The organism is Pseudomonas sp. NY15354 (assembly GCF_048068075.1).
GTDB classification, from domain to species: Bacteria; Pseudomonadota; Gammaproteobacteria; order Pseudomonadales; family Pseudomonadaceae; genus Aquipseudomonas; species Aquipseudomonas guariconensis_C.
Window position 1 is genome coordinate 1 of sequence record NZ_JBLUPV010000027.1, and the last position, 56,360, is coordinate 56,360.

The 56,360-nt window shown below is 62.6% G+C and carries 51 protein-coding genes and 1 pseudogene; 40 read left to right on the top strand and 12 right to left on the bottom strand.

The annotated features are described in order from the left end of the window. The 3 genes from ACNFCH_RS20450 to ACNFCH_RS20460 all read left to right on the top strand — a co-directional run. On the top strand, positions 1–79 hold a 79-nt coding region (locus ACNFCH_RS20450), incomplete at its 5' end, for an IS3 family transposase (RefSeq protein ID WP_416743009.1). Between the two features lie 218 nt (positions 80–297). Continuing rightward, positions 298–1,698, top strand: a complete 1,401-nt coding sequence (locus tag ACNFCH_RS20455; protein ID WP_416743517.1) for an aspartate aminotransferase family protein — start codon at positions 298–300, stop codon at positions 1,696–1,698. A 126-nt stretch (positions 1,699–1,824) separates the two neighbouring features. Next, entirely contained in the window at positions 1,825–3,447 is a 1,623-nt protein-coding gene (locus ACNFCH_RS20460; protein WP_416743519.1) for a twin-arginine translocation signal domain-containing protein, read from the top strand. Positions 3,448–3,484: 37 nt separating this feature from the next. Here ACNFCH_RS20460 and ACNFCH_RS20465 read toward each other — a convergent pair whose 3' ends face one another. Genes ACNFCH_RS20465 through ACNFCH_RS20475 form a run of 3 tightly spaced genes read right to left on the bottom strand, consistent with a single transcriptional unit; the run spans position 3,485 to position 8,038 of the window. After that, positions 3,485–4,891, bottom strand: a complete 1,407-nt coding sequence (locus ACNFCH_RS20465; RefSeq protein ID WP_416743521.1) for an efflux transporter outer membrane subunit — start codon at positions 4,889–4,891, stop codon at positions 3,485–3,487. A 3-nt stretch (positions 4,892–4,894) separates the two neighbouring features. After that, positions 4,895–6,859 carry a MacB family efflux pump subunit gene (locus ACNFCH_RS20470; protein WP_416743523.1) on the bottom strand — a complete coding sequence of 655 codons (1,965 nt, stop codon included), beginning with the start codon at positions 6,857–6,859 and terminating at the stop codon, positions 4,895–4,897. Then, a complete protein-coding gene (locus ACNFCH_RS20475; protein WP_416743525.1) occupies positions 6,860–8,038 on the bottom strand; it encodes an efflux RND transporter periplasmic adaptor subunit in 1,179 nt (392 codons plus the stop codon). A gap of 215 nt (positions 8,039–8,253) precedes the next feature. Here ACNFCH_RS20475 and ACNFCH_RS20480 point away from each other — a divergent pair, with 215 nt between their 5' ends. From ACNFCH_RS20480 to ACNFCH_RS20495, 4 genes are all read left to right on the top strand, one after another. Further along, positions 8,254–8,730, top strand: a complete 477-nt coding sequence (locus ACNFCH_RS20480; RefSeq protein ID WP_337157019.1) for a sigma-70 family RNA polymerase sigma factor — start codon at positions 8,254–8,256, stop codon at positions 8,728–8,730. Positions 8,731–8,940: 210 nt separating this feature from the next. Beyond that, complete coding sequence (locus ACNFCH_RS20485; protein ID WP_337157018.1) at positions 8,941–9,423, top strand: histidine kinase; 483 nt, start codon at positions 8,941–8,943, stop codon at positions 9,421–9,423. A 66-nt stretch (positions 9,424–9,489) separates the two neighbouring features. Further along, positions 9,490–10,806, top strand: coding sequence for an MFS transporter (locus ACNFCH_RS20490; protein WP_337157017.1), 1,317 nt, complete (start codon positions 9,490–9,492; stop codon positions 10,804–10,806). A gap of 144 nt (positions 10,807–10,950) precedes the next feature. Continuing rightward, positions 10,951–12,615: a hypothetical protein gene (locus tag ACNFCH_RS20495; RefSeq protein ID WP_416743528.1), complete on the top strand. Its 1,665-nt coding sequence runs from the start codon at positions 10,951–10,953 to the stop codon at positions 12,613–12,615. A gap of 70 nt (positions 12,616–12,685) precedes the next feature. On the opposite strand, the gene ACNFCH_RS20500 is transcribed toward ACNFCH_RS20495, so the two are convergent. Further along, the gene (locus ACNFCH_RS20500; RefSeq protein WP_416743530.1) at positions 12,686–14,350 is read right to left on the bottom strand and encodes an electron transfer flavoprotein-ubiquinone oxidoreductase; all 1,665 of its coding nucleotides are present in this window, start codon (positions 14,348–14,350) and stop codon (positions 12,686–12,688) included. Between the two features lie 547 nt (positions 14,351–14,897). Between ACNFCH_RS20500 and ACNFCH_RS20505 the strand changes: the two genes are divergently transcribed. The 9 genes from ACNFCH_RS20505 (at position 14,898) to ACNFCH_RS20545 (ending at position 21,879) form a co-directional block, all read left to right on the top strand. After that, a complete protein-coding gene (locus ACNFCH_RS20505; RefSeq protein WP_196163612.1) occupies positions 14,898–15,647 on the top strand; it encodes an electron transfer flavoprotein subunit beta/FixA family protein in 750 nt (249 codons plus the stop codon). Then, complete coding sequence (locus ACNFCH_RS20510) at positions 15,648–16,577, top strand: electron transfer flavoprotein subunit alpha/FixB family protein (RefSeq protein WP_337157014.1); 930 nt, start codon at positions 15,648–15,650, stop codon at positions 16,575–16,577. It begins immediately after the preceding gene. 78 nt (positions 16,578–16,655) lie between these two features. After that, on the top strand, positions 16,656–17,477 hold the full coding sequence (locus ACNFCH_RS20515; RefSeq protein WP_337157013.1) for a substrate-binding periplasmic protein: 822 nt from the start codon (positions 16,656–16,658) through the stop codon (positions 17,475–17,477). A gap of 7 nt (positions 17,478–17,484) precedes the next feature. Beyond that, positions 17,485–17,838 (top strand): DUF4398 domain-containing protein, encoded by a 354-nt coding sequence (locus ACNFCH_RS20520; RefSeq protein ID WP_196163614.1) that lies wholly within the window; start codon positions 17,485–17,487, stop codon positions 17,836–17,838. Next, positions 17,835–18,644, top strand: coding sequence for an OmpA family protein (locus ACNFCH_RS20525; RefSeq protein WP_337157012.1), 810 nt, complete (start codon positions 17,835–17,837; stop codon positions 18,642–18,644). Before ACNFCH_RS20520 ends, ACNFCH_RS20525 begins: the two co-directional genes overlap by 4 nt. A gap of 217 nt (positions 18,645–18,861) precedes the next feature. Beyond that, positions 18,862–20,304 (top strand): PLP-dependent aminotransferase family protein, encoded by a 1,443-nt coding sequence (locus ACNFCH_RS20530; RefSeq protein ID WP_070092054.1) that lies wholly within the window; start codon positions 18,862–18,864, stop codon positions 20,302–20,304. Between the two features lie 61 nt (positions 20,305–20,365). Continuing rightward, positions 20,366–20,866, top strand: coding sequence for a hypothetical protein (locus ACNFCH_RS20535; protein ID WP_416743534.1), 501 nt, complete (start codon positions 20,366–20,368; stop codon positions 20,864–20,866). A gap of 119 nt (positions 20,867–20,985) precedes the next feature. After that, a complete protein-coding gene (locus ACNFCH_RS20540; protein ID WP_416743536.1) occupies positions 20,986–21,240 on the top strand; it encodes a YkgJ family cysteine cluster protein in 255 nt (84 codons plus the stop codon). A gap of 33 nt (positions 21,241–21,273) precedes the next feature. Beyond that, the gene (locus tag ACNFCH_RS20545) at positions 21,274–21,879 is read left to right on the top strand and encodes an START domain-containing protein (protein WP_337157009.1); all 606 of its coding nucleotides are present in this window, start codon (positions 21,274–21,276) and stop codon (positions 21,877–21,879) included. 72 nt (positions 21,880–21,951) lie between these two features. On the opposite strand, the gene gltA is transcribed toward ACNFCH_RS20545, so the two are convergent. Next, entirely contained in the window at positions 21,952–23,241 is a 1,290-nt protein-coding gene (gltA, locus tag ACNFCH_RS20550; RefSeq protein WP_043211428.1) for a citrate synthase, read from the bottom strand. A gap of 351 nt (positions 23,242–23,592) precedes the next feature. Here gltA and sdhC point away from each other — a divergent pair, with 351 nt between their 5' ends. The 14 genes from sdhC (at position 23,593) to ACNFCH_RS20620 (ending at position 39,318) form a co-directional block, all read left to right on the top strand. Beyond that, on the top strand, positions 23,593–23,979 hold the full coding sequence (gene sdhC, locus ACNFCH_RS20555) for a succinate dehydrogenase, cytochrome b556 subunit (RefSeq protein WP_023628897.1): 387 nt from the start codon (positions 23,593–23,595) through the stop codon (positions 23,977–23,979). Then, the gene (gene sdhD / locus ACNFCH_RS20560) at positions 23,973–24,341 is read left to right on the top strand and encodes a succinate dehydrogenase, hydrophobic membrane anchor protein (protein ID WP_043211427.1); all 369 of its coding nucleotides are present in this window, start codon (positions 23,973–23,975) and stop codon (positions 24,339–24,341) included. The genes sdhC and sdhD overlap by 7 nt, the downstream gene beginning before the upstream one ends. Positions 24,342–24,344: 3 nt before the next feature. Next, the gene (gene sdhA, locus ACNFCH_RS20565; protein WP_070092886.1) at positions 24,345–26,117 is read left to right on the top strand and encodes a succinate dehydrogenase flavoprotein subunit; all 1,773 of its coding nucleotides are present in this window, start codon (positions 24,345–24,347) and stop codon (positions 26,115–26,117) included. Positions 26,118–26,128: 11 nt separating this feature from the next. Then, positions 26,129–26,833 carry a succinate dehydrogenase iron-sulfur subunit gene (locus ACNFCH_RS20570; RefSeq protein WP_043211423.1) on the top strand — a complete coding sequence of 235 codons (705 nt, stop codon included), beginning with the start codon at positions 26,129–26,131 and terminating at the stop codon, positions 26,831–26,833. Positions 26,834–27,078: 245 nt separating this feature from the next. Continuing rightward, complete coding sequence (locus tag ACNFCH_RS20575; RefSeq protein ID WP_070092885.1) at positions 27,079–29,910, top strand: 2-oxoglutarate dehydrogenase E1 component; 2,832 nt, start codon at positions 27,079–27,081, stop codon at positions 29,908–29,910. 42 nt (positions 29,911–29,952) lie between these two features. Continuing rightward, positions 29,953–31,170 carry a 2-oxoglutarate dehydrogenase complex dihydrolipoyllysine-residue succinyltransferase gene (odhB, locus tag ACNFCH_RS20580; RefSeq protein ID WP_416743541.1) on the top strand — a complete coding sequence of 406 codons (1,218 nt, stop codon included), beginning with the start codon at positions 29,953–29,955 and terminating at the stop codon, positions 31,168–31,170. A 92-nt stretch (positions 31,171–31,262) separates the two neighbouring features. Then, entirely contained in the window at positions 31,263–32,699 is a 1,437-nt protein-coding gene (gene lpdA, locus ACNFCH_RS20585) for a dihydrolipoyl dehydrogenase (protein WP_416743543.1), read from the top strand. Between the two features lie 172 nt (positions 32,700–32,871). Beyond that, a complete protein-coding gene (gene sucC / locus ACNFCH_RS20590) occupies positions 32,872–34,038 on the top strand; it encodes an ADP-forming succinate--CoA ligase subunit beta (RefSeq protein WP_011534748.1) in 1,167 nt (388 codons plus the stop codon). Continuing rightward, positions 34,038–34,922, top strand: coding sequence for a succinate--CoA ligase subunit alpha (sucD, locus tag ACNFCH_RS20595; protein ID WP_043211414.1), 885 nt, complete (start codon positions 34,038–34,040; stop codon positions 34,920–34,922). Before sucC ends, sucD begins: the two co-directional genes overlap by 1 nt. Positions 34,923–35,062: 140 nt before the next feature. Beyond that, positions 35,063–35,836 carry a hypothetical protein gene (locus ACNFCH_RS20600; protein WP_337157007.1) on the top strand — a complete coding sequence of 258 codons (774 nt, stop codon included), beginning with the start codon at positions 35,063–35,065 and terminating at the stop codon, positions 35,834–35,836. Beyond that, positions 35,833–36,483 (top strand): transposase, encoded by a 651-nt coding sequence (locus tag ACNFCH_RS20605; RefSeq protein ID WP_337157006.1) that lies wholly within the window; start codon positions 35,833–35,835, stop codon positions 36,481–36,483. Before ACNFCH_RS20600 ends, ACNFCH_RS20605 begins: the two co-directional genes overlap by 4 nt. Before the next feature lie 28 nt (positions 36,484–36,511). Further along, positions 36,512–36,709 carry a hypothetical protein gene (locus ACNFCH_RS20610; RefSeq protein WP_337157005.1) on the top strand — a complete coding sequence of 66 codons (198 nt, stop codon included), beginning with the start codon at positions 36,512–36,514 and terminating at the stop codon, positions 36,707–36,709. Between the two features lie 338 nt (positions 36,710–37,047). Beyond that, on the top strand, positions 37,048–38,361 hold the full coding sequence (gene brnQ / locus ACNFCH_RS20615; RefSeq protein ID WP_196163624.1) for a branched-chain amino acid transport system II carrier protein: 1,314 nt from the start codon (positions 37,048–37,050) through the stop codon (positions 38,359–38,361). 195 nt (positions 38,362–38,556) lie between these two features. Continuing rightward, positions 38,557–39,318 (top strand): DUF599 domain-containing protein, encoded by a 762-nt coding sequence (locus ACNFCH_RS20620; RefSeq protein WP_337157004.1) that lies wholly within the window; start codon positions 38,557–38,559, stop codon positions 39,316–39,318. Between the two features lie 51 nt (positions 39,319–39,369). On the opposite strand, the gene ACNFCH_RS20625 is transcribed toward ACNFCH_RS20620, so the two are convergent. After that, positions 39,370–39,591: a hypothetical protein gene (locus ACNFCH_RS20625; protein ID WP_043211402.1), complete on the bottom strand. Its 222-nt coding sequence runs from the start codon at positions 39,589–39,591 to the stop codon at positions 39,370–39,372. A 158-nt stretch (positions 39,592–39,749) separates the two neighbouring features. Between ACNFCH_RS20625 and ACNFCH_RS20630 the strand changes: the two genes are divergently transcribed. The 4 genes from ACNFCH_RS20630 (at position 39,750) to ACNFCH_RS20645 (ending at position 43,462) form a co-directional block, all read left to right on the top strand. Continuing rightward, positions 39,750–40,226: a PaaI family thioesterase gene (locus tag ACNFCH_RS20630; protein WP_337157003.1), complete on the top strand. Its 477-nt coding sequence runs from the start codon at positions 39,750–39,752 to the stop codon at positions 40,224–40,226. Continuing rightward, entirely contained in the window at positions 40,223–40,681 is a 459-nt protein-coding gene (locus ACNFCH_RS20635) for a PaaI family thioesterase (protein ID WP_081337463.1), read from the top strand. Before ACNFCH_RS20630 ends, ACNFCH_RS20635 begins: the two co-directional genes overlap by 4 nt. 95 nt (positions 40,682–40,776) lie before the next feature. Beyond that, positions 40,777–42,681 (top strand): molecular chaperone HtpG, encoded by a 1,905-nt coding sequence (gene htpG, locus ACNFCH_RS20640; protein ID WP_416743547.1) that lies wholly within the window; start codon positions 40,777–40,779, stop codon positions 42,679–42,681. 55 nt (positions 42,682–42,736) lie between these two features. After that, on the top strand, positions 42,737–43,462 hold the full coding sequence (locus tag ACNFCH_RS20645) for a dienelactone hydrolase family protein (protein ID WP_337157001.1): 726 nt from the start codon (positions 42,737–42,739) through the stop codon (positions 43,460–43,462). Between the two features lie 95 nt (positions 43,463–43,557). On the opposite strand, the gene ACNFCH_RS20650 is transcribed toward ACNFCH_RS20645, so the two are convergent. Next, complete coding sequence (locus ACNFCH_RS20650; protein ID WP_416743549.1) at positions 43,558–44,421, bottom strand: pirin family protein; 864 nt, start codon at positions 44,419–44,421, stop codon at positions 43,558–43,560. A 115-nt stretch (positions 44,422–44,536) separates the two neighbouring features. Between ACNFCH_RS20650 and ACNFCH_RS20655 the strand changes: the two genes are divergently transcribed. The 3 genes and pseudogenes from ACNFCH_RS20655 (at position 44,537) to ACNFCH_RS20665 (ending at position 47,279) form a co-directional block, all read left to right on the top strand. Continuing rightward, positions 44,537–45,544, top strand: a complete 1,008-nt coding sequence (locus tag ACNFCH_RS20655; protein WP_337156999.1) for an amidohydrolase family protein — start codon at positions 44,537–44,539, stop codon at positions 45,542–45,544. A 109-nt stretch (positions 45,545–45,653) separates the two neighbouring features. Next, positions 45,654–46,196: pseudogene (locus ACNFCH_RS20660) on the top strand (MCP four helix bundle domain-containing protein); the annotation flags it as partial. A gap of 54 nt (positions 46,197–46,250) precedes the next feature. Further along, a complete protein-coding gene (locus ACNFCH_RS20665; protein ID WP_416743563.1) occupies positions 46,251–47,279 on the top strand; it encodes a methyl-accepting chemotaxis protein in 1,029 nt (342 codons plus the stop codon). Positions 47,280–47,367: 88 nt separating this feature from the next. Here the strand turns inward: ACNFCH_RS20665 and fabB are convergent, their stop codons facing one another. The 5 genes from fabB to ACNFCH_RS20690 form a co-directional block, all read right to left on the bottom strand. Beyond that, positions 47,368–48,588 carry a beta-ketoacyl-ACP synthase I gene (fabB, locus tag ACNFCH_RS20670; RefSeq protein WP_070092875.1) on the bottom strand — a complete coding sequence of 407 codons (1,221 nt, stop codon included), beginning with the start codon at positions 48,586–48,588 and terminating at the stop codon, positions 47,368–47,370. An 11-nt stretch (positions 48,589–48,599) separates the two neighbouring features. After that, positions 48,600–49,115 carry a 3-hydroxyacyl-[acyl-carrier-protein] dehydratase FabA gene (gene fabA, locus ACNFCH_RS20675; protein ID WP_043211383.1) on the bottom strand — a complete coding sequence of 172 codons (516 nt, stop codon included), beginning with the start codon at positions 49,113–49,115 and terminating at the stop codon, positions 48,600–48,602. Between the two features lie 292 nt (positions 49,116–49,407). Continuing rightward, a complete protein-coding gene (locus ACNFCH_RS20680; protein ID WP_337156997.1) occupies positions 49,408–51,333 on the bottom strand; it encodes an ATP-binding protein in 1,926 nt (641 codons plus the stop codon). Beyond that, positions 51,330–52,220, bottom strand: coding sequence for an ABC transporter substrate-binding protein (locus ACNFCH_RS20685; protein ID WP_337156996.1), 891 nt, complete (start codon positions 52,218–52,220; stop codon positions 51,330–51,332). The genes ACNFCH_RS20680 and ACNFCH_RS20685 overlap by 4 nt, the downstream gene beginning before the upstream one ends. Next, positions 52,220–54,367 (bottom strand): TonB-dependent receptor, encoded by a 2,148-nt coding sequence (locus ACNFCH_RS20690; RefSeq protein WP_337156995.1) that lies wholly within the window; start codon positions 54,365–54,367, stop codon positions 52,220–52,222. Before ACNFCH_RS20690 ends, ACNFCH_RS20685 begins: the two co-directional genes overlap by 1 nt. A 136-nt stretch (positions 54,368–54,503) precedes the next feature. On the opposite strand from ACNFCH_RS20690, the gene ACNFCH_RS20695 reads away from it, so the two are divergent. From ACNFCH_RS20695 to sixA, 3 genes are read left to right on the top strand one after another with little or no spacing between them, the layout of a single operon-like run. Next, positions 54,504–55,529, top strand: coding sequence for an NAD(P)H-dependent glycerol-3-phosphate dehydrogenase (locus ACNFCH_RS20695; RefSeq protein ID WP_043211374.1), 1,026 nt, complete (start codon positions 54,504–54,506; stop codon positions 55,527–55,529). Positions 55,530–55,544: 15 nt separating this feature from the next. Continuing rightward, the gene (locus tag ACNFCH_RS20700; protein ID WP_337156994.1) at positions 55,545–55,892 is read left to right on the top strand and encodes a DUF4389 domain-containing protein; all 348 of its coding nucleotides are present in this window, start codon (positions 55,545–55,547) and stop codon (positions 55,890–55,892) included. Continuing rightward, positions 55,889–56,347: a phosphohistidine phosphatase SixA gene (gene sixA / locus ACNFCH_RS20705; protein ID WP_337156993.1), complete on the top strand. Its 459-nt coding sequence runs from the start codon at positions 55,889–55,891 to the stop codon at positions 56,345–56,347. The genes ACNFCH_RS20700 and sixA overlap by 4 nt, the downstream gene beginning before the upstream one ends. Positions 56,348–56,360: the final 13 nt, after the last annotated feature.

Genomic DNA, 56,360 nt, shown 5'->3' on the forward strand with positions numbered 1-56,360 from the left:
CTACTACAACCATGCCCGCATCAAACCGAAGCTCAATGGCCTGAGTCCTGTCGCATACAGGACTCAGGTTGCTGGCTAGAATTGTCCAACTTTTGGGGGGCAGTCCAGGTTTTCCGCTGCTCTCAATGCCGCCGCTGGACCTGTGGGGTTTGCCTGCGAAGAGGGCGCCTGCTGAAAAACCTGCCTGACGGCTAAATCCTCGCCTCGCTGAAGCGTTTCCCAAGCGATACCACCCGACACCTCCCTCCACTTACGGGGCGTGGCGGGGCTCATTCGCTTGTTCGCGAGGATTTCCCGATGTCGATCGTCTCCAGCCTTGCCCACGTCCCGCCGAGCCGCGCGCCACAGGCGTTGTACACGTTCGAGGATTCGCCCCTGCTGTTGCGCCAACGGCAGCAGGAGTCCAACGCGCGCAGCTACCCGCGGCGCATTCCCCTGGCGCTCAAGCGCGCCCGTGGCATCCATGTCGAGGACGTCGAAGGGCGTCAGTTCATCGACTGCCTGGCCGGTGCCGGCACCCTGGCCCTGGGCCACAATCACCCGGTGGTGATCGAGGCTATCCAGCGTGTGCTGGCCGACGAGCTGCCCCTGCACACCCTGGACCTGACCACACCGGTCAAGGACCGCTTCGTCCAGGACCTGTTCAGTGTGCTGCCCGAGGCCTTGCGCCGGGAGGCCAAGGTCCAGTTCTGTGGGCCGACCGGCACGGATGCGGTGGAGGCCGCGCTGAAACTGGTACGCACTGCCACGGGGCGTAGCACCGTGCTGGCCTTCCAGGGCGCCTACCATGGCATGTCCCAGGGCGCGCTGAGCCTGATGGGTAGCCTGGGGCCGAAAAAGCCGTTGGGCGCGCTGCTCGACCACGGCGTGCAGTTCCTGCCGTATCCCTACGACTACCGGTGCCCGTTCGGCCTGGGTGGCGAGGCGGGCGTGCGGGCCAACCTGCATTACCTGGAGAACCTGCTGTGCGACCCCGAAGCGGGTGTGGCGTTGCCGGCGGCGGTGATCGTCGAAGTGGTCCAGGGCGAGGGCGGCGTGATTGCGGCTGATATCCAGTGGTTGCGCGGCCTGCGCCGCATTACCGAACAGGCAGGGGTAGCGCTGATCGTCGACGAGATCCAGAGTGGCTTCGCCCGCACCGGGCGGATGTTCGCCTTCGAGCATGCCGGCATCGTGCCGGACGTGGTGACCTTGTCCAAGGCCATTGGCGGCAGCCTGCCCCTGGCGGTGGTGGTCTATCGCGACTGGTTGGACACCTGGAAGCCCGGCGCCCATGCCGGCACCTTCCGCGGCAACCAGATGGCCATGGCGGCAGGTTCCGCGGTGATGGGGTATCTGGTCGAACAGGGGCTGGCCGAACATGCCGAGGCCATGGGCCAGCGCTTGCGCGGCCATTTGCTGCGTCTGCAGCGCGACTGTCCGCACCTGGGGGACGTCCGAGGCCGTGGCTTGATGCTCGGGGTCGAACTGGTGGACCCGGACGGTGCCGTCGATGCCCTGGGCCATGCACCTGCCAACGGCACCCTGGCGCCGAACGTTCAGCGCGAATGCCTCAGGCGCGGGTTGATCCTGGAGCTCGGCGGACGCCATGGCGCGGTGGTGCGCTTCCTGCCGCCTTTGATCATCACGGCTGAGCAGATCGACGACGTGGCTGATCGGTTTGCCCAGGCTGTGCAGGCGGCAGTTTGCGCAGGTTGATCACAAGCCTTGGTGGGCTGCGGCGAAGCAGCCCACGGGGCTCTCACCCGGCAGTAAATTTCCCGACCCAGGTTACGTCCTAGCTTGGACAGAGCCCGCAGTGTGGCTGGAACGGATAGAAGCGCAATGGGCATTTCCCGACGAGGATTCATCGCAGGCCTGGCCGTGGCAGGGGCAACCGGTACGGCGGCGTATTACGCACACAAGACCCTGACCCACGACCCTGAGGACGACATCGTCACCCCAGGGGAGGCCAGCGTCGAATTGGCCGACTACCCCGGGCAGGTACTGGCCGATCACCTGCGCGGGATCTGGGACGTGCGCTTCGAAGGTGTCGAGTCGGGTCTTGAGGGGCTGCCGGTGCAAGGCGTCGAGCTGTTTCTCGATGTCGCCACCAAGGGCCGTGGCTTGCGCGGTTTCGTCGATACCGGCGAACGACTGCGTGGCGACGGGGTGGCCCATTACCGGGTGTTGGGCGACCTGGTCGGGGCCTCCTCGGCGCAGGTGCGCTGGCGGTTGCTGAACCAGCAGGGCGGGCCGAGCTACGAATGCATTGCCAGTCTCGACGAGGTCTGGGGCGATTTCGCCAATGCCGGTACCGGCACCCTGAGCGGGCGCCTGCAGCGGCTGGATCGACCACTGAACCTGCCGTTGGCCGACAGCCGCTTTGTCGCGCTCAAGCGGCGTTTCCCCGAGGCGCGCGAGCGCATCGGCTACACCCCGCAGATGCAGGCCTGGGTGCTCAGCGCCGAGCACCGTTTGTTCCATCAGCTGTGGCACGCCACCCGGGACAAATGGCATGACCTGTCCGAGCAGCAGCGCGGCGCCTTGCGCGGCCTGGGCTGGCAGCCGGGCCCAAGGGATCGTGAGCGCGACGCCCGTGGCCCGCGCAAGCACCGCAACGGCTCGGGGATCGATTTTCTGTTCATGCACCGGCACATGTTGCAGGCCGCGCGTCAACTGCAGGACTTGCCGTCCTGGACGCACTTCCCCTTGCCGCAGCCGAGCGTCGAGCGAGACCGGGCAGGCTTTGCCCGTTACCACGAGAACCACGATGGCTGCTGTGTGCCGCCCAGTTGGCAGGCGCCGGACGATGAGCCCTATGGCCAATGGGTATCGGCGATCAAGGCCGGCGAGACGTTCTGCAGCAACTTCCAGGTCTGGGAGTCGCAGTACCAGGACCCGCGGTACCTTGCAAAACTGAGCCTGGGCGCGCTGGGCTCGGAAATGGAAATGACCCTGCACGATTGGCTGCACATGTGCTGGGCTTCGGTACCGCGCGATCCGCTCAATGGTGCACCGGTGCCTTTCGCACGCGATCCGGCGGACTTCGCCGCGCGTTGGTTCGGGCCGGACAACGACTTTCTTGGCGACCCGTTTTCCTCCCATGTGAACCCGGTGTTCTGGGGGTTCCATGGCTGGATCGACGACCGGATCGAGGACTGGTACCGCGCCCAGGAGCGCTACCACCCAGGCCAGGTGAGGCGTGTGCAGGTCAACGGCGTGGACTGGTTCGCGCCAGGGCGCTGGGTGGAGGTCGATGACCCCTGGCTGGGGCCGGACACCCATGGCTGTAGCACGGTTCCTGGCACGCGTCCGGGCAAGTCGGTGGAGATGGACGTCGAGACCATGAAGCTGGCGCTGCGCATCACCTTTGGCGAGGATGATGCGATCGGCGACTTGGTGCGGCGGGTGCCACGTCGACCATGGTATGCGCGGCATCTGTCGCTGAAGAACATTGTGTCCTGATCGATGTCCAGGGGCCGCTTTGCGGCCCCGATGCCGTTCAGCGCGAGGGCACCTGCCAGCCACCCCCCAATGCCTTGTACAACGCCACGCTGCCCTGTAGCCGAGCCAGGCGCAATTGCGCCTGCTGGTCCTGGGCTTCATACAGGGTGCGCTGGGTCTGCAGCACGCTGAGCAGGGTCTCGGCCCCTGCGGCATAACGCTGTTGGGCCAGGTCGAACGCGATGCGCGCCTGGCGCACTTCCTCGTCCTGCCACTGGCGTTGATTGTCCACGCCGCGAATGGCGTTGAGCGCTTTTTCCACGTCGGCGAAGCTCGCCAGGATGCTCGCCCGGTAGTTTTCCAGCAGTTCTTGCTGCTCGGCCGTGGCCAGGTCGCGGGCCGCGCGCAGGCGGCCGTTGTTGAAGACCGGCGCGATCAGCCCGCTGGTGAGGGTGTAATAGGGGCTGTCCAGGATCTGGGCGAAGGTGCGTGCGCCACTGCCCAGGTCGGCGCCGAGGGTCAGCTTGGGCAGCAGCGCGGCCCGGGCGACTTGTACATTGGCGCTGGCTGCCGCCAGGCGTGCCTCGGCAGCGGCGATGTCGGGGCGTCGGCCGAGCAGGTCGCTGGGCACACCGCTGCCGATGTGTGGCCATTGCAGGGCGCCGAGGGTGTCGCGGCTGGCGGGCAGGCGCTGGACCGGCTCGCCCAGCAGGGTGGCCAAGGTGACGCGGCTATCCTGCCATTGCTGCTCGAGCAGCGGCACCTGGCGTTCCTGGGCGGCCACCAGGCTGCGCTGCTGGGCCAGCTCCAGACGCGTGGCTGAGCCTGATCGTTCCCGCGCTTGCACCAGCGTCAGCACATCACGGGCGTTGCTCAAGTTCAGACGGGCAATGCGCAGCTGTTCCTCCAATGCCAGGCCTTGGAGGTAACTGTCGGCCACCGCGCTGGTCAAGGTCAGCTCGACCGTCTGGCGGTCGAAACGGCTGGCGTCCAGGCCATGCAAGGCGCTGTCGCGGGCAGCGCGCAGGCCACCCCAGAAATCGATTTCGTAGCTGGCGCTCAGACGAGTGCCGAACGAGGTGCTGGTGCGTTCGCTGCTGCTGGCATCGAGTTGGTCATTGCCATCGCCGCGCAGCAGGCGCTGGCGGCTGCCATCCAGGCCGAACTGCACCTCGGGCAACAAAGGCGCACCCGCGATCACTGCGCGGGCCTGGGCCTGGCGTACCCGTGCGGTGGCGGCGGCGAGGTCATGGCTGTTGGCCAGGGCTCGTTCGATCAAATGGTCCAGCTCAGGGCTGGCGAAGGCCTTCCACCAGATAGCGTCGGGCAGCGGCCGGGCACCGTCGTCGCGCTGGGCGTGCCAGGCCGCCGGGGCGGCGATATCGGCATCCGGTGCGGGCGGTGTGCTGCAGGCGGCGAGGGCGAGGCTCAGGGTCAACAGGCTGATGCGGCTGGGCAGGGTCATGAGTTATACGCTGGTAAGGGCTTTGACCGGATCGAGGCGAGCGGCCTTGCGGGCCGGCATGAAGCCGAACACCACACCGGTGACGACGGCGCAGGCGAACGCGCCGAGAATGGCAGGCAAGGCGAACGCCACGGCGACGCCCGCGAGCATCAGGCTAGCGCCGATGCACAGGGCAAGGACGATGCCTGTCACGCCGCCGACCATCGACAGCATCACCGCTTCGCTGAGGAACTGGCGCAGGATGTCGCGCTGACGGGCCCCTGTGGCCATGCGGATGCCAATCTCGCGGGTGCGTTCGCGCACGGTCATGAGCATGATGTTCATCACGCCGATGCCGCCGACCAGCAAGGAGATGGCGGCAATGGCACCGAGCATCAGCGACAGGCTGTTCTGGGTGCGTGCCTCGGCCTGGATCAAGGCGGCGTCGTTGGTCAGTTCGAAGTCATGCTTGCCTTGGTGACGTTGACGCAGCAGATGGTCGATAGCCGCTTCGGTGTCATGCACGCGTGAGGAATCGAGGGCGGCGATGGTGACGTATTCGGGGTCGTAACGGCCGAACAGGCGGATGGCGGCGGCGGAGTAGGGCACCACGATGCGCTCGTCGCTGTCCTGGTCGCCCGAACTGGCACCCTTGCCGGCCAGGATGCCGATGACCTGGAACGGCACGTTGCCGATCAACAGGTACTGGCCCAGCGGGTCGCGCTGGTTGTCGAGCATCTTCTCTTTCACCTTTTGGCCGATCACCGCCACGGCGGCGCCACTGGCTTCGTCTGCTTCGCTGAAAAAGCTGCCCTCGACTACCGGCCAGTTGAAGATCTCAGGGAACCAGGTGTTGTTGCCGCCGACATAGAACTGCTGGCTGTTGTTGCCGTAACGCACCATCAGCTCTTCGCCGATGACCGGCATGATGCGTTTGACCTGGGGCAGCTCGGCGATCGCTGCGACATCGTCCAGGGTGATGAGGCCCGCCGGTTCTCGCAGGGTCGCCGCCTTGCCGGAAAGGTAGAGGATGTTCGAGCCGAACGCGGCCATCTGCGCCATGACCTGACGTTTGCTGCCTTCACCGACTGCCAGCATCACCACCACCGAGGCAACACCGATGACGATGCCGAGCAAGGTCAGGGCAGTGCGAAAGCGGTTGATCCACATGACCCGCCAGGCCGCCTGCAGGGCTTCGAACAGCTCGCCTTTCCAGGCGCCGCGCAAGGTGGCGCCGCGGTCCAGGCGCTGGCGCAGCTCGTCGGCTTGCAGGCCTTGGTGGCTCTCGGTTGCGGGGGCCTCGTCGGCCGAGTCGCTGATCATCAGCCCGTCGCGGATCTCGATGACCCGGTGTGCGCGTGCGGCCACTTCGCGGTCGTGGGTGATCAGGATGATCACATGGCCTTGGTGGGCGAGTTCGTCCAGCAAGGCCATGACTTCGGCGCCGCTGTGGCTGTCCAGTGCGCCCGTGGGCTCGTCGGCGAGGATGATGTGCCCGCCGTTCATCAAGGCCCGGGCGATCGATACCCGCTGCTGCTGGCCCCCGGACAACTGGTTTGGGCGGTTGCCGGTGCGGCTGGCAAGCCCCAGGCGTTCGAGCAGGGCGTGGGCCCTGACGTGGCGTTCGGCGGCAGGGGTGCCGGCGTAGATGGCCGGCATTTCGACGTTCTCCTGGGCGGAGCCCGAGGGGATCAGGTGATAGCCCTGGAACACGAAGCCAAAGGCCTCGCGGCGCAGCCAGGCCAGCTCGTCGCTGTCCAGGTCGGCGACGTCTTTGCCGGCAAAACGATAACGGCCGGCGCTTGGGCGATCGAGGCAGCCGAGGATGTTCATCAGCGTCGACTTGCCCGAGCCCGAGGCACCGACGATGGCGACGAACTCGCCAGGGTGGATGCTCAGGCTGATGCCGCGCAGCACCTCGACTTTGGGTGTGTCGATGCCGCCGTAGGCCTTGCGGATGTCGGTGAGTTCGATCAGGGGCGCAGACATTCAACCTCCGCTGGCGGACGGGGCACCGATGACCAGGCGCTCGCCCTCGCTCAGACCGTCGAGGATCTGCACGCGCAGGCGGTCGCTCAGGCCGGTGCGGACCTGACGCTGCTCGATCTTGCCTTCGCGATTGAGCACCTGGGCCAGGCGCAGGCCGTCGCCGTCGGTGTCGTCCAGCGCCGCCAGGGGCGCGGTGAGCACTTGCTTGGCCTGGCCGGCGACGAAGAACACCTGGGTGGTCATTTCGGCCATCAGGGCGCCATCGGGGTTATCGACGTCCAGCAGCACGGTGTACTGCACCACCTTGTTGCCGGTGGTGCCGGTGCTGGCGCTGGCCGGGCTGCCGCCACCCTGGCTGGCCTGATCCAGTGGCTTGGGCGGGATCGGCAGGATCTGGCGCACGCGGCTGCTCCAGCGGCGCTTGCCGCCGGCCAGGGTGGTGAAATAGGCGCTCATGCCGGGCTGGACCTTGCCGATGTCGGCTTCCGATACCTGGGCCCAGACGGTCATCGGCGAGAGCTTGGCGATACGCAGGATCAACGGCGTCTGTTGCTGGGCGTTGAGGGTCTGGCCCTCCCGGGCATCCACGGCGACCACGGTGCCGCTCATGGGCGCGTAGATGCGCGTGTAGCCCAGTTCGGCCTCGTCGCTGCGCAGGCTGGCCTGGGCCTGGCGGATCTGCGCCTGGTACATGTCGATGCGGGCCTGGGTCACTTTGAGTTGGGCCTGGGCCGTTTGCAGGTCTTCCTCTCGGGTGGCACCGGCGGCGGCCAGGTCGCGTTGGCGTGCATGTTGCTGGGCGGCCAGCCGGTACTGGGCGCGTTGCTCGGCCAGCTGGGCCTTGAGGTTTTCGATCGAGTAGCGGCCGGCGTCGAGCTTGGCTTGTTGGGTGGACGGGTCGATCTCCACCAGCAGTTGGCCCTGGCGCACGGGGTCGCCTACCTCAACGTGCAGGGTGCGGATCTGCCCGGAGGCCTGGGCGCCCACATCGACATAACGCCTGGGCTGCAAGGTGCCCAGGGCGGTGACGCTGCTTTCGATATCGCCCCGCACGACCTCGACGGTGCTGACCGGCAGCGCGCCGAAGGGCAGGGTCTTCCAGGCCAGCAAGGCGCCCAGACCGAGCAGGCCCAGGCCACCGAGCAGGATACGACGGCGGGTGTTGGTTAAGCGTTTCATGCAGGCTTCCGGCCAGGAGTGATGGCCACGCGCGGCTAATCGTGGGGCGCAAGGCGGTCACAGTTAGACGAAGCCTGGGTGTCGGAATTTAAGCGCAGAAGGTGAAGAGGCGGGCTGTTGCTGAGAATAATTATAATTTGTAATATATCGCATTGATATCACTTCGTCCCGTGTTCCAATTGCAAGTGTCGAGCAAGGAAATGCCAGGTACCGTCGTGGAACATTACTATCGTGAGCTGGTGAGTTTCCTTTCCGCGCGCCTGGGCAACCGCCAGGCGGCAGAGGACGTCGCCCATGATGCCTACCTGAGAGTGCTGGAGCGCACCGACGCTCAGCGTATCGAACACCCGCGCGCCTTTTTGTACCGCACCGCACTGAACCTGGTGGTCGATCGCCATCGGCGCCATCAGGTGCGCCAGGCCGAGCCGCTGGAGGTGCTGGACACCGACGAGCGCTGGCATGGGCCTGGATTGTCCCAGAGCATGCAGATGGACCAGCGCCTGGAATTGATGCAGCGCGCGCTGGATGAACTGAACAAGCCCTGCCGGGACAGCTTCCTGCTGCGCAAGCTCGAAGGGCTTTCCCACCAGCAGATCGCCGAGCGTTTGGGGATCTCCCGCAGCCTGGTGGAAAAGCACATTGTCAATGCGATGAAACACTGCCGCATGCGCATGCGCGAGTGGGAATCCTGACCATTGCGACACGGCGCTGAAACACCCGTATCAGCCGCGTTACACCCTTGATGGGAAATGAAAATTCCCCATGCTGGCGACTTGATTTCTCCTGGTTTCCCGACAACTATCAAGGAAAGTCCCCGGCCAGGCCCCGTCGTGGCGGTTGCCTGTACTGGCGCAGTAGGGGCAGGGCGTATCCCCTCAACCCTCGTTGCCCAGGTGCAGACGATGGCAAACAAGACCCTGCGCATCCTCATTGCCGACGAGCATCCGTGCCAGCGTTTGCAGCTGGAGAAAATGCTCAATGGCCTGGGCTATTACCGCATCGCCCCGGTGGAGAGCTTCGAAGACCTGCAGCGCCTGGTGCAGAGTGCGCTGCAGCCGTTCAACCTGTTGATCGGCAATATCGAGCTGGCCAGCCACGCCGGTGTCGACCTGGCGCGCTTCTGCCGGGTCAGCACCCAGATCCAGCATGCCTTGCTCTACCACTCCCAGCACCTTAAGGTGCCTGCGGTGCCTCAGGCCCAGCGCCAGGCGGTGAACATCAGCCTGCCGCGCGTACCGGACGACGAGGCCCTGCAATCGTTCATGGCGATCATCGACCTACCGCTGGTGATCGGGCAGTTGCCTCTGCCGGCGAGCCTGGTGGGCAAGAGCGGCCCGATCCGGCGCATGAACTACGGCCACACGGTGTTCAGCCGCTCAAGCTGAGTCGGGTGGGGCAAGGGGGGGGCATTTGCTATCCTCTTGCCCTTTGCCGATCTGCGGAACCTTGCCATGACTGCCATCGATACCGCCCGTGCGCCCCGGTTCAGCCGCGGCGATCACCGGACCCTGGGCTTGGCGGCGTTGGGCGGCGCGTTGGAAATCTACGATTTCATCATCTTCGTGTTCTTCGCCCTGACCCTCAGCCAATTGTTCTTCCCGCCCGAGATGCCCGAGTGGTTGCGCCTGCTGCAGAGCTTCGGGATTTTTGTCACGGGCTACCTGGCCAGACCCCTGGGCGGCATCCTGATGGCGCACTTCGCCGACCATCTGGGACGCAAGCGGGTGTTCAGCCTGAGCATCCTGATGATGGCCTTGCCGTGCCTGCTGATCGGCGTGATGCCGACCTATGCCGATATCGGCTATGCCGCGCCGCTGATCCTGCTGGCGTTGCGCATCCTTCAAGGCGCTGCGGTGGGCGGCGAGGTGCCGAGCGCCTGGACCTTCGTTGCCGAACACGCCCCAGCGGGCCGACGCGGTTATGCCCTGGGCTTTCTGCAGGCCGGGCTGACCTTCGGCTATCTGCTGGGTGCCCTGACCGCGACCTTGCTGGCGCAGGTCTACAGCCCGCAGGAAATCCTCGACTACGCCTGGCGTTATCCCTTCCTGTTGGGCGGTGTGTTTGGTGTCATCGGCGTCTGGTTGCGCCGTTGGCTGAGTGAAACGCCGGTATTCCTGGCCCTGCGCGAGCGCCAGGAGCAGCCGGTGGCGTTTCCACTGCGCAGTGTGCTGGGTGAGCATCGCCACGCGCTGATTCCAGCGGCGCTGCTGACCTGCGTGCTGACCTCGGCGGTGGTGGTGCTGGTCGTGATCACGCCGACCGTGATGCAGCAGCGCTTCGGCATTGCCGCGGGGCATACCTTCGCCCTGAGCAGCGTGGGCATCGTCTTTCTCAACATCGGTTGCGTATTGGCTGGCCTGCTGGTCGACCGCATCGGTGCCTGGCGTGCGTTGATGATCTACAGCCTGCTGCTGCCCTTGGGCATCGGGGCGTTGTATGCAAGCCTGGTGGGGCAGTTGGGCTGGACCTGGTTGGCCTATGCTCTGGCGGGCTTGTCCTGTGGCGTGGTGGGGGTGGTGCCGTCGGTGATGGTCGGGTTGTTTCCGGCGCAGATCCGGGTTTCGGGTATTTCCTTTACCTACAACATCGCCTACGCCCTATGGGCCAGCACCACGCCGTTGGCGTTGATCGCATTGATGCCTTGGAGCCCCTGGGTATGCGTAGGGTTCTGCATGGTCATGGGGCTTGTCGGCTTCATGACGGCGGTGTACTTCCGCCATCGTAGGCCCGTGTGTGCGACGCAGTGCTCGGTCTCCTCGCCACTTTAGCGAAGCAGCCCGCGTCCTACAGAGCGCGGGCTGGGGTTCACACTATAGAGAGGGAACAGCGCTGACTGCCGCTGGTGCTCCACATCCGTAGATTGCTCGGTCCTTGATTCAAGTGCCCGCATCTAACGGATTTGGAGACAATCGATGTACGGTTTCAACGTGAAATGGCAGACGCGCGAGCAACTGCCGGAAATCCCACAGGACATGCTGTTTTCGGGTGTGTCGCGCGACGCGCCAGCGGCTGATTCCGGTCATGCCCCAGTGATGAGTACGCCCGTTATCAACTGGGGGAGCAGCAAAGCCTGCGTCTTCGATGACCGGGTACATCATGAGCAGGCCTGGCTGGTGGTCTATGGGGATGGCCAGCGGCTCACTGGGGCCCACCTTCTGCAAGGGTTTCGGCATATCGCCGACATCCAGGAAGCGGCCAGTGGCGTTGCACTGCGTCTGATCGATGCCAGTGGCCGTGAGGTGGAAGTTTCGCACCTACAGCTCGATTCGCTGGATGGCAAGGAAGGCCGCGAGTCCGAAATCGAGGGGCTGCCGGTGGGCCTCCCATTCTGTCTGGGCCATGACCACGCGCTGCTGATGGCCGATGACAAAGGCGTGCGCATTGATTCGGGGCCGGAGACCCTGGCCATGCAATGGCTGTTCAAGGACGGGAAACTGACCAGTGTCGCCACCGGTCAGGTGCTTGGTCTGGGCATACGTTGTCTGCCTGCCACCCAGGGGAGCGAAAGATGGCATCTCTCGCCCCAGGGGGCGCTTACGTTTGGCGATCGAGCGCAGGCGCTGTGTGCGGAGTCGGTGCACGGCGAGGTCTGGCTGGGGCCTCAGGACGAGCGTTCGCCATCCGCGCGCTGGCAGGTGAGGCGACCGCGTAACAAGGCGTCGGGCATGTTGGTCGAGACACTCGCCCTGCATGTCCAGGTTTGCGACGAGTACAGTGCCGGGACTGCTGACAGCGTCTACTTCTCGATCAACGGCAGTCGTCACCAGCAGTTTCTGGCCAGGAATTTCGAACGAGGCTCGGCGCTGGTCGCCGAGGTGGACGTGGCGGGCATGTTCCAGGGGCGCACGATCTTTGCCGATGAACTTGTCAGCGTGGAGCTGTATCAGGTGAGCAGCGACGGCTATGGCCCGGCATGGCGGATGAGTTCGCTGGATCTGGTTGTCAATGCCCACATGCGCAACCGTGTGCTCGGATCCGACAGCCCATGGCTGTTGCCAGCCTCAGGCGCAAACTGGACGGGCAAGATCAATTGGTTGGATTGGCGCGAGGAGGGCGGGCAGACACCGCTGGACTTCGCCGGATACACCTATCCGGTCAACTGGCGACCGCTGCTGTCCGATTGGCTGAATTGGCGTTCCTACGAGCCCGAAACGCTCGATGGCGTCTGCCAGCTGATTGGCGAGTACCAAGGCAGGCTTCTGGCCTACGATCTCAAAGACAAGAAACCGGTCTATCTTGAGCCCAATACCGAGATCGACTCCTACACGTGGGTCTACACCCCGCAGGGAAGCATCATCGTCAGGCGTTGGGACAAGACTGCATCCCGCAGCAGCTATATCCGCCATAGCCAACTCGGCTCCGGCAACCCGGTCGTCTGTGCCGGAGAGCTCACCATCGCACGCGTGGTGTCCCACATGGCCGTGCAGGACCTGCTGGGGATGATCAACGACGCGTCCGGGCATTATTTGCCCGATGGTGGCGCCTGTCTGGCACATGTGCGTGAGCGACTCGCTCAGCTTGGGCTGGATACGAGCGGCACGCAGATTCGTTACAGGACGGTAGCCCCCGCGGCGTGATCGTTTGCAACCTAAATATGAAAAAGCCCCCAAGGCCAGGCCTTGGGGGCTTTTTCATGAACGGGCGGCCTTACATGTTCGGGTAGTTCGGCCCGCCGGCACCTTCTGGTGTGACCCAGGTGATGTTCTGGGCCGGGTCCTTGATGTCGCAGGTCTTGCAGTGCACGCAGTTCTGCGCGTTGATCTGGAAACGCTTGTTGCCGTCTTCCTGGGTGACCACTTCGTACACACCCGCCGGGCAGTAGCGCTGGGCCGGCTCGTCGTACAGCGGCAGGTTACTGGCGATCGGCACGCTGGCATCGGCGAGCTTCAGGTGGCAGGGCTGTTCTTCTTCATGGTTGGTGCTGGAGAGGAATACCGAGCTCAACTTGTCGAAGCTGAGTTTGCCATCGGGTTTGGGGTAGTCGATCTTCTGCGAATCGGCTGCAAGCTTCAGGCAGGCGTAGTCCGGCTTGGTGTCGTGCAGGGTGAACGGCAGCTTGCCACCGAACCAGTTCTGGTCGATGTAGTTGAACGCACCGCCGAGCAACGGGCCGAACTTATGCAGCGCAGGGCCGAAGTTGCGGCTGGCGAACAGCTCTTCATACAGCCAGCTGGTCTTGAAGGCGCTGACGTAGTTGTCGAGGGTGTCGCCACCTTCGCGGCCGGCGAGCAGCGCTTCGGCCACGGCGTCGGCGGCGAGCATGCCGGACTTCATGGCGGTGTGGCTGCCCTTGATCTTGGAGAAGTTCAGGGTGCCCAGGTCGCAACCGATCAGTGCGCCACCGTTGAAGACCATCTTCGGCAGCGAGTTCAGGCCGCCTTTGCAGATGGCGCGTGCGCCGTAGCTGATGCGTTTGCCGCCTTCGAGGTACTGGCTCATCACCGGGTGGTGCTTCAGGCGCTGGAACTCATCGAATGGCGAGAGGTACGGGTTGGCGTAGGACAGGTCGACGATCAGCCCGACCACCACCTGGTTGTTCTCCAGGTGATAGAGGAAGGAGCCGCCGGTGTTCTCGGCGCTCATCACGTCCAGCGGCCAGCCGGCGGTGTGCACCACCAGGCCTTGCTCGTGCTTGGCCGGGTCGATTTCCCAGATTTCCTTGAGGCCGATGCCGTAGTGCTGGACGTCGGAATCGCTGTCGAGGTTGAAGCGCTTGATCAACTGTTTGCCGATGTGTCCGCGGCAGCCTTCGGCGAACAAGGTGTACTTGGCGCGCAGTTCCATGCCTGGGGTGTACAGGCCGTCTTTGGGGTTGCCTTCGCGGTCGACGCCCAGGTCGCCGGTGATGATCCCGCGGACCACGCCATTTTCGTCGAACAGCGCTTCCTGGGCGGCGAAGCCTGGGTAGATTTCCACGCCCAGATTCTCGGCCTGTTGGGCCAGCCAGCGGCACAGGTTGCCCAGCGAGATGATGTAGTTGCCCTGGTTGTGCATGGTCTTGGGCACGAACAGGTCAGGGACCTTGGTCGAGCTGCCGGCATCCTTGAGCACATAGATGTCGTCGCGCTTGACCTCGGTGTTCAGCGGGGCGCCGAGTTCCTTCCAGTCGGGGAACAGTTCGTTCAGGGCGCGCGGTTCGAATACCGCGCCGGAGAGGATGTGGGCACCGACTTCCGAGCCTTTCTCGACCACGCAGACGCTGATCTCGTTACCGGCTTCGGCGGCCTTCTGCTTCAGGCGGCAGGCGGCTGACAGGCCCGCCGGGCCTGCGCCGACGATGACCACGTCGAATTCCATGTATTCGCGTTCCACTGGTTCTCTCCTACTCAAGGCTCATCGCTGTTGCTTGTCTTGTCTTTTTGGGTGATGGAGGGCCATGCACGACTGTGTAAGCTGTAGCTTCGTGGATGACGGACTACACCGCTTTGTCTTGGCCGCGCATTATATCTACACCACTTGGCGGGTCCAATACAAACGTTTGTTTGAATTTGCCGGAGCCCAGTAAAATCACTGGAACGCGGCTGGAGGCTGGCCGATTTGCCGTATTGACCGGAATAGGTGTTACGGTCAAGATACGAGCGGTTTTACGCTCGCCGTAGGCTGACCGCCGGGCGCAGGTGTACCCCTAAAGACCAGGCGTGGAGCAGGGTTTTCGGACCGAATCCGATTTTGTAGTGGAGTCTACACGCCACGACAGAAAATGACCCGTCGGTTTTGCCGGCGAAGTCGAAACAGGACTGTTCGGTCACAGGAAATTTCCCGCAGCCAGGAACGTTTTTAGAGGTGCCCTTGTACCCACGCGCAATCGCCGGGCATGCCCCAGGCGACATTCTTTTCACCGGAGAGTAACGAGGAATCCATGAAGGTTCTTGTAGCTGTCAAACGAGTGGTCGACTACAACGTCAAGGTTCGCGTCAAGGCGGACAACTCCGGCGTCGACCTTGCAAACGTCAAGATGTCCATGAACCCCTTCTGCGAAATCGCCGTGGAAGAAGCCGTACGCCTGAAGGAAAAGGGCGTGGCTACCGAGATCATCGCCGTTGCCGTCGGCCCGACTGCTGCCCAGGAGCAGCTGCGTACCGCCCTGGCCCTGGGTGCTGACCGCGCCATCCTGGTCGAGACCGCTGAAGAGCTGAACTCCCTGGCCGTGGCCAAGGCCCTCAAGGCCGTGGTCGACAAGGAGCAGCCACAGCTGGTGATCCTCGGCAAGCAAGCCATCGACAGTGACAACAACCAGACCGGCCAGATGCTGGCCGCGCTGACTGGCTACGCCCAGGGCACCTTCGCCTCCAAGGTCGAAGTGGCTGGCGACAAGCTCAACGTCACCCGCGAAATCGATGGCGGCCTGCAGACCGTCGCGCTGAACCTGCCGGCGATCGTCACCACCGACCTGCGTCTGAACGAGCCGCGCTATGCGTCGCTGCCGAACATCATGAAAGCCAAGAAGAAGCCGCTGGAAACTGTCACTCCAGATGCGCTGGGCGTCTCCACCGCTTCCACCACCAAGACCCTGAAAGTCGAAGCCCCGGCTGCTCGCAGCGCGGGTATCAAGGTCAAGTCGGTGGCCGAACTGGTCGAGAAACTGAAGAACGAGGCGAAGGTAATCTAAATGACTATCCTGGTTGTCGCTGAACACGAAAACGGTGCCGTTGCCCCGGCTACCCTGAACACTGTTGCCGCTGCCGCCAAGATCGGTGGTGATATCCACGTGCTGGTCGCAGGCCAGAACGTCGGTGGTGTCGCTGAAGCCGCCGCCAAGATCGCCGGCGTTGCCAAGGTGCTGGTCGCGGACAACGCTGCCTACGCCCACGCCCTGCCGGAAAACGTAGCGCCCCTGGTCGCCGAGCTGGGCAAGGGCTACAGCCACGTGCTGGCCCCGGCTACCACCAACGGCAAGAACATCCTGCCGCGCGTTGCCGCGCTGCTGGACGTCGACCAGATCTCCGAGATCATCTCGGTCGAGTCCGCCGACACCTTCAAGCGTCCGATCTACGCCGGTAACGCCATCGCTACCGTGCAGTCCAGCGCTGCGGTCAAGGTCATCACTGTGCGTACCACCGGCTTCGACGCCGTGGCCTCCGAGGGTGGTTCGGCTGCCGTCGAGGCTGTTGGCGCCGTGCACGACGCTGGCAAGTCCGCCTTCGTTGGCGAAGAGCTGGCCAAGTCCGACCGTCCTGAACTGACCGCTGCCAAGATCGTCGTCTCCGGTGGTCGCGGCATGGGCAACGGTGACAACTTCAAGCACCTGTACGCCCTGGCCGATAAGCTCGGCGCTGCTGTTGGTGCTTCGCGCGCCGCTGTCGACGCAGGCTTCGTGCCCAACGACATGCAGGTCGGCCAGACCGGCAAGATCGTTGCGCCGCAACTGTACATCGCCGTCGGTATCTCCGGCGCGATCCAGCACCTGGCGGGTATGAAGGACTCCAAGGTGATCGTCGCGATCAACAAGGACGAAGAGGCGCCGATCTTCCAGGTGGCCGACTACGGCCTGGTCGCCGATTTGTTCGAGGCGGTTCCAGAGTTGGAAAAGCTGGTCTGATCCGGCGGCTTCACTTATAAAGAAGCCCGGCCCTCCGAAACGAGGGCCGGGCTTTTTTCTGGCTGCAAGGAGTAGGACATGGAGTTTCGCAAAGCAGGCAGGGTGCTGGCCTGTATGGCGGCGTTGTCGGCGCCATTGGCAGTGGCGGCAGGCAAGTGCGAACGCCTGGTGGCGACCGGCAGCCCGGATGCTCCGCCGTATTCCTGGCAGGACCCGAAAGATCCTCGGCACCTGATCGGTGCCAATGTCGACCTGCTGCGTCAGGTCGCAGCCGAGCTTGGGGTGTCGGTCGAAGTGCTGCATGCCGGCAAGCGCGACCAGGCGCTGGAGGAAGTGCGCAGCGGGCGCATGGATCTGTTGATCGATACGCCCATGCAGGTCGAGCAGTTGACCGCCCTCGACTACATCCATCCGCCGTTGCAGCTCAATGAGTACCTGGTCTGGACCCGCCATGACGCCACGCTGGTGTTCGACGGGCCGGCGGACCTTGCCCAGTACCAAGGCAGTATTTCTGAGCGGGCCCGGTTGACCCCAGCCTTCGAGGCCTTCGCCAAGGCCCAGCTCAAGCTTGCCCCGGCACAGAATCTGACCCAGGCCTTCCAGAAGCTGGTGCTGGGCCAGGTCGACTATGTGCTCGCCGGGCGTTACTCGGGCATGGGTATGGTCCAGAGCCTGGGCATGGGCAACGACCTGATCGCCCGTGGTCTGCCGGTGGATCGGCCCGGGTTGTACCTGGCCGTGTCGCACAACTCGGCCTGCAACGACAGTTGGCTGCGCGGACAACTGGCAAAAAAACTGACAGAATTGCCGATCTCCGGGGCGTCCCAGGCCGTGCTGCAGCGCAATGTCGAGCGCTGGAAGGCGCAGATGCAGGCGCCTCTGGATGCCCCTAAACAGTAGGAATGCAATGAGAACCCAACCACTGATCCTTGCCTTGGCCATGCTCGGCCTGGCTGGCTGCGCCAACGATCCCGCGCCCAACGAGCAGATGCGTCTGTCCGAGCAGGCCTTGGAACAGGCCAAGGCCGTCGGTGCCACCGAGCAGGTGGCGGAACTGAAACTGGCCGAAGACAAGCTGGCGAGAGCCAAGGCCAACATGGCCACCGAGGATTACCGTGACGCGCGTATGCGCGCCGAGCAGGCCGAGCTAGATGCACGTCTGGCCGAGGCCCGGGTGTTGACGCAGAAGAGCGAAGAGCAGCTTCAGGTCCTGCAAACACGGGTCAAGCGTCTTCGCAAGCAGTTGGAGGTGCAGCCATGATGCGTCGTCAATCGATGGCTACACTGGCGCTGCTGGCGCTGGTCGGGTTGCAGGGCTGCGCGAGCCAGCGCAGCGAGTCGGCGCTCGATGATGCGACGGTCGCCTTCCAGAAGGTCAAGGATGATGCCGATGTGCTGCGCAGCGCACCGCGCGATGTGATTCGCGCAGGTGAATCCCTGGCCCGCGCCGAGCGTCTATCCAGCTACATCGGAACCGGCTCCGACGTGCGCCACTATGCTTATTTGAGCAAGCGCTACAGCGAGATCGCCACCGAACATGCCAACTTGGCCCTCAATCAGGAGCGCCTGGCCAAGCTCGATCTGGAGCGCCAGCGTTTGCAACTGGGGCTGCGCGAAGCCAAGTTGGCCAGCGTGCAGCAGCAGGGCAAGTGGGTCGAAGCTCAGATCGCGGCCATGGCTTCCGAGCAAAGCGATCGTGGTTTGGTGATGACGTTGGGCGATGTGCTGTTCGACACCGGCCGGGCCGAACTCAAGACCTCTGCCAGTCGCACTGTGCTCAAGCTTGTCCAGTTCCTGCAGCTCAATCCGCGTCGGGTGGTGCGGGTCGAAGGCTATACGGACAGTACCGGCCTTCCTGAAGACAACCTTGCGCTGTCGCGTGACCGGGCCCAGGCCGTGGCGGACATGCTGGTCGACCTGGGTGTGGATGAAAAGCGCATACAGGTCGAAGGGTACGGTGACCAGTATCCGATCGACGCCAATGCGTCCGAACGGGGCAGGGCGCAGAACCGTCGGGTAGAAATCGTCTTTTCCGATGACAAGGGCAAGCTCGCGCCAGCGCGTTGACCTCGGGGCGCTGTGCGCCCCCTCTCGTCGCCCTTACCGTTTTTCGGCTGCTTCGTTCGTCGGTGAAGGGTGGGTTCGTTGATTCTGTGATTGTTACCTCACTGTATTGTTGACTATTCTGCAATCTGTCCCAGTACACTTCGTAACTGTTACGGTATTCTGACTCGGCTTTGAGTCGCACAAGAACAACGAACCCGTCCGCGTTTCGAGAGCCGCCATGACCAACCTGCTGCTGTACCAGCGCATTGCCCAGCAACTGGCCGATGACATCCGTCGAGGTGTCTACCAGCCCGGTGAGCGTGTGCCCTCCGTGCGCAAGATGAGCGCTCAGCTCAATGTCAGTCATGCCACGGTGCTGCAGGCCTATGCCAACCTGGAAGATCAGGGTCTGATCCGTGCGCGGCCGCAATCGGGCTACTACGTGCACCAAACGCCGGCCCTTACCGCGCAGACTCCGGAAATCGCCCGGGTCGAGCGGCCCGGGCTGGTCACCCGTGCCAGCATCATCCAGCAGGTGTTGACCGAGGCGCGGCGAGACGGTGTCTTCCCCTTCGGGGCGGCGGTCCCGCACGTTGACTATCTGCCGGTGCGGGCACTGCATCAGCAGTTGGCCAAGGTGACGCGCTTTCATAGCCCGCGGGCTTTCAGCTACATGTTCAGCCCGGGCTTCGAGCCGCTGCGTCGGCAGATCGCCATTCGCATGCGCGACGCCGGGGTGTTGGTCGATCCCCGCGAAGTGGTGGTCACCCACGGTTGCGTTGACGCCCTGCAGATGTCGTTGCGCGTGCTGACCCGGCCGGGCGACCTGATCGCTGCCGAATCGCCCACTTATTATGGATTGCTGCAGTTGGCCGACCTGTTGGGGCTCAAGGTCATCGAGATTCCCAGCGACCCGTCGACCGGCATCAGTCTGGAAGCACTGCAACTGGCCGCCAACCAATGGTCGATCAAGGCCCTGGTGCTGACCCCGCGCCTGAGCAATCCCTTGGGAGGCACGATTCCTGAGGACAGACAAAAGCAGTTGCTGCGGTTGGCCTCGGACTTCGATATCCAGATCGTCGAGGACGACATCTATGGCGAGCTGATGTTCGAGCAGGGGCGAACCAAGGCGCTCAAGGCGTTCGATCGTCTGGATCGAGTCATCTATTGCTCGAGCTTCTCCAAGACCTTGTCGCCCGGGGTGCGGGTAGGCTGGATGATCGCGGGCCGCTACCAGGACGAGATCCAGCGCCTACAGACCTTCACCACCCATTCGGCCTGCAGCGTGACCCAGATGGGTGTGGCCGCCTACCTGGAGAACGGCGGCTATGACCGGCACCTGCGTTATATCCGCCAGGAGTACCGTAAGAACCTCAGCGCGTATCAGTTGGCCGTGCAACAGCATTTCCCTGAGGGTACGCAGATGACCAGGCCCACTGGAGGGTTCATTCTCTGGGTAAGCCTGCCGGGAAGAGTCAATACCCAAGATCTGCACGTGCGTGCGCTGGAGCAGGGGATCAGCATCGCCCCAGGGCTGATCTTCAGCAACACCGAGCAGTTCAACCATTGCATTCGGCTCAACTGCGGCATCCCGTGGAACAAGGAGGCCGAGCGAGCCGTGATCACGCTCGGTCTGCTGGCCCATCAGTTGTGCAAGTCGTCGACAGGATCACTCTTGTAAATCTTGCCAGGGGCGAACGGAACAGAGAGCATACGCACTTTTCCAGCACGCCCTGATGTCCATGAAAGCGCTTCGCTCTTTTGTCCTGTTCCTTTGTCTCGCGCCGGTGTGCTTGTCCGGTGCCCTGGCGCATGCCGCGCAGCCGGCGACCAAGGCGTCTGCAGCGCAAGTCAAGGCAGCGTCCAAGCCTGTGCGCAAGCAGGCGGCGGGCAAGGCCGGCGAGGTTGCGAGCAAGGCGCCGACCCGGGGCAAGGCCAAGCCTTCCAGCAAGGTCGTGCGCAAGAAGCCCTTGGCCAAGTCCGTTACCAAGCCGTTGTCCAAGCCAAAGTTGGACCTGAGCTTGCCTGCCGCGATGGTCGACGAGCTCAAGCCTGAAGTGGGCGATCCGGTGATGCGCCGCAAGCCGTTATTGCCGTCGATGTTTCCGCAAAAACCGGTGAGCGACGACAGCCCGTTCCAGCTCAATGGGCGTCTGATCAATAACGAAATGCAGTTGCAACTGCGCAACGACAGCCGGCATGACGTAGAGGGCGCGGCCATCGATTTCGAGTTTCGTCAGTAGGTGTTCCAACTGACTGCCGGGTCACGGCAGATTTCATCCGTTTCGCAATTTCAAACGTATGTTTGAGCGGTTACTATCCAGGGACGTTCGTCCCGTTTTGCTCTTGGGAGTCCTGTTCCATGAAATGCCGAGAGGGCTGCGGCGCATGCTGCATCGCTCCATCCATCAGTTCGCCGATGCCGCGCATGCCCCAGGGCAAGCCTGCGGGCGAGCGGTGTCTGCATCTGACCATCGACAACCTCTGCGAGCTGTTCGGTAAGCCTGAGCGGCCGGCGGTGTGTGGTGGTTTCAAGGCGGACGTGGAGGTGTGTGGCAGTGATCGCGACGAGGCGATCAGGATTCTCGGTTGGCTGGAGCAGATGACGGCGGCGTGACAGGTTGGATCTTCGACAACAAGGAACAAAACGATGAGATCGATCAAGCGTATTGCACTGCTGTGTGGCGTCGGTGTTCTGCTGTCGCCGGTTGCCTGGGCCGAGAACTGGCAGGTGGCCAAGGACGAGGAGGGGATCAAGGTTTCCCTCAGCGAAGTACCGGGCTCCAAGTACAAGGCCTATCGCGGTGTGACCGTGATCAAGGCGCCGCTGGCCAAGGTCAAGGCGTTGCAAGAGGACACTGTGGGCGCCTGCAAGTGGATCCATGAGTGCGAGTCGCAAAAGCTGCTCAAGCAGGAAGGTGCGCAGAGCTGGACCTACACCCGCTTCAATACGCCCTGGCCGGTGACGCCGCGTGATTCGATCCTGCACGTGACCACCACCGAGGAGGCTGACGGCAGCCTGGTGCGCAAGCTCGAGGAAGACCCGAAATACCTGCCGGAGGAAAAGGGCTATGTGCGTGTGGCCCAGGTTCAGGGCTTCTGGAAGCTGGTGCCCAAGGGTGACAGCACCGAGGTGACCTACCAAGTGCATACCGAGCCTGGAGGCAGTGTGCCGTCCTGGCTGGCCAACAAGTTCGTGGTGGATTCGCCGTTCAATACCCTCAAGGGGTTGCGCGAAAAGGCTGAAAAGCCCTGAGGCAGGGACGCGTTCTGCACCATAAAAAAAGGCTGCCCCGAGGGCAGCCTTTTTGCGTTCGGCTCGATGAGCTTACTTGCGGTCTTTCAGGTCGACGATGTCGCGCTGCTCGTGGCCGGTGTACAGTTGGCGCGGGCGGCCAATCTTGTACGGGCTGGAGAGCATTTCCTTCCAGTGGGAGATCCAGCCGACGGTACGCGCCAGGGCGAAGATCACGGTGAACATGCTGGTCGGGATGCCGATCGCTTTCAGGATGATGCCGGAGTAGAAGTCGACGTTCGGGTACAGCGAGCGCTCGATGAAGTACGGATCGGTCAGGGCGATCTCTTCCAGGCGCATGGCCAGTTCGAGCTGCGGATCGTTCTTGATGCCCAACTCGCTCAGGACTTCGTCGCAGGTCTTCTTCATCACGGTGGCGCGCGGGTCGCGGTTCTTGTACACGCGGTGACCGAAGCCCATGAGTTTGAACGGATCGTTCTTGTCCTTGGCCTTGGCGATGTACTTGTCGATGTTGGACACATCGCCAATTTCATCGAGCATGGTCAGTACCGCTTCGTTGGCGCCACCGTGGGCTGGGCCCCACAGTGCAGCGATGCCGGCGGCGATACAGGCGAACGGGTTGGCGCCCGAGGAGCCTGCCAGGCGCACGGTGGAGGTGGAGGCGTTCTGCTCGTGGTCGGCGTGGAGGATGAAGATCCGGTCCATTGCCTTGGCCAGCACCGGACTGATCGGTTTGATCTCGCACGGCGTGTTGAACATCATGTGCAGGAAGTTTTCCGCGTACGACAGGTCGTTGCGCGGATACATCATCGGCTGACCCATGGAGTACTTGTAGACCATCGCGGCCAGGGTCGGCATTTTTGCGACCAGGCGCACCGCGGAGATCTCGCGATGCTGCGGGTTGTTGATGTCCAGGGAGTCGTGATAGAACGCCGACAGGGCGCCGACCACGCCGCACATCACCGCCATCGGGTGAGCGTCGCGGCGGAAGCCGTTGAAGAAGGATTTCAGCTGCTCGTGAACCATGGTGTGGTTCTTCACGGTGCTGACGAACTGGGCCTTCTGCTCGGCGTTCGGCAGTTCGCCGTTGAGCAGCAGGTAGCAGGTTTCCAGGTAGTCCGATTTCTCGGCGAGTTGTTCGATCGGGTAGCCGCGGTGCAGCAGGACACCCTTGTCGCCATCGATGTAGGTGATCTTCGACTCGCAGGACGCAGTCGCCATGAAGCCAGGGTCGAAGGTGAAGTGACCAGTAGCCCCCAACCCGCGGACGTCGATAACATCGGGACCAACGGTGCCGGTTAAAATGGGCAGCTCGACGGGGGCTGCGCCCTCGATGACCAACTGCGCTTTTTTGTCAGCCATGTGGCCTCCTATTAATGCTTGAAATCATCAGACAGACCCCCCACGCAGGGCCCGCACCACTATAGAGGGATAAATTCGAATGTCAATTTGCCTAAAGGCTGGTTGAAACGCCCTCTGAGCCCTGATTTTTCACGAAATTCTCGCCCATTTACGCCTTTTGTTCATTAAAGGCAATGCGCTATTTGGGCTAGCCCCTCACGTTGTCATGAGCAGCCTAACTGTCTATACTCCGCAACCGACCGCCAGGGGCTTGCAAGCCCGTTCCGCTGGGGGTCGTCGCTCCCTGGGTGGTGGGTACCTGACCAGTACACTTACCAACAACTTTGCCCTGTTAGCTAGGGGCTCTTCAGTGTGAAAAAAGCCGTGAAAAGCCAACGACCTGTAAACCTAGACCTAAGGACCATCAAACTCCCGATCACCGCGTACACGTCCATTCTTCACCGTATCTCCGGCGTCATCCTGTTCCTTGGCCTGGCCATCATGCTTTACGCATTGGGCAAGTCGCTGGGTTCCGAGGAGGGCTTTGCCGAGGTGAAGGCGTGTCTGACCAGTCCGCTGGCCAAACTGGTGACTTGGGGCCTGCTGTCCGGCCTGCTGTACCACCTCGTTGCAGGTGTACGTCACCTGATCATGGACATGGGTGTCGGTGAGACGCTCGAGGGCGGCAAGCTGGGCTCGAAAATCGTGATCGTCATCTCCGTGGTGCTGATCGTTCTGGCGGGAGTTTGGGTATGGTAACTAATGTCACGAACCTGTCGCGTTCGGGCCTCTATGACTGGATGGCGCAGCGCGTATCTGCGGTCGTTCTCGCGGCTTACTTCATCTTCCTGATCGGCTACGTCGCCGTTCACCCGGGTCTCGACTATGCCCAGTGGCACGGTCTGTTCTCCAACAACGCGATGCGTATCTTCAGTCTGCTGGCACTCGTTGCCCTGGGCGCTCACGCCTGGGTCGGCATGTGGACCATTGCCACCGACTACCTGACGCCGATGTCCTTCGGCAAGTCGGCGACTGCGATTCGTTTCCTGTTCCAGGCTGTATGCGGCGTTGCGATGTTCGCGTACTTCGTCTGGGGTGTGCAGATTCTCTGGGGTATCTGATCCATGGCTAGCATTCCAACCATTTCTTTCGACGCCATCATCATCGGTGGCGGCGGTGCCGGCATGCGCGCTGCGCTGCAGCTGGCCCAGGGCGGTCACAAGACTGCCGTAGTCACCAAGGTCTTCCCGACCCGTTCGCACACTGTATCTGCCCAGGGCGGCATCACCTGCGCCATCGCTTCGGCCGACCCGAACGACGACTGGCGCTGGCACATGTACGATACCGTCAAGGGCTCCGACTATATCGGTGACCAGGACGCTATCGAATACATGTGTCAGGAAGGCCCGGCTGCGGTCTTCGAACTGGATCACATGGGTCTGCCGTTCTCGCGTACCGAAACCGGCCGTATTTACCAGCGTCCATTCGGTGGCCAGTCCAAGGACTTCGGCAAGGGTGGCCAGGCCGCCCGTACCTGCGCCGCTTCCGACCGTACCGGTCACGCGCTGCTGCACACCCTGTACCAGGGCAACCTGAAGGCAGGCACCACCTTCCTCAACGAGTACTACGCCGTTGACCTGGTGAAGAACCAGGACGGTGCTTTCGTCGGTGTGATCGCAATCTGCATCGAAACCGGCGAAACCCTGTACATCAAGTCCAAGGCCACCGTTCTGGCCACTGGCGGTGCGGGCCGTATCTACGCCTCGACCACCAACGCCCTGATCAACACCGGTGACGGTGTCGGCATGGCCCTGCGTGCCGGCGTACCGGTGCAGGACATCGAAATGTGGCAGTTCCACCCGACCGGCATCGCCGGCGCCGGTGTTCTGGTCACCGAGGGTTGCCGCGGTGAGGGTGGCTACCTGATCAACGCCCACGGCGAGCGCTTCATGGAGCGTTACGCGCCGAACGCGAAAGACCTGGCCGGTCGCGACGTTGTCGCCCGCTCCATGGTCAAGGAAATCATCGCCGGCAACGGCGTGGGCCCGAACAAGGACCACGTACTGCTGAAGCTGGATCACCTGGGCGAGGAAGTGCTGCACAGCCGCCTGCCAGGCATCTGCGAACTGTCCAAGACCTTCGCCCACGTCGACCCAGTGGTCGCGCCGGTTCCGGTCATCCCGACCTGCCACTACATGATGGGTGGTATCGCCACCAACATTCATGGCCAGGCCATCACCATGGACGCCGAAGGCAAGGACCACATCATCCCGGGTCTGTTCGCCGTGGGTGAAGTGGCGTGCGTATCGGTTCACGGTGCCAACCGCCTGGGCGGCAACTCGCTGCTGGACCTGGTGGTCTTCGGTCGCGCCGCCGGTCTGCACCTGGAGAAGGCGCTGACCGAAGGTGTCGAGTACCGTGATGCCAGCGACACCGACGTCGACGTTGCCCTGAACCGTCTGAACAAGCTCAACGAGCGCACCACTGGCGAAGACGTTGCCAGCCTCAAGCGCGAGCTGCAGAGCTGCATGCAGAACTACTTCGGTGTATTCCGTACTGGCGAATACATGCAGAAGGGTATCGCTCAGCTGGCTGGTCTGCGTGAGCGTATCGCCAACGTCAAGATCAACGACAAGTCCCAGGCCTTCAACACCGCGCGTATCGAAGCGCTGGAGCTGCAGAACCTGCTGGAAGTCGCCGAAGCTACCGCCATCGCGGCCGAAGCCCGCAAAGAGTCCCGCGGCGCTCACGCCCGTGAAGACTATGAAGACCGTGACGACGAAAACTGGCTGTGCCACACCCTGTACTACCCGGGTGAGAAGCGCGTCGCCAAGCGTGGCGTCAACTTTGCGCCGAAGACAGTTCCTGCCTTCGAACCAAAAGTCCGGACTTACTAAGGGTGGCCGCTATGTTGCAAGTCGAAGTTTATCGTTACAACCCGGACACCGATTCGGCGCCTAAGATGCAGACCTTCCAGGTCGACACCGGTGGCAAGGATCTGATGGTCCTGGACGTGCTGGCACTGATCAAGGAGCAAGACGAGGGCTTCTCGTACCGTCGCTCCTGCCGTGAAGGCGTTTGCGGTTCCGATGGCATGAACATCAACGGCAAGAACGGCCTGGCCTGCATCACCCCGCTGTCGTCGGTGGTCAAGGGCAACAAGCTGGTTCTGCGTCCGCTGCCAGGTCTGCCGGTCATTCGTGACCTGGTCGTCGACATGAGCATCTTCTACAAGCAGTACGAGAAGGTGAAGCCGTTCCTGCAGAACGACACGCCGGCCCCGGCCATCGAGCGTCTGCAGTCGCCGGAAGACCGCGACAAGCTGGACGGTCTGTACGAGTGCATCCTGTGCGCTTGCTGCTCGACCTCCTGCCCATCGTTCTGGTGGAACCCAGACAAGTTCTTGGGCCCCGCTGCGCTGCTGCAGGCCTACCGCTTCCTGGCTGACAGCCGTGACACCAAGACTCAGGAGCGCCTGGCGTCCCTGGATGACCCGTTCAGCGTATTCCGCTGCCGCGGGATCATGAACTGCGTAAACGTTTGCCCGAAAGGTCTGAACCCGACCAAGGCAATCGGTCACGTACGTAACATGCTGCTGCAAAGCGGCACCTGATTCAAAATGTTGCACCAGCAGTAAGCCGAGGTGCGGGCGCTGAGCCCGCACCAAGGTAAAACCCGAGCAAGGGCCCACAAAGCCCGCGCTCATTACCTATGAAGATATGAGACCAGCAGGGGCTTCCGGGCTGGTACCCGGAAAATCAGCAGGATCCAGGTGGCGTGGTTCAGTCGCTGTGTTCGGACTTTTCCAGGTTTGCTGTGGCTCTTGCCGATCAGTCCCCTAACCGAGGGTGACCAAGCATGCAAGAAAGCGTGATGCAGCGCATGTGGGAAAGCGCCCACCTTTCAGGTGGTAACGCTGCATATGTGGAAGAGCTTTATGAGCTCTACCTGCACGACCCTAACGCTGTGCCAGAAGAGTGGCGCACCTACTTCCAGAAGTTGCCCGCCGACGGCAGCACCGCTACCGATGTATCGCACTCTACAATCCGCGACCATTTCGTACTGCTGGCAAAGAACCAGCGCCGCGCCCAACCGGTTTCCGCCGGGAGCGTGAGCAGTGAACACGAGAAGAAGCAGGTTGAAGTTCTGCGACTGATCCAGGCCTATCGTATGCGCGGCCATCAGGCTGCCAAGCTCGACCCGTTGGGGTTGTGGCAGCGTCCTGCGCCCGTAGACCTGTCGATCAATCACTACGGCTTGACCAATGCCGATCTTGATACGACCTTCCGTGCCGGCGACCTGTTCATCGGCAAAGAGGAAGCGAGCCTACGCGAAATTTTCGATGCGCTGCAGAAGACATATTGTCGCACCATCGGCGCCGAGTTCACCCACATCGTCGATTCCGAGCAGCGCAGCTGGTTCCAGCAGCGCCTGGAAAGCGTACGTGGCCGTCCTGAATTCTCCGCCGACGTGCAAACTCACCTGCTCGAGCGCGTCACCGCGGGCGAAGGCCTGGAAAAATACCTGGGCACCAAGTACCCAGGTACCAAGCGCTTCGGCCTCGAGGGCGGCGAAAGCCTGATCCCGATGCTGGACGAAATGATCCAGCGCTCCGGCTCCTACGGCACCAAGGAGGTCGTGATCGGCATGGCCCACCGCGGTCGTCTGAACGTGCTGGTCAACACCTTCGGCAAGAACCCGCGCGAGCTGTTCGACGAGTTCGAAGGCAAGAAGATGAACGAGCTGGGCTCCGGTGACGTCAAGTATCACCAGGGCTTCTCCTCCAACGTGATGACCCCTGGTGGCGAAGTTCACCTGGCCATGGCGTTCAACCCCTCCCACCTGGAAATCGTCTCGCCGGTGGTGGAAGGTTCGGTGCGCGCCCGTCAGGACCGTCGCAACGACACAGTGGGTGACAAGGTTCTGCCGATCTCGATCCACGGTGACGCTGCATTTGCCGGCCAGGGCGTGGTCATGGAAACCTTCCAGATGTCGCAGACCCGCGGTTTCAAGACCGGCGGTACCGTGCACATCGTGATCAACAACCAGGTTGGTTTCACCATTTCCAACCCGTTGGACTCGCGTTCGACCGAGTACGCCACCGACGTCGCCAAGATGATCCAGGCGCCGATCCTGCACGTGAACGGCGATGATCCGGAAGCGGTGCTGTTCGTCACCCAGCTGGCCATCGACTATCGCATGCAGTTCAAGCGTGACGTGGTCATCGATCTGGTCTGCTATCGTCGTCGCGGCCACAACGAGGCTGACGAACCGAACGGCACCCAGCCGCTGATGTACCAGCAGATCAGCAAGCAGCGCACCACCCGTGAGCTGTATGCCGACGCACTGATCCAGGCCGGTCGTATCGATGCCGAGCGCGCTCAGGCCAAGATCGACGAGTACCGCAACGCCCTGGACAACGGTCTGCACGTGGTCAAGAGCCTGGTCAAGGAGCCGAACCGCGAGCTGTTCGTCGACTGGCGCCCATACCTGGGCCATGCCTGGACCGCGCGTCACGATACCCGCTTCGACCTCAAGACCTTGCAGGACCTGTCGGCCAAGCTGCTCGAGCTGCCGGAAGGCTTCGTCGTCCAGCGTCAGGTCGCGAAGATCTACGAAGATCGCCAGAAGATGCAAGCCGGTGGCTTGCCGATCAACTGGGGTTATGCAGAGACCATGGCCTACGCCACCCTGCAGTTCGAAGGTCACCCGATCCGCATGACCGGCCAGGACATCGGCCGTGGTACCTTCTCGCACCGTCATGCGGTGTTGCACAACCAGAAGGACGCCAGCACCTACGTGCCGCTGCAGAACCTGTTCCCGGGCCAGCCGAAGTTCGAGCTGTACGACTCCTTCCTGTCGGAAGAAGCGGTACTGGCATTCGAATATGGCTACTCCACCACCACGCCGAACGCGCTGGTGATCTGGGAAGCCCAGTTCGGTGACTTCGCCAACGGTGCTCAGGTCGTGATCGACCAGTTCATCACCAGTGGCGAGCACAAGTGGGGGCGTCTGTGCGGCCTGACCATGCTGCTGCCGCACGGCTACGAAGGTCAGGGCCCTGAGCACTCCTCGGCGCGTCTGGAGCGTTACCTGCAGCTGTGCGCCGAGCACAACATCCAGGTCTGCGTACCGACCACCCCGGCTCAGATCTACCACCTGCTGCGTCGCCAGGTCATCCGTCCGCTGCGTAAGCCGCTGATCGTCCTGACGCCGAAGTCGCTGCTGCGCCACAAGCTGGCTATCTCGACCCTCGAAGAACTGGCCGAAGGCTCGTTCCAGACCGTGATCCCGGAAGTCGACACCCTCGACCCGGCCAAGGTCGAGCGTCTCGTGCTGTGCAGCGGCAAGGTCTACTACGATCTGCTGGAAAAACGCCGTGCCGAAGGCCGCGAAGACATCGCCATCGTGCGTATCGAGCAGCTGTATCCGTTCCCTGAGGACGACCTGGTGGAAATCCTGGCGCCTTACACCAACCTCAAGCACGCGGTCTGGTGTCAGGAAGAACCGATGAACCAGGGCGCCTGGTACAGCAGCCAGCACCACATGCGCCGTATCCTGACCCGCCACAACAAGGCGCTGGTCCTGGAATACGCCGGCCGCGACGCTTCTGCCGCGCCAGCCTGTGGCTACGCTTCGATGCACGCCGAGCAGCAGGAAAAACTGCTGCAGGATGCCTTCACTGTCTAACGCCTTCGCGCACCTGAAACCGAATTTAAGGAAACACTGACAATGGCTATCGAGATCAAAGCCCCAACCTTCCCGGAATCGGTCGCCGACGGCACCGTTGCCACCTGGCACAAGAAGCCGGGCGACGCCGTCAAGCGTGACGAGCTGATCGTAGACATCGAGACCGACAAGGTCGTCCTGGAAGTCCTGGCCACCGCCGACGGCGTGCTGGGCGACATCGTCAAGGGCGAGGGCGACACCGTCCTGTCCGACGAAGTCCTGGGTTCGATCGTTGAAGGCGCCGCCGCTGCAGCAGCTCCTGCTGCCGCACCGGCCGCTGCCGCTCCGGCTGCCGCCGAGGCTGGCGAAGAAGACCCCGTCGCCGCTCCAGCCGCTCGCAAGCTGGCTGAAGAGAACGGCATCGATCTGGCCTCGGTTGCCGGCACCGGCAAAGGCGGTCGCGTCACCAAGGAAGACGTGGTTGCTGCTATCGCCAACAAGAAGGCTGCACCTGCCGCCGCTCCAGCTGCCAAGCCTGCCGCCGCTGCCGCTGCACCTGTGGTCACCGCCGCAGGCGATCGCACCGAGAAGCGCGTGCCAATGACCCGTCTGCGCGCCAAGATCGCCGAGCGTCTGGTCGAAGCCCAGTCGAGCATGGCCATGCTGACCACCTTCAACGAAGTGGACATGACCGAAGTCATGGCCCTGCGTTCGAAGTACAAGGACCTGTTCGAGAAGTCCCACAACGGCGTACGCCTGGGCTTCATGTCGTTCTTCGTCAAGGCTGCCACCGAAGCTCTGAAGCGCTTCCCGGCCGTCAACGCCTCGATCGACGGCAATGACATCGTCTATCACGGTTATGCTGACGTCGGCGTCGCCGTCTCCAGCGATCGTGGCCTGGTGGTTCCGGTCCTGCGCAACGCCGAGTCGATGTCGCTGGCCGAAATCGAGAACGGCATCGCCACCTTCGGCAAGAAGGCCCGTGAAGGCAAGCTGGCCATCGAAGAGATGACTGGCGGTACCTTCACCATCACCAACGGTGGTACCTTCGGTTCGATGATGTCGACCCCGATCGTCAACCCGCCGCAGGCTGCCATCCTGGGTATGCACAACATCATCCAGCGTCCGATGGCGATCAACGGCCAAGTGGTCATTCGCCCGATGATGTACCTGGCGCTGTCCTACGATCACCGCCTGATCGACGGCAAGGAAGCGGTAACCTTCCTGGTGACCATCAAGAACCTGCTGGAAGATCCGGCTCGTCTGCTGCTGGACATCTAACGCACTGTCGCACGCTGCAAACGGCACGCTTCGTGGAAGCTCGCCGTCTTGCAGCGTGCGGCTTGCAGCTTGAAGCTTAAAAGGAATCTTTTATGACCCAGAAATTCGACGTGGTAGTGATTGGTGCAGGTCCTGGCGGCTATGTGGCCGCGATCAAGGCTGCTCAGCTCGGCCTCAAGACCGCCTGCATCGAGAAATACACCGACGCCGAGGGCAAGCTGGCCCTGGGCGGTACCTGCCTGAACGTGGGTTGCATTCCTTCCAAGGCCCTGCTGGACAGCTCCTGGAAGTACAAGGAAGCCAAAGAGAGCTTCAACGTCCACGGTATCTCCACTGGTGAAGTGAAGATGGACGTCGCCGCGATGGTTGGCCGCAAGGCTGGCATCGTCAAGAACCTGACCGGTGGCGTCGCCACTCTGTTCAAGGCCAACGGTGTGACCTCGGTCCAGGGCCACGGCAAGCTGCTGGCTGGCAAGAAGGTGGAAGTCACCAAGGCTGACGGCACCACCGAAGTCATCGAAGCCGAAAACGTGATCCTGGCTTCCGGCTCGCGTCCGATCGACATTCCGCCGGCTCCGGTCGACCAGAAAGTCATCGTCGACTCCACCGGCGCCCTGGAATTCCAATCGGTACCCAAGCGCCTGGGCGTCATCGGCGCTGGCGTTATCGGTCTGGAGCTGGGTTCGGTATGGTCCCGCCTGGGTGCTCAGGTGACCGTCCTGGAAGCCCTGGACACCTTCCTGATGGCCGCTGACACCGCGGTTTCCAAGGAAGCCCAGAAAACCCTGACCAAGCAAGGTCTGGACATCAAGCTGGGCGCTCGCGTGACCGGCTCGAAGGTCAATGGCGAGGAAGTCGAAGTCACCTACACCGACGCCAATGGCGAGCAGAAGATCGTCTTCGACAAGCTGATCGTGGCTGTAGGCCGTCGTCCAGTGACCACCGACCTGCTGGCTGCCGACAGCGGCGTGACCATCGATGAGCGTGGCTACATCTACGTCGACGACTACTGCGCCACCAGCGTACCGGGCGTCTATGCCATCGGTGACGTGGTTCGTGGTCTGATGCTGGCGCACAAGGCCTCGGAAGAGGGCATCATGGTCGTCGAGCGCATCAAGGGCCACAAAGCCCAGATGAACTACGACCTGATTCCGTCGGTCATCTACACCCACCCGGAAATCGCGTGGGTCGGCAAGACCGAACAGGCCTTGAAGGCCGAGGGCGTTGAGGTTAACGTGGGCACCTTCCCGTTCGCGGCCAGCGGCCGTGCGATGGCAGCCAACGATACCGGCGGTTTCGTCAAGGTCATCGCCGATGCCAAGACCGACCGCGTCCTGGGCGTTCACGTGATCGGCCCATCGGCTGCCGAGCTGGTTCAGCAAGGCGCAATCGCAATGGAATTCGGCACCAGTGCCGAGGATCTGGGCATGATGGTCTTCAGCCATCCGACCCTGTCCGAAGCGCTGCACGAAGCAGCGCTGGCTGTGAATGGCGGTGCCATTCACGTCGCCAACCGTAAGAAGCGTTAATTATAAGAAACCACGGCGGGCTGCCCGTCGTGGGTCTTGCGTGCAAGACTCACCGCGGAACGTCCGCCGGACCGGATCACACGGGAAAACCCGGGGTCAACGGTCACAGGTGGTGCGGCGCCAGTGATGGCGCAGCGCCGAAGCGCAGTACCTAACGAAGACGGTAAAAAGCATGAATCTTCACGAGTATCAGGGTAAACAGCTGTTCGCTGAATACGGCCTGCCAGTTTCCAAGGGTTTCGCAGTCGATACCCCTGAGCAAGCTGCAGAAGCCTGCGACAAGATCGGCGGTTCGGAGTGGGTCGTTAAGGCCCAGGTCCACGCGGGTGGTCGCGGTAAGGCGGGCGGCGTCAAGCTGGTTCGCAGCAAGGAAGACGCCAAGGCGTTCGCTGCACAGTGGCTGGGCAAGAACCTGGTCACCTACCAGACCGATGCCAACGGTCAACCAGTTTCCAAGATCCTGGTCGAATCCTGCACTGACATCGCCAAAGAGCTGTACCTGGGCGCTGTAGTCGATCGCTCGAGCCGCCGCATCGTGTTCATGGCCTCCACCGAAGGTGGCGTGGACATCGAAAAGGTCGCTCACGAAACTCCTGAGAAGATCCTCAAGGCTACCATCGATCCGCTGGTCGGCGCCCAGCCGTTCCAGGGTCGTGAACTGGCATTCCAGCTGGGTCTGGAAGGCAAGCAAGTTCAACAGTTCGCCAAGATCTTCGTTGGCCTGGCCAAGCTGTTCAAGGATCACGATCTGGCCCTGCTGGAAGTGAACCCGCTGGTCATCAAGGCCGACGGCGACCTGCACTGCCTCGATGCCAAGATCAACATCGATGCCAACGCCATGTACCGTCAGCCGAAGCTCAAGACCTTCCACGACCCGTCCCAGGACGACGCCCGTGAAGCCCACGCTGCCAAGTTCGAACTGAACTACGTTGCCCTTGAAGGCAACATCGGCTGCATGGTCAACGGTGCTGGCCTGGCCATGGGTACCATGGACATCGTCAACCTGCACGGCGGCAAGCCAGCCAACTTCCTGGACGTTGGCGGTGGCGCCACCAAAGAGCGCGTGACCGAAGCGTTCAAGATCATTCTGTCCGACAGCAATGTCGCGGCCGTTCTGGTCAACATCTTCGGCGGCATCGTTCGTTGCGACATGATTGCCGAAGGCATCATCGGCGCGGTGAAAGAAGTCGGCGTTAAAGTTCCGGTCGTCGTTCGCCTCGAAGGCAACAACGCCGAACTGGGCGCTAAAGTACTGGCAGAAAGCGGTTTGAACATCATTGCGGCAACCAGCCTGACCGACGCTGCTCAACAAGTTGTCAAAGCTGCGGAGGGCAAGTAATGAGCGTCCTGATCAATAAAGACACCAAAGTCATCTGCCAGGGCTTCACCGGCTCGCAGGGTACTTTCCACTCCGAACAAGCCATCGCCTACGGCACCAAGATGGTTGGCGGCGTGACCCCAGGCAAAGGCGGTACCACCCACCTGGGCCTGCCGGTGTTCAACACTGTCAAGGAAGCTGTCGAGGCCACCGGCGCCGAAGCTTCGGTCATCTACGTTCCGGCTCCGTTCTGCAAAGACTCGATCCTGGAAGCTGCCTTCGGCGGCATCAAGCTGATCGTCTGCATCACCGAGGGTATTCCTACCCTCGACATGCTGGACGCCAAGGTCAAATGCGACGAGCTGGGCGTACGCCTGATCGGCCCTAACTGCCCAGGTGTCATCACCCCGGGCGAGTGCAAGATCGGCATCATGCCAGGCCACATCCACCTGCCAGGCAAGGTCGGTATCGTTTCCCGTTCCGGCACCCTGACCTACGAAGCGGTCAAGCAGACCACCGACGCCGGCTTCGGCCAGTCGACCTGCGTTGGTATCGGCGGTGACCCGATCCCGGGCTCCAACTTCATCGACATCCTGAAGCTGTTCCAGGAAGACCCGCAGACCGAAGCGATCGTCATGATCGGTGAGATCGGTGGTTCGGCTGAAGAAGAAGCCGCGGCCTACATCAAGGCCAACGTGACCAAGCCTGTCGTTTCCTACATCGCTGGCGTTACCGCGCCTGCGGGCAAGCGCATGGGCCACGCTGGCGCCATCATCTCCGGTGGCAAGGGTACTGCGGACGAGAAGTTCGCCGCCCTGCAGGACGCTGGTGTCAAAACCGTGCGTTCCCTGGCTGACATCGGCAAGGCCCTGGCCGAGCTGACAGGTTGGGAAATGAAGAAGTAATACCGCTACACCCCCCACGCGCACAGAGGCCACCTTCGGGTGGCCTTTGTCGTTTCTGGGAATAGCTTCCTTCTTACTGATGCGTTTCCTGTAAGAGATCATCCTGCTCGAGATCGGAAGAGCAGAGGTCGGGAAGCATTATGGAAGCATTATTGCGTGGGAAGCTGGAGCCTGCGGAACTGGTGGAACAAGTGAGGCACACCGATATGCGGGCTGTCGTCGACAGGGCGTGGCAGGGTTTCAAGGAGCGTATGGACGGCGAGTCGGAGCAGGTGCGCAAAGCGTTGCTGTTCGGCGCGGTCGCCCATTTCAGTGAGCGTCTGCGGCTCAGTCCGGAGCAAGAACCTGTTGCCTTGGACGTCACGCGGGTGCACTCGGCAGCGAATCATCTTTATTCCACATCCGGTTACAGTATCTGGTTTGCGCCGGTTGGCTTCGATTACCCCTTGCAGTTGTTTCGCCGCCAAGCCAATCGCTTGTGCAACGGCACGACGGTAACGGTGACCCCTCATTCACCGGTGCTTGTGGACGGTGCATGCACGGTTGCCGCACTGTGCACCGGCGAAGCCTCGCAGCGCCTGGTATTCAGCCTCAACCTGCCGATCCCCGGCAGCGACATCGAAGTGTTCGACCGCCAGACGCTGGCGCGTATCGCCTGGTTCCCCGCCGATATGCAGGTTTCGCGTTTTCTCCTCTTGCTCGATGCACTTCGACGCATAGGCGACCCCAACCTGGCGCGGGTCGCACGTGAGCTGCTTTACCATCATCACCCGGCTGTTCGTTGGCAGGCCTTCGAAGTATTGATGGAATGTTCCCCCGAGCAATGCGAGCAGTACCGCGAAATCCTCGGCTCGCTGCCCGATTCAGGGCTCGATGCCATGCTCTCGGATTACCTTCAGCGGGGGGGCGTATGAAACTGGACACGTTCATCGAACGTATCGAACAGCGGGATCTGGAGCGAGAGCATGACGCTATGAGTGCCGACCTCCTGGCCCTCGCAGAAAATCGCGGCCTGCTCGGAGAGAGCATGTACCAGCACATCCAGCAATACGCGTTCAGCCGTGGCGATCAGGCGTACAACCCACATGGTTTCGCGCTGTATGCCTCGCAACGTGTATCGCTGCGCATGACCTGCTGGTTGCCTGCGCGGGCGCAGGCTGAGCGGCAAACCTTTATCTATGGCTTGCCCCATACCCATGACTTCGAGCTGTATGCCGTGGGTTACCAAGGTGGTGGCTATGGCACCGTGAAATACCCTCTACTCAATGGGCCGCAAGTCGACGAGCGGACCAAACCGATACTGGGCGACCCCGAGCAAATCCGCTTGAGCCCTGGTCGGCTTTTATACATGCGAGCTTTTGACGACCTGCATTACCAAATTCCTCCAGAGGAGTTTTCCTTGTCGTTGGCACTGATGGTCGCCGTGCCTGCCAGCAGGCGCAATGGGCGCCGGGAATGGTGCTTCGACGCGTCTATGCAGCCGACCTACTCGGGGCTTGGCTCGCAGGAACAACAGATTTATCAGCGCATCGAGGCGCTGTGGCAAGCACATCAATCCTGATGTAACCGTGTCCTATAAGGAGAAAACCATGCAAAAACCTGTTTGGGCCGATGCCCGTCTTTACAATGCCGGTAGCGAAACCACACCTCAGACCGGTACCCGGCCCAAGGAGCCTTGCAGCGGCGGCGGCTTTTATTGGGGGCCGCGGTACAATTTCGGCGACCTTCATGAAATCAAGCGGTTTTGGCAGGCCTCCAGGTCCCGTGTGGACATGAAGCAAGCCTGAGGCTGCACCCTCCCAGGAAAGCCGGCTTCCTCGGGGGGGGTAGAAAAATCGATGGGTTTGATAAGGATTTTCAGGCAGACGAGGCTGCTTCTGCCTGGCAATATGGGGCTGTTCCAGAGTCATCCAGACGACAAGAACATACGCACATCGGACAAGCAGGCCTGTGCCAGTGCGTTTACCGGGTAAAACGGTTAACCTACGCGTTCACTCTGTGCCCGTCCCCCAAAAGGGAACGACACGCTAAACGGGTCTGGCCTATCAAGCCGGGCAGCATTTTCCCATACCCCTGGGGAAATCCCTTCTCGAATCCCGATTTCAGCAGTGTGGTACTACCCTAAATGAAAGTGTTGAAAGGCCAGGATATCCTGGCGCTTGGCTTTATGACGTTTGCGCTTTTCGTCGGCGCGGGCAACATCATCTTCCCGCCTATCGTTGGTTTGCAGTCCGGCCCACATGTGTGGATGGCAGCCCTTGGCTTCCTCGTCACCGCAGTCGGCCTGCCGGTCATCACCGTGGTCGCCCTGGCCAAGGTCGGTGGTGGCATGGACGCACTGAGCAGTCCCATCGGCAAGTTCTTCGGCGGCCTGCTGGCAGCCGTGTGCTATCTGTCGGTAGGTCCGTTGTTTGCGACCCCGCGTACGGCTACGGTCTCGTTCGAGGTCGGTGTGGCACCGCTGACGGGTGAAAGCCCGCTGGCGCTGTTCATCTACAGCCTGGTCTACTTCATCGTGGTGCTGGCCGTATCGATGTATCCGGGCAAGTTGCTCGATACCGTCGGTCGCTTCCTGGCCCCGCTGAAGATCATCGCCCTGGCCGTGCTGGGCATCGCAGCCTTCGCGTTGCCAGCCGGGACCATCGGTGAAGCGCAGCCGGCCTACGTGGCCGCGCCGTTCTCCCAGGGCTTCATCAATGGCTACCTGACCATGGACACCCTGGGGGCACTGGTCTTCGGTATCGTCATCGTCAACGCCATCCGCTCGCGCGGTGTGGAGTCGCCGAAGCTGATCACCCGTTACGCCATCATCGCCGGCCTGATCGCTGGCGTCGGGCTGGCGCTGGTGTACATCAGTCTGTTCCGCCTGGGTGCTGGCAGCCATGACATCGCCATGGGCGCGACCAACGGTGCAGCCGTCCTGCATGCCTACGTGCAGCACACCTTCGGCTCGCTGGGCAGCGGTTTCCTCGCGGTGCTGATTGCGCTGGCATGCCTGGTGACCGCCGTGGGCCTGACCTGCGCCTGTGCCGAGTACTTCAGCCAGATCCTGCCGCTGTCCTACCGTGCACTGGTGGTGATCCTGGCTGGCTTCTCGCTGCTGATCTCCAACCTCGGCCTGACCAAGCTGATCCTGTTCTCGATCCCGGTGCTGACCGCCATCTACCCGCCTTGCATCGTGGTCGTGGGCCTGAGCTTCGTCAAAGATCTGTGGAACTCGCCCGTGCGCATCCTGGCACCGGTGATGCTGGTGTCGCTGCTGTTCGGCATGGTCGATGCCATCAAGGGCAGCAGCCTGGCGCACATGCTGCCGGACGCTATGGCCCACCTGCCGCTGAGCGAGCAGGGCTTGGCCTGGCTGGTGCCATCGGTCATCACCCTGGGCCTGTCCGTGGCATGCGATCGTATGCTGGGCAAGCCTCGCGAGGCGCTGGCCTGATACGTTGAAACCAGGGTGCTGGCGGCGGCCACAAGCCAAAGGGCGCCAGCCGATGGTCGAAACTCAAACCCCGTGTCCTTTCGGATACGGGGTTTTTTGTTGCTTCGTTTTGTTTCCATAGCGTGTCTTTTCGCGCCATCGTGCGTCGAAAAGCGGTCTTCAACATTCTCAGGACGTGGACGATCAGGAGCCCGCATGAGCTTCATTCAAAGTAATCTGAGCCACTGGGTGGCCGCCGGCTGGTTCGCTCTCTGCTGGGGTGGCTACACCCGCTATGCGATCTGGAAGGGGCGAGACACTGCCTGCCTGGCCAGCGTGCTGCACTTGTACCGGGAAGACTGGATGCGTCGCATGCTGTTGCGCGACAACCGCATCGCCGATGCCAGCGTGATCGGCAATCTGGAGCGCAACGCCTCGTTCTTCGCCTCCAGTACGCTGATCATCCTTGCTGGCATCCTCACTGTGCTGGGGGCCTCGGACCGCGCACTGTCGCTGCTGGCCGACCTCCCGCTGGTGCAGCAGGCGTCCCAGGGCATGTCGGAAATCAAGTTGTTGGGCCTGGCGATGGTGTTCGTCTATGCCTTTTTCACTTTCAGTTGGTGCATGCGCCAATACAACTTCGCGGCTGTCCTGGTGGGCTCTGCGCCCATGATCGGTGAGCGACAAGTCAGTGAGTTGGAGCGCAAGGCATTTGCATCAAGGGCGGCACGGGTATTATCGCTGGCGGCCAATCAGTTCAACTTTGGGCTGCGCTCGTATTACTTCGGAATGGCCATGCTGACCTGGTTCATCAGCCCTTGGCTGTTCATGGTCACCAGTGTCTGCGTGGTGCTGATTCTTTATCGCCGGGAGTTTCATTCCGATGTGCTGGAGGTGATGGTATTCACGCCCACCGAACCGGTGGCTGGGGAGGGGCTCAAGGAGCCCGTAGGCTCTGTAGCTGAACCGCGCCCCTGAACGCCAGGCATAAAAAAACCCGACAGCGTCGGGTTTTTTTTGGCGTGCTGCTTACTGCTTGGCCGGCTCTTCGCTTGGAGCGGTTTCCGGAGCAGGAGTGGCTTCCGGAGCAGGAGTAGCAGGAGCGGCTTCTGGAGCCGGGGTAGCTGGGGCAGCTTCAGGGGCGGCTTGCTCGGTCTTGGTTTCCGGAGCCTTGTTTTCGCTCGCCTTGTCGCAAGCGGCCAGGCCCATGGCAGCGGCCAGCATCAGGGCAAAAGCAAAAGGTTTACGCATGGGGTGTCTCTCCTTGGTGGAATAACTTACTTGTTCCATTCGAGCTGAAGTAAGTCGAATAAGTTCCACGCAGAGTACAGATATATATAACGCGGATCCAGATAGACTTTTCTCGGGATTTGTGCAGAGTGAATACCTTCACAAAAACAGGTTGCCCCATGACAGATACAGACCTGCGGGCCATGGCCGAACGCTTTCTGTGCGCATTGAAGCATTGTCAGTTATTGCACATGCGCGTACATCACGCCGATACCGAAGGCATGACACTGGTGTTGCCTTGGTCTGCGGCCATCGTCGGCAACCCGCAGACTGGGGCAGTGCACGGCGGCGCCTTGACCACGCTGATGGATACCACCTGTGGCATGGCCACCTTGTGCGCCTTGCCGCGCTTTGAAGTGTGCCCGACCCTGGACCTTCGCATCGACTACATGCACCCCGCCGAGGCGGGCAAGGACATCTATGGTCATGCGCAGTGCTACCGGGTGACGCGCGACGTGATCTTCACCCGCGGCACGGCCTATCAGGACGACCCGTCGCGGCCGATCTGCCATGTAGTCGGCACCTTCATGCGCCTGGGCCAGGACGTCAAGGGCGGCATCCGCTTCGGCAACAGCCTCAAGGAGGAGCGCCCATGATGCCTGATGACGTCCGCCAGCGGCTCAACGAAGCCCACGCTGTCGGCGATTACCAACCCTTGCTGGAGCTGATCCCCTATGCCGGACTCATCGGCATCGAGTGCGAGCGGCGGGGCGATGACTTGCTGTTTCGTCTGCCCGCGAGCCAGGACAACATTGGCAACCCCCTGTTGCCCGCGATCCATGGCGGTGTGATCGCAGGCTTCATGGAGCTCTCGGCGGCGCTTTACTTGCTGATCTACAGCGAGAGCGCCAGCATCCCTAAGATCATCGATTTCTCCATCGATTACCTGCGGGCAGGGCACTACCGCGATACGTTCGCCTCCTGTCAGCTCTGGCGCCAGGGGCGTCGGGTGACCAACGTCGCCATCACCGCCTGGCAGGCCGACCCCGATTCGCCGATCGCCACCGCGCGTGCTCATTTCAAGATTGAACCGGTAAAGCCCTTGAAATAGTCAGGCCAGCCCCCATCTGCTGGACATCCGCCGTCGCTGCAGCCCTTTTGCGGGTGCCAGGCGACCACTGCCAACAGATCGGAGTTTTGAAGACCATGAGTGTGGAAACTCAAAAAGAAACCCTGGGCTTCCAGACCGAGGTAAAGCAGCTGCTGCACCTCATGATCCATTCCTTGTATTCGAACAAGGAAATCTTCTTGCGAGAGCTGATTTCCAACGCCTCCGACGCCGCCGACAAGCTGCGTTTCGAGGCCCTGGCCAAGCCTGAGCTGCTCGAAGGCGACGCTGAGCTCAAGATTCGCGTGAGCTTCGACAAGGACGCGAGCACCGTGACCCTCGAGGACAACGGTATCGGCATGAGCCGCGAAGACGTCATCGCGCACCTGGGCACCATCGCCAAGTCCGGTACCGCCGATTTCATGAAGAATCTGACCGGTGACCAGAAGAAGGACTCGCACCTGATCGGTCAGTTCGGTGTCGGCTTCTATTCGGCGTTCATCGTCGCCGACAAGGTCGATGTCTATAGCCGCCGTGCCGGCCTGCCAGCCACCGAAGGTGTGCACTGGTCGTCCAAAGGCGAGGGCGAGTTCGAAGTTGCCACCCTCGACAAGCCGCAGCGCGGCACCCGTATCGTCCTGCACCTGAAAAAGGGCGAAGAAGAGTTCGCCGATGGCTGGCGCCTGCGCAACATCGTCAAGAAGTACTCCGACCACATCGCCCTGCCGATCGAACTGCCCAAGGAATCTGCCGCTGTCGAAGGCGAGGAGCAGCCGGCCCAGGAATGGGAAACCGTCAACCGCGCCAGCGCCCTGTGGACCCGTCCGCGTACCGAGATCAAGGACGAGGAATACCAGGAGTTCTACAAGCACATCGGCCATGACTTCGAGAACCCGCTGGCCTGGAGCCACAACAAGGTCGAAGGCAAGCTTGAATACAGCTCGCTGCTGTACGTGCCGGCCCGCGCGCCGTTCGACCTGTACCAGCGCGAAGCGCCACGTGGTCTGAAACTCTACGTGCAGCGCGTGTTCATCATGGACCAGGCCGAATCGTTCCTGCCGCTGTACCTGCGCTTCATCAAGGGCGTGGTCGACTCCAACGACCTGTCGCTGAACGTCTCCCGCGAGATCCTGCAGAAGGACCCGATCATCGATTCGATGAAGTCGGCCCTGACCAAGCGTGTGCTGGACATGCTGGAGAAGCTGGCGAAGAACGAGCCCGAGCAGTACAAGGGCTTCTGGAAGAACTTCGGCCAGGTGATGAAAGAAGGCCCGGCCGAAGATTTCGCCAACAAAGAGAAGATCGCAGGTCTGCTGCGCTTTGCCTCGACCGCTGACGAAAGCGGCGAGCAGAGCGTTGCCCTGGCGGACTACCTGGCGCGCGCCAAGGAAGGTCAGGACAAGATCTACTACCTGACCGGCGAGTCCTACGCCCAGGTCAAGAACAGCCCGCACCTGGAAGTCTTCCGCAAGAAAGGCATTGAGGTCCTGCTGCTGACCGACCGCATCGACGAGTGGCTGATGAGCTACCTCAACGAGTTCGATGGCAAGGCCTTCGTCGACGTCGCCCGTGGCGACCTGGACCTGGGCAAGCTGGACTCCGAAGAGGACAAGAAGGCTCAGGAAGAAGTCGCCAAGGAGAAGGAAGGGCTGGTCGAGCGTCTGAAGAGCGCGCTGGGTGAAAGCGTCGCCGAAGTCCGTGTGTCGCACCGCCTGACCGACTCGCCAGCGATCCTGGCCATCGGCGAGCAGGACCTGGGCCTGCAGATGCGTCAGATCCTCGAAGCCAGTGGCCAGAAGGTGCCGGACTCCAAGCCGATCTTCGAATTCAACCCGAGCCACCCGCTGATCGAGAAGCTGGACAACGAACAGAGCGAGGACCGCTTCGCGGAGCTCTCGCACATTCTGTTCGACCAGGCTGCGCTGGCAGCCGGCGACAGCCTGAAGGACCCGGCGGCCTACGTTCGTCGCCTGAACAAGCTGTTGGTCGAATTGTCTGCTTGAGTTGAAGACAAAGCCCGCTTCGGCGGGCTTTTTTCATGGTGCAAGGAGGAATTTGATGAGCAAGGTAATCGTCGAGTCGTTGGTCTATCACCATGCGGGCAAGGCCTACGAAAGCCGTCTGGTCTACGAGCCGGGCGCGCTGCCCCGGCCAGGCCTGGTGATGGCCCCGAACTGGATGGGCGTGGGCGAAGGTGCCGAGCGGATTGCCAGGGAGGTGGCCAGCCAGGGGTATGTGGTGCTGGTCGCCGACCTTTACGGACAATCGGTTCGCCCCTCCAATGCCGACGAGGCGGGTGCGGCGATGATGCCGCTGAAAAACAACCGGGGTGAATTGCGCAAGCGCATGGAAGAAGCGCTGGCTCAATTGCTCGGGCAGTCCAAGGCACTGCTGGAGCCGGGCAAGGTGGCGACCTTTGGCTTCTGCTTCGGTGGTTGCTGCGCGCTGGAACTGGCCCGTACCGGTGCCGAGCTGAGAGCGGCGGTGTCGTTCCACGGCACGTTGGATACGCCGAACCCGGACGATGCCAAGCGCATCAAAGGCTCGGTGCTGGTGCTGCACGGCGCTTGCGACCCGCTGGTGCCCAAGGAGCAACTGCCAGCGTTCGAAGAGGAGATGGACGCGGCCAAGGTCGACTGGCAATTGCTCAGCTATGGCGGCGCGGTGCACTCGTTCACCGACCCTGCGGCCAATGTGCCTGGCAAGATGCAATACGACCGGCGCACCTCCGAGCGCGCGTTCCGCGCCATGCACAACCTGCTGGACGAAGTGTTCCAGCGCTGACTGGGCAAGGGCCGCTCTGCGGCCCATCGCGGGCTCCGCCAGCACCCCGAGCTGCCATGCTCCAGCACCTCAATCCCGGCCGCAAGGCGGCTCTCTTAACGTGGCAACTCGATCCGTGACGTTTCCCCAGGCACCGTCGGCCAGTCACCTGCCGCCCAGCGCGCCCGGGCCTGTTCGATCAGTTCCGGATCGCTGGCCACGAAGTTCCAGTTCATCCGCCGTGGCCCATCCAGCGGCGCGCCACCGATCAGCATCAGTTGGCACTCGCTTTGCGCGTACAACGTCACTTCTTCGCCTTCGGGCAGCACCAGCAGATTGCATGGCTCTACCTCGTCCTCGCCCAGCAGCAGCTCGCCGTCGAGCAGGTAGAGGGCGCGCTCGGCATGTTCGAGGGGGACGTTCAAGGTGGTGGCCGCCTGCATCTGCACCTGGGCGTACAGGGTGGGGGAGAGCACCGGGACAGGCGACGTCAGGCAAAAACCCTCGCCGGCGATCATGCGAATGGTCACACCCAGGTTGTCGCTGACCGGCAGGCTATCGGCTGGGTGGTGGCTGTAGCTGGGCTGCGCTTGCTCATGCTCGCGCGGTGAAGCCAGCCATACCTGCAAGCCATGCAGGCGCGAGCCCTTGCGCAAGGCCTCGGCGGGGGTGCGTTCGACATGGGCGACGCCGTTGCCTGCGGTCATCCAACTGACATCGCCGGGGCGCACGTGCTGCTCAGAGCCCAGGCTGTCCTTGTGCAGGATTTCGCCTTCGAATAAGTAGGTCAGGGTCGACAGGCCGATATGCGGGTGTTGGCGAATGTCCATGCCGGTGCCAGGGGCGTAGCGGGTGTCCAACATATGATCGAAGAACACGAAAGGGCCCACGCTGCGACACTGGGCCGATGGCAGTGGGCGCAGGATCGGTTGACCCTCGACCGATTCGGCGCGCGGGTGAATGATCAAAGGGCGACTCATGACAAGGCTCCAGGCAGGCAACGGATGCCTCAAGCATAGCGGTTCGGCGAAGCGGGCTGAACCGCCTTGCACAGGGGCCGGTCTACTCTTTTCATAGCCGAAGAGGAAGACCACCATGATCGCCAGAGCGCTGGCCTGCTTGCTGTTGTCCGCAGGCATAGGCCTGACGGCGCAGGCCCGGGACTACCGTTACAGCGATGCCCACCTGCACTACGTCGACTTCTTCCAGGAGAGCGAGGGCATGTCTGCGCTGTTCAAGGCCATGGACGAGGCTGGTGTCGAGCAATCCATGATCGCGGGCATTCCCGTGGCCAAGAAGTGGCATGAGGATGAGCCCAAGCGCCCGCGTTACTACGCTGGGGATGACGCCGACGCCTATTGGTACAGCGCCACCGATGTCTATGTGGCGGCTGCGGTGCAACAGCTGCCGCCGGAGCAGCGTCGGCGCTTGCATCCGTTTCTCAGTGGCTTCAATCCGGTCGACAAGAACGCCGTCAGTCATATCGAGCGGATGCTTGAGCTGTATCCAGGCCTGTGGCAGGGCATTGGCGAGGTGTTCACCCGCCATGACGATCTGACCGCGCTGACCAGTGGCGATACGCCCAGGGCCAACAACGAGGCCATGACCCGGATCTACCATCTGGCGGCTGAGCGTGACCTGCCGGTGCTCATCCATTCCAACATCACCTCCAAGCGCGAGCGCAACCCGTTGTACCTGGCGGAGATCGAAACGCCACTGCGCAACCATCCGCACACTCGCTTCATCTGGGCCCACGCCGGCACCAGCGTGGAAATCCACCGCCACCAGACCCAGATGACGTTCATCCTGCCGGTGCTCACCCGGCTGCTCGAAGACTACCCGAACCTGTACATCGACCTCTCCTGGAGCCTGCGCGAGCCTTATTTGCTGGACGAGCAAGGTAAGCCGCGCGAGGCATGGCTCAAGCTGGTCGAGCGGTTCCCTGAGCGCTTCATGCTCGGCTCGGATGTGGTCGGGCGCTTTTCCGGTATTGGCGAGCAGATGCACGGGTTCGATGCCTTCCTCGACGCGTTGCCGGCCGAAGTGGCCACACGGGTGGCGCGCACGAACTTCCTGGCGGTATTACCTGGTGCACCAAAATAATGCGCATCGACAGATTCTGGCACTTTGATATTGCCTTTTCGTCTTAAGCAAATTCGGCTCCTCCCCGATAGCGTCTATAACAACGACAACGTGGCAGAGGGAGCTGTACATGAGTCTGAGACGCTTGAACATCGCCCCGCGTGCGGGGCTTGGCTTTGGCCTGATGGCCTTACTGGTTGCCCTGCTCGGGGGCTTTTCCCTCCAGCAGATGACGCACATGCGCCAGCAGGCTGAACAGGTGGATGACAACTGGCTGCCCAGTGTCATTTCGGTGGGGCGCATGACCCAGGACATGTTGCGCATCCGCGCCCTGACCTTGCGCCTGCTGATCGATCCGGCACCGGCGGCGCAGCAACAGAACCGTGCGCGTATCGAAGAACTCAAGGCAGGCTTGAACGAGGTGCAGCAGCGCTACAAGGCGCTGATCGTGCTGCCGGAAGAACACACGCTGCTCAATCGCTACCAGGGCCTGGAACGCCAATACCTGGATCTGCAGGGCCAAGTGATGCAGCTGGCGGGCGAGGGGCGTGCCGAGGCGGCGGCGACGCTGGTCAACGGTGAGATGAACCAGTTCGCTGACCAGATGACCGCCACCCTCAATGAGCTGATCGAGTTGAACATCCACCACGCCGATCGGGCCACGGACCTTGCCGAGGCGGTCTACGCAGGCGCCAAGGTCTGGGTGTGGGTACTGTTGCTGGTGGCGGTGACCATGACCGTGGTCCTGGCGCTGCTCCTGACCCGCAGTATCGTGCGGCCGCTGGGGCAATCGTTGCAGGTGGCCGAGACCGTCGCCAAGGGCGACCTGACGCCGCAGATCACCGTGCAGGGCGACGACGAGCCTGCGCGCCTGCAGGCGGCGCTCAAGGTCATGCAGCAGAGCCTGCGTGACACCATTGGGCGAATTTCCGATTCGGCAGACCAGTTGGCCTCGGCATCCGAGCAGCTCAGTGCGGTCACCGAGGACGCTACCCGCGGCTTGCAGCAACAGAGCCAGGAAATCGAGCAGGCGGCCACAGCCGTCAACCAGATGACCTCTGCGGTGGAGGAGGTGGCGAGCAATGCCGTGGCCACGTCCGAGGCCTCCCGCGAGTCCGACCGCATCGCCCAGCAGGGGCGTGAGCAGGTGCAGGCGACCGTGCATGCCATCGAGACCCTGGCGGCGGGCGTGGCCGACAACGCCGAGGAGGTCGGGCAACTGGCGCAGCAGGTGCAGGACATCAGCAAGGTATTGGATGTGATTGGCTCCATTGCCGAGCAGACCAACCTGTTGGCGCTCAACGCCGCCATCGAGGCAGCGCGGGCGGGAGAGGCCGGACGTGGTTTCGCGGTGGTGGCCGATGAAGTGAGGGCGCTGGCCCATCGCACGCAGACGTCCACCCGAGAGATCGAGCAGATGATCATTGCCATTCAGGCTGGCACCGAGCGGGCCGTGCACGGCATGCAGCAGAGCAATCAGCGGGCGCGCTCGACCCTCGAGGGCGCTCATGCCGCGGGAGAGGCGCTGGAGGGGATCACGGCGGCTATCGCGCGGATCAACGAGCGTAACCTGGTGATTGCCAGCGCATCGGAAGAGCAGGCCCAGGTGGCCCGCGAAGTGGATCGCAACCTGACCACCATCCGCGACCTGGCGCACCAGTCCTCGGCCGGAGCCGAACAGACCTCGGCGGCGAGCCAAGCCCTGTCCCAACTGGCGGTGGATCTAAACGCGTTGGTGCACAGGTTCTCGGTGTAGGCGGGCAAGGCCCTTCCTCTGTGCTTGCAATCCAAACGAAAACGCCCCGAACCAGTCGGGGCGTTTTCATTGCAGCGAGGTCAGGCGATTACTTGCCAGTCCAGCGCTTGAGCACCAGGGTGGCGTTGGTGCCACCGAAGCCGAAGCTGTTGCTCATGACCGTGTCGATCTTGGCGTTTTCTTCGGTCTGGCGCAGGATCGGCAGGTCGGCGACCTCCGGGTCCAGCTCGTCGATATTGGCGGAGCCGGCGATGAAGTTGTTCTCCATCATCAGCAGGCAGTAGATCGCTTCGTGGACGCCTGCGGCACCCAGGGAGTGGCCGGACAGGCTCTTGGTCGAGCTGATCTTCGGTGCCTTGTCGCCGAACACTTCACGTACACCCTTGATCTCGGCGACGTCACCGACCGGAGTCGAGGTGCCGTGGGTGTTGAGGTAGTCGATCGGGGTGTCGACGGTGGACAGCGCCTGCTGCATGCAGCGGATCGCGCCTTCGCCGCTCGGGGCCACCATGTCGTAGCCGTCGGAGGTTGCGCCGTAGCCGACGATTTCGGCGTAGATCTTGGCGCCACGGGCCAGGGCGTGTTCCAGCTCCTCGACCACGACCATGCCGCCGCCACCGGCGATGACGAAGCCATCACGGTCTGCGTCGTAGGCGCGCGAGGCCAGCTCTGGGGTTTCGTTGCGCTTGGTCGACAGAGCGCCCATGGCATCGAACAGGAACGACTGGCTCCAGTGCTCTTCTTCACCGCCGCCGGCGAAGACGATGTCCTGCTTGCCCCACTGGATCTGCTCCAGGGCGGTGCCGATGCAGTGAGCGGAGGTGGCGCAGGCCGACGAGATCGAGTAGTTGATGCCCTTGATCTTGAACGGGGTGGCCAGGCATGCCGATACGGTGCTGCCCATGGTGCGGGTGACACGGTATGGGCCGACGCGCTTGACGCCTTTCTCGCGCAGGGTGTCCAGGGCTTCCATCTGGTTCAGGGTGGAGGCGCCGCCGGAACCTGCGACCAGGCCGGTACGCGGGTTGGAGACTTGCTCCTCGGTCAGGCCGGCATCCTTGATCGCGTCCTGCATCGCCAGGTAGGCGTAGGCAGCGGCATGGCCGACGAAGCGATAGACCTTGCGGTCGATCAGCTCTTCGAGGTTGAGGTCGATGGAACCGGAAACCTGGCTACGCAGCCCCATTTCCTTGTATTCCGGGTTGTAGCGGATACCCGGACGGCTGTTGCGCAGGTTTTCGGTGACGGTAGCTTTGTCATTGCCCAGGCACGATACGATGCCCAGACCAGTGATAACGACGCGGCGCATGCGAATAACCCTTAGAAATTGTCAGTGGAGGTGAACACGCCGACCCGCAGGCCTTCGGCGGTGTAGATCTCGCGGCCGTCGACGCTGACCGAGCCATCGGCGATGGCCATGTTCAGCTTGCCCTTCAGGACGCGCTTGATATGAATGTTGTAGGTGACTTTTTGGGCCGAGGGCAGTACTTGGCCGAAGAATTTCACTTCGCCCGAGCCCAGGGCACGGCCACGGCCTGGCAGACCCTGCCAGCCGAGGAAGAAGCCGACCAGCTGCCACATGGCATCCAGGCCCAGGCAGCCCGGCATGACGGGGTCGCCTTCGAAGTGGCAGGCGAAGAACCACAGGTCCGGATTGATATCCAGCTCGGCGACCAATTCACCTTTGCCGTACTTGCCGCCTTCGGCGCTGATATGGGTGATGCGATCGACCATCAGCATGTTCGGGGCGGGCAGTTGCGCATTACCTGGGCCGAACAGCTCACCGCGACTGCAGCGCAGCAAATCTTCCCGAGTAAAGGCGTTTTGTTTGGTCATGCGAGCTCCTCAATAATCCCCGTGCGGCTGGGGCTGAATCTTCCCGGCCGGCCCGGTGGTTGAGTCCGAGACGGCAGCCTACAGGTAGACTATTGCGTTGTGGTGAAAGTCACAGCGCACCTGGCAAAGAAGTACAGGTGTGCACTGAAACGCTTATTTTCAGGGCCTATGCAGGTCCTGTCTAGTGGCCAGGGCGGTTAATTCGGCAGCTTTGCGTCGTTGGGCGACCCGTCACCGACACCGGACAAGCCGCGTTCTGGCTTCCATCTCCCTAGACTGCCGTATTTCGGCGTTAATCGCCAGTCGCGGCTGTCCGTCCGGACAACCAACGCTGCAGCACCTGCTGCAATTCTGTACGTTTGAACGGTTTGCTCAGGTAATCGTTCATGCCGGCAGCCAGGCAGCGCTCGCGGTCACCCTGCAGGGCGTTGGCCGTGAGGGCGATGATCGGCACCTGCGCACCATGGGGCAGCAGGCGGATACGCCGGGTGGCCTCGTAGCCATCCACCACCGGCAAGCGGCAGTCCATCAGCACGGCGGCGAACCGTTGCTGGAGCACCTGCTCGACCGCCTGAAGGCCATCGAGGGCTGTGACGACGTCGAAGCCCAGGCTGCGCAGCATGGCCTCGATGACGCTCTGGTTGACCGGATTGTCTTCCACCAACAGGATCTGTCCGCCTTCGCAGGCCCCTTGGCCTTCGGCATCCTGGGCCGGAAGCAAGGTCGCCGTGGTGCTGGCCAGGGCCAGGGGCATTTCCAGGGTAAAGGTAGAGCCCAGGCCCTCGCGGCTTTCGCCGCGCAACTGTCCGCCCATGCGTTCGGCGAGAGTCCGGGCGATCGCCAGGCCAAGGCCTGTACCGCCATAGCGCCGGGAAATCGAGCTGTCGGCCTGCTGGAAGGCCACGAACATCATCTCCAGGCGATCGCTGTCGATGCCGATGCCGGTGTCACGCACCGCGCAGGTGAACCACACCTGCTGAGCGTCCAGGGCCCGCCAACGGGCTTCCACTTCCACCTGGCCGTGCTCGGTGAACTTCAAGGCATTGCCGATCAGATTCAGGAGTATCTGGCGGATCCGCGTCGGATCGCCTGTGACCTGCAACCGGTCGATACCCTGGGGAAGCTGCAGGTGCAAGCCCAGCCCACGCTGCTGGGCGCTGTGCTGGAACGACTGGACACTGCTGCTGATCAGCTCGCCCAGATTGAAAGCGATGTGCTCCAGTTCCAACGTGGTGCGCTCGATCCTCGAGAAATCGAGGATGTCGTTGATCACCTTGAGCAGGTGCCCGGTGGATTCGCTGGCCACGGCGGTGTAGTCAGCCTGTTCGCTGGTCAGCGGGGTGGTTTCGAGCAGTTGCAGCATGCCCAGCACGCCGTTCATGGGGGTGCGCAGCTCATGGCTCATCATCGCCAGGAACTCCGACTTGGTCCGGTTGGCCTGCTCGGCCTCCTCACGTGCCTGGATCATCTGCGCCATGGCCTGCTTCTGCTCGGTGCTGGCTTTTTCCAGCGCGCTGGCCAGGTTGTTGATGTGTCGGGCCAGGTGCCCCAGTTCGCTGTCGTCGACTTCCGGCACCTGGGTCTTGAACTCACCCTTCTGGATGGCCTTGACCGCATGGCCCATGTCGCTGATCGGCTTGGCCAGGCTCATCGCCAGGCGGCGGGCGAGCAGAAAGGTGAACAGCAAGGCGAACAGGGCCAGGATGCCGGCCTTGATGACGATTTCCTGCTGGCGCTGGCTGAACGCATCGTCGGACATGCCCACGATCACCCGCCCCAGATAGTCATCGCCGATGCTGGGGGTAGGCGTGTTGCCCTGCTGCAGGAAGTCGTTGTCCAGACGGATCTGCTGCAGGCGGATCGGCGCCTGGAACACTTCCACACGCTGGGCCCGGTTGACACTCTCGCCGTTCTGCTCGACGTACACCAGAATGTGGTTGCGGCTGTCCTGTACCTCTAGAAAACGCACATGCGGAATGCTCAAGGTCGCGCGCATGAGGCTTTCGAGCACCTCGTTGTTGCCTGAAATCACGCCGTATTCGGAGGCCGGGGCCAACTGGTTGGCGATCAATTGCCCGGTGTGGTTGAGCTCTTGGCGCAGGTCCTGCAGACGCACGAAGGTAAAGAAACTGATCAGCAGCAAGGTCAGCAGCAGGGCGGGGCCCAGGCTGATGATCTGGGTGCGGGTATGGATGTCCCAGCTCAGGCGGTTGCTCATGGGGTGGGCTCTCCTTCGGCCAGAACCACGGCGGCGGCCTTGGGGTCGATCGGCTCCAGGCCCAGGGCGCGTGCCACTTGCTGGTTGCCACTGACCCCATAGTGAGCGGGGTAATGGCTGCGCGGCCAACTGGCGGGCGGGCGGTCGAGCAACTGGTCGAGCACCGCGAGCCAGTCGTCCTGGTCGCTGAAGGTGCTGGCCAGGGCCCCGGCGCGGACAAAGCCTGCGTTCGGGCCGATCAACGCCATTTGCCGGCCATAGCTGCTGAGCAGCACGTTCTTGGCGGTCTTGGAGTTGTACAGGTCAGGGTCGTCGATCCCCAGCAGGACATCACTGTTGCTCAGTAGATGCTGCAGCGGGCGGCTGTCGCGCGGGTCCGGCCAATCCTGGGCGACGATCTCAAGACCCAGCGGGCGTGCGGCCAGGCGCAGTTCGTCAAGCATGAAGCGGCTATGTTCGCCGTACAGCACACCGATCCGTCGCGCCTGTGGCAACAGATAGCGCGCCAGTCGCAACTGCCGACCAGGCGGTGGATCGCTCCACAACAGGCACAGGTAGGCGGGACGCGACTTTCCCAGGCGTTGTTCCGCCTGTACCCGACTGACGCGCAAGGCCAGCGCTGGAGGGCCGGCGGCCTCGCCCAGGCGCCATTCGAACGCCGCGTTGTCGAGTAGCACCAGGCGCACATCGGCCTTCAACTGCCCGGGAGTGGGCAGGGCCTCGACAGTCTTGAAATGCACCTGGTCGGTGGGGCGGCGCGCCTCCAGGGCGGCGACGAAGCTGCGCACGCCTGGCTGGTCGCTGGCGCCTACCAACAGAATTTCGCTGGCCGACACCGCGCTCAAGGGCCACAGGCAGAACAGCAGCAGGCGCAGCAGCAAGGCCATCAGAACTCCAGCTCCGCGCTCACGCTCAGGCGGTGGCGGCTGTCGTAGCGGTTCTGCGGCACGGTGACCGGCTCATCGTCCAGCCGTTGCTGCCAGAGCGCGGCCAGCTCCAGGCTGGTGCCCTGGAAGCGGATACGCTTGGCCACGCGCAGGTCGAGGCGTTCGTAGCGGTACTGGTTGAGCGCATCGTCACCGTAGTAGAACAGGGCGCTGGACCAACCCTCGCCCCATTCGCGCATCCAACCCGCCGAGCCACTGTTGCGGGCGCTCAGGCGTCGGTCGCTGGGGTTACTGGCCCAGGCGTCGACGTAGGCATAGGTCAGACGCAGGCGGTCGCGCAGGGTAGGGCGCCAGTCCAGCTGCGCTTCGCTGCCGCTGAAGCGGGCCTTGTTGGCGTTGCTGGCAATGTACTGGTTGTTGCGCAACGGCTCGCTGATCATTCCGGTGATCTCGTCATAGAACAACTTCACATCCATGTTCAAATCGATGTCGCTGAAATTGCCGTTGTAGCCCAGCTCCCGCGAGCGCATGCGCTCTTGCTCTAGATCGCCCGGGCCACGGGTCTTGACGAAGTATTCGCCGTGCTGCAACCCGTAGACATTGGGGGTCAGGTTGTTGACCGTGTAGCTCCAGTTGACGTTGTTCTCGAACATGTCCGGCGAGCGCACCGCCTCGGAGTACACCGCACGCAAACCGTGACGCGGGGTGATCAGGTAATTGACCGCCATGCGCGGGGTGAGCGAGCTGCCCGACAGACGCGAGTCCTCGAACATCGCGCCCCCCTGGAGAATCCAGTGCTCGTCGGCGCGCCACTCCAACTGACCGAACAGGCGCCAGGTCTGGTCGTCCAGGCTGCCGTTGAAGTAGGTCTGTGAGTCGGCGCGATCATAACGGTAGTTCATTCCGCTGAGCAGGCGCAGATTGTCGGTCAGGCTCAGGGTGTCCTGGACTTCGAGGTCGAAGCGGGTTTCCCGGGTACTTTGGTCCACATCGCCGCAAACGGTCTGATTGGCACCCTTGGCCCACTGGTCCTGAACTTTCCCCAGCAAGTCGGTGAGCACCGGGTCGGTGGTCGTAGGCAGTTTGCCGCTGTTGATGTTGCGTGCGACTTGTTCGGTGAAGTTAGGGTTCAGTTGCCACATGCGGGTCATTTCGGGGCTGAAGGCCAGTGCTGCATCGCAAGCGAGCCAGACCTGCTCGCGCTCGAAGTGCTGTGCCGACGTCTGGACGTAGAAGCTGTGCTCGGGATTGAAATCGATGTTCCAGCGTACGGACCCTGCATAATCCTTGGCGTTCACGTCTGCGTTGTCGCCCGGAGGCGCTGCTCGAAACACCGGCTGATACGTATACGGCCGTTGATTGCTCCCTTCCTTGGCCGCCAGTTGCCATTCCAGGGTCTGGTTCACCGCCAGGTTGTGGCTGGCGCTGAGGTTGAAGCGGTTGAGGCGACGGCTGTCGCGGTAGTCGTTGCCGAACTGGTCCTCGTCGAAGCCATCGTCCTGCATGCCGGACAGCGACAGGCGCATGTCGCCGCCTTCCCAGCCAAAGCCCTGGCTGGCGTAGTAGTCATTGATGCCGTCCTGGCCGCGGGTGACTTTAACCCGGGTGCCATGGCTGTCGGCGGGGTTGCGGGTGAGGATGTTGACCACCGCCATCAAGGCGTTGGCGCCATAGCTCACGGTATTGGGGCCGCGGAACACCTCGATCCGGTCGATGTCCTCGATGGCCAGCGGGATGTCGCTCCAGTCCACCGTGGCAAGGCCGGCGCGGTATACCGAGCGGCCATCGATCAGCACCTGCATGCGCCGGGCGTCGTTGACGTTGCTGCCATGGTAGTTGACGGTCGGCTGGTTGCCGGCGACGTAGCCCACCATCATGCCGGGCACCAGGCGCATCAGCTCAGGGATGTCGCGTGCGCCGCTGGCGCGGATCAGTTCGCTGTCGAGCACCGTCATGCTGCCAGGCACTGCCGCCGGGGATTGTTTCAGGCGTGTCGCGGTCAGAACCTGGGGCAGGTCCTGGTTATCGAGGAACAAATCATCGGCCAGGGCCGGGCCGCCCAAGAGGGCAGTCAGCAACAACAGGCGAGGGTAAGGTGGCGTGCCAGGGAACACGGTACGGCCTTGTTTCAGAGATGAAACAGGCATGTTAACTGACCGCTTGGGTTTTGCCAGTGCTCTTTGATATCCATATGCAGGGCTGGCACTGCCTCTGGTTCTGTCGCATGCGCGCCGTATAATGCCCCGGTCGCCAACTTAACTTATTGGCTTTAACGGATTGGATATGACTGAACAGCAACCTGTTGCAGTTCTGGGAGGCGGCAGCTTCGGCACCGCCGTGGCGAACTTGCTGGCCGAGAACGGCGTGCCGGTACGGCAATGGATGCGTGACCCCGAGCAGGCCGAGGCCATGCGCGTCAATCGCGAGAACCCGCGCTATCTCAAAGGCATTCGCCTGCAGGATGGGGTGGAGCCTGTCAACGACCTGCTCGCCACCTTGCAGGCCTGCGACCTGATCTTCGTCGCGCTGCCCTCCAGCGCCTTGCGCAGCGTGCTGGCGCCCCATGCCGAACTGCTGCGTGGCAAGGGCCTGGTCAGCCTGACCAAGGGCATCGAGGCGCAAAGCTTCAAGCTGATGAGCCAGATCCTCGAGGAGATCGCGCCCGAGGCTCGCATCGGCGTGCTGTCGGGACCGAACCTGGCCCGCGAGATCGCCGAGCACGCCCTGACCGCCACCGTGGTGGCCAGCGAGGACGAAGCCCTCTGCCAACGCGTGCAGGCGGTGCTGCATGGCCGTACCTTCCGCGTCTATGCCAGTGCCGATCGCTTCGGCGTGGAGCTCGGCGGCGCACTCAAGAACGTCTACGCCATTATCGCGGGCATGGCCGTCGCCCTGGGCATGGGCGAGAACACCAAGAGCATGCTGATCACCCGCGCGCTGGCCGAGATGACCCGCTTCGCCGTCAGCCAGGGCGCCAACCCCATGACCTTCCTGGGCTTGGCCGGGGTCGGCGACTTGATCGTCACCTGCTCTTCGCCCAAGAGCCGCAACTACCAGGTAGGGCATGCCCTGGGCCAGGGCCTGAGCCTGGAGCAGGCCGTGAGCCGGCTGGGCGAGGTGGCCGAGGGGGTCAACACCCTCAAGGTGCTCAAGGCCAAGGCCCAGGAGGTGCAGGTGTATATGCCGCTGGTGGCCGGCCTGCACGCGATCCTCTTCGAGGGACGTACGCTGAACCAGGTGATCGAGCACCTGATGCGCGCCGAGCCCAAGACCGACGTCGACTTCATTTCCATCAGCGGTTTCAACTGATCCCGGAGTACATGCATGAACGACACAGCCAACCGCGCCCAGCGCGAATCGATCATCCTGCGGGTACTGTGGATGCTGGTGTTCCTGTTGGTCTGGCACGTGGCCCAGCTGTTGCTGGGTGGTCTGGTGCTGGTCCAGCTGATCTACCGCCTGGTCTATGGCGCGCCCAGCGGCAGCCTGATGAACTTCGGCGACAGCCTGAGCCAGTTCCTGGCGCAGATCGGCCGCTTCGGCACTTTCCATAGCGACCAGAAGCCTTGGCCGTTCGCCGACTGGCCGGCCCCGCGTGCGCCTGAAGGTGAGGTCCCGCACGAGGTCGCCTGCGCGCCTCACCCGGTGCGCGACGAGGAACCCAAGCTGTGAAGGTCTGGGTACTGCGCCATGGCGAGGCCGAGCCACGCGCCAATACCGACGCCGAGCGCCGCCTGACGAACCACGGTCGCGAGCAGGTGCTGCGCAGCGCCGCGCGCCTGCTGGGCCAGCCACTTCAGGCGATCATCGCCAGCCCTTACGTTCGCGCCCAGGAGACTGCCGCCTTGGTGCATGACGCCCTGGGCTTCGAGGCGCCGGTGCGTACGGTGCCTTGGCTGACCCCTGACAGCGATGCCGGGCAGGTGATCGGCGAGCTGGACAAGCTAGGCCTGGAGCATGTGCTGTTGGTGAGCCACCAGCCTTTGGTGGGCACGCTGGTGGGTCTGCTCGAGCACGGCCATGGCCAGCAGCCGGCGCCTTTGAGCACGGCGAGCCTGGCGGAGCTGGAAGGGGACTGGCCGCTCGCCGGGTTGATGACCTTGAAGGGGCTGTACCACGCCGGCTGATCCTGGCTTTTGG

Coding starts and splice junctions, on each gene's coding strand:
- ACNFCH_RS20455 (WP_416743517.1), top strand. CDS start 298: ATGTCGATCGTCTCCAGCCTTGCCCACGTCCCGCCGAGCCGCGCGCCA.
- ACNFCH_RS20460 (WP_416743519.1), top strand. CDS start 1,825: ATGGGCATTTCCCGACGAGGATTCATCGCAGGCCTGGCCGTGGCAGGG.
- ACNFCH_RS20465 (WP_416743521.1), bottom strand. CDS start 4,891: ATGACCCTGCCCAGCCGCATCAGCCTGTTGACCCTGAGCCTCGCCCTC.
- ACNFCH_RS20470 (WP_416743523.1), bottom strand. CDS start 6,859: ATGTCTGCGCCCCTGATCGAACTCACCGACATCCGCAAGGCCTACGGC.
- ACNFCH_RS20475 (WP_416743525.1), bottom strand. CDS start 8,038: ATGAAACGCTTAACCAACACCCGCCGTCGTATCCTGCTCGGTGGCCTG.
- ACNFCH_RS20485 (WP_337157018.1), top strand. CDS start 8,941: ATGGCAAACAAGACCCTGCGCATCCTCATTGCCGACGAGCATCCGTGC.
- ACNFCH_RS20490 (WP_337157017.1), top strand. CDS start 9,490: ATGACTGCCATCGATACCGCCCGTGCGCCCCGGTTCAGCCGCGGCGAT.
- ACNFCH_RS20495 (WP_416743528.1), top strand. CDS start 10,951: ATGTACGGTTTCAACGTGAAATGGCAGACGCGCGAGCAACTGCCGGAA.
- ACNFCH_RS20505 (WP_196163612.1), top strand. CDS start 14,898: ATGAAGGTTCTTGTAGCTGTCAAACGAGTGGTCGACTACAACGTCAAG.
- ACNFCH_RS20510 (WP_337157014.1), top strand. CDS start 15,648: ATGACTATCCTGGTTGTCGCTGAACACGAAAACGGTGCCGTTGCCCCG.
- ACNFCH_RS20515 (WP_337157013.1), top strand. CDS start 16,656: ATGGAGTTTCGCAAAGCAGGCAGGGTGCTGGCCTGTATGGCGGCGTTG.
- ACNFCH_RS20520 (WP_196163614.1), top strand. CDS start 17,485: ATGAGAACCCAACCACTGATCCTTGCCTTGGCCATGCTCGGCCTGGCT.
- ACNFCH_RS20525 (WP_337157012.1), top strand. CDS start 17,835: ATGATGCGTCGTCAATCGATGGCTACACTGGCGCTGCTGGCGCTGGTC.
- ACNFCH_RS20530 (WP_070092054.1), top strand. CDS start 18,862: ATGACCAACCTGCTGCTGTACCAGCGCATTGCCCAGCAACTGGCCGAT.
- ACNFCH_RS20535 (WP_416743534.1), top strand. CDS start 20,366: ATGAAAGCGCTTCGCTCTTTTGTCCTGTTCCTTTGTCTCGCGCCGGTG.
- ACNFCH_RS20540 (WP_416743536.1), top strand. CDS start 20,986: ATGAAATGCCGAGAGGGCTGCGGCGCATGCTGCATCGCTCCATCCATC.
- ACNFCH_RS20545 (WP_337157009.1), top strand. CDS start 21,274: ATGAGATCGATCAAGCGTATTGCACTGCTGTGTGGCGTCGGTGTTCTG.
- gltA (WP_043211428.1), bottom strand. CDS start 23,241: ATGGCTGACAAAAAAGCGCAGTTGGTCATCGAGGGCGCAGCCCCCGTC.
- sdhD (WP_043211427.1), top strand. CDS start 23,973: ATGGTAACTAATGTCACGAACCTGTCGCGTTCGGGCCTCTATGACTGG.
- sdhA (WP_070092886.1), top strand. CDS start 24,345: ATGGCTAGCATTCCAACCATTTCTTTCGACGCCATCATCATCGGTGGC.
- ACNFCH_RS20570 (WP_043211423.1), top strand. CDS start 26,129: ATGTTGCAAGTCGAAGTTTATCGTTACAACCCGGACACCGATTCGGCG.
- ACNFCH_RS20575 (WP_070092885.1), top strand. CDS start 27,079: ATGCAAGAAAGCGTGATGCAGCGCATGTGGGAAAGCGCCCACCTTTCA.
- odhB (WP_416743541.1), top strand. CDS start 29,953: ATGGCTATCGAGATCAAAGCCCCAACCTTCCCGGAATCGGTCGCCGAC.
- lpdA (WP_416743543.1), top strand. CDS start 31,263: ATGACCCAGAAATTCGACGTGGTAGTGATTGGTGCAGGTCCTGGCGGC.
- sucC (WP_011534748.1), top strand. CDS start 32,872: ATGAATCTTCACGAGTATCAGGGTAAACAGCTGTTCGCTGAATACGGC.
- sucD (WP_043211414.1), top strand. CDS start 34,038: ATGAGCGTCCTGATCAATAAAGACACCAAAGTCATCTGCCAGGGCTTC.
- ACNFCH_RS20600 (WP_337157007.1), top strand. CDS start 35,063: ATGGAAGCATTATTGCGTGGGAAGCTGGAGCCTGCGGAACTGGTGGAA.
- ACNFCH_RS20605 (WP_337157006.1), top strand. CDS start 35,833: ATGAAACTGGACACGTTCATCGAACGTATCGAACAGCGGGATCTGGAG.
- ACNFCH_RS20610 (WP_337157005.1), top strand. CDS start 36,512: ATGCAAAAACCTGTTTGGGCCGATGCCCGTCTTTACAATGCCGGTAGC.
- brnQ (WP_196163624.1), top strand. CDS start 37,048: ATGAAAGTGTTGAAAGGCCAGGATATCCTGGCGCTTGGCTTTATGACG.
- ACNFCH_RS20620 (WP_337157004.1), top strand. CDS start 38,557: ATGAGCTTCATTCAAAGTAATCTGAGCCACTGGGTGGCCGCCGGCTGG.
- ACNFCH_RS20625 (WP_043211402.1), bottom strand. CDS start 39,591: ATGCGTAAACCTTTTGCTTTTGCCCTGATGCTGGCCGCTGCCATGGGC.
- ACNFCH_RS20630 (WP_337157003.1), top strand. CDS start 39,750: ATGACAGATACAGACCTGCGGGCCATGGCCGAACGCTTTCTGTGCGCA.
- ACNFCH_RS20635 (WP_081337463.1), top strand. CDS start 40,223: ATGATGCCTGATGACGTCCGCCAGCGGCTCAACGAAGCCCACGCTGTC.
- htpG (WP_416743547.1), top strand. CDS start 40,777: ATGAGTGTGGAAACTCAAAAAGAAACCCTGGGCTTCCAGACCGAGGTA.
- ACNFCH_RS20645 (WP_337157001.1), top strand. CDS start 42,737: ATGAGCAAGGTAATCGTCGAGTCGTTGGTCTATCACCATGCGGGCAAG.
- ACNFCH_RS20650 (WP_416743549.1), bottom strand. CDS start 44,421: ATGAGTCGCCCTTTGATCATTCACCCGCGCGCCGAATCGGTCGAGGGT.
- ACNFCH_RS20655 (WP_337156999.1), top strand. CDS start 44,537: ATGATCGCCAGAGCGCTGGCCTGCTTGCTGTTGTCCGCAGGCATAGGC.
- fabB (WP_070092875.1), bottom strand. CDS start 48,588: ATGCGCCGCGTCGTTATCACTGGTCTGGGCATCGTATCGTGCCTGGGC.
- fabA (WP_043211383.1), bottom strand. CDS start 49,115: ATGACCAAACAAAACGCCTTTACTCGGGAAGATTTGCTGCGCTGCAGT.
- ACNFCH_RS20680 (WP_337156997.1), bottom strand. CDS start 51,333: ATGAGCAACCGCCTGAGCTGGGACATCCATACCCGCACCCAGATCATC.
- ACNFCH_RS20685 (WP_337156996.1), bottom strand. CDS start 52,220: ATGGCCTTGCTGCTGCGCCTGCTGCTGTTCTGCCTGTGGCCCTTGAGC.
- ACNFCH_RS20690 (WP_337156995.1), bottom strand. CDS start 54,367: ATGCCTGTTTCATCTCTGAAACAAGGCCGTACCGTGTTCCCTGGCACG.
- ACNFCH_RS20695 (WP_043211374.1), top strand. CDS start 54,504: ATGACTGAACAGCAACCTGTTGCAGTTCTGGGAGGCGGCAGCTTCGGC.
- ACNFCH_RS20700 (WP_337156994.1), top strand. CDS start 55,545: ATGAACGACACAGCCAACCGCGCCCAGCGCGAATCGATCATCCTGCGG.